44 protein-coding genes, 1 tRNA gene, 1 other RNA gene and 1 pseudogene (2 of these 47 cut by a window edge) are annotated in these 57,671 nt (G+C 35.8%); 42 read left to right on the top strand and 5 right to left on the bottom strand.

Going from position 1 to position 57,671, the window contains the following annotated elements; translation table 11 throughout:
• The 3 genes from QA584_RS22495 to QA584_RS22485 all read left to right on the top strand — a co-directional run.
• On the top strand, window positions 1-305 hold the end of the coding sequence (locus tag QA584_RS22495) for an aspartate/glutamate racemase family protein (protein ID WP_278271345.1). It extends 364 nt beyond the left edge of the window; only the last 305 of its 669 coding nucleotides appear in the window; the start codon falls outside the window, past its left edge; the stop codon is at window positions 303-305.
• Between the two features lie 396 nt (window positions 306-701).
• A complete protein-coding gene (locus QA584_RS22490) occupies window positions 702-1,505 on the top strand; it encodes a 3-keto-5-aminohexanoate cleavage protein (RefSeq protein WP_278271344.1) in 804 nt (267 codons plus the stop codon).
• 24 nt (window positions 1,506-1,529) lie between these two features.
• Window positions 1,530-3,284, top strand: a complete 1,755-nt coding sequence (locus QA584_RS22485; protein WP_278271343.1) for a hypothetical protein — start codon at window positions 1,530-1,532, stop codon at window positions 3,282-3,284.
• Between the two features lies 1 nt (window position 3,285).
• Here QA584_RS22485 and QA584_RS22480 read toward each other — a convergent pair whose 3' ends face one another.
• Window positions 3,286-3,918 carry an epoxyqueuosine reductase QueH gene (locus QA584_RS22480; RefSeq protein WP_278271342.1) on the bottom strand — a complete coding sequence of 211 codons (633 nt, stop codon included), beginning with the start codon at window positions 3,916-3,918 and terminating at the stop codon, window positions 3,286-3,288.
• 189 nt (window positions 3,919-4,107) lie between these two features.
• Between QA584_RS22480 and QA584_RS22475 the strand changes: the two genes are divergently transcribed.
• From QA584_RS22475 to QA584_RS22460, 5 genes and pseudogenes are all read left to right on the top strand, one after another.
• A tRNA-Pro gene (locus QA584_RS22475) sits at window positions 4,108-4,182 on the top strand.
• 316 nt (window positions 4,183-4,498) lie between these two features.
• Window positions 4,499-4,640, top strand: a pseudogene (locus QA584_RS28750) (YHYH domain-containing protein); the annotation flags it as partial.
• A 56-nt stretch (window positions 4,641-4,696) separates the two neighbouring features.
• The gene (locus tag QA584_RS28745; protein WP_334306033.1) at window positions 4,697-4,882 is read left to right on the top strand and encodes a peptidoglycan-binding domain-containing protein; all 186 of its coding nucleotides are present in this window, start codon (window positions 4,697-4,699) and stop codon (window positions 4,880-4,882) included.
• 242 nt (window positions 4,883-5,124) lie between these two features.
• Complete coding sequence (locus QA584_RS22465) at window positions 5,125-6,030, top strand: DUF6731 family protein (protein ID WP_278271341.1); 906 nt, start codon at window positions 5,125-5,127, stop codon at window positions 6,028-6,030.
• A gap of 1 nt (window position 6,031) precedes the next feature.
• Window positions 6,032-6,607, top strand: coding sequence for a hypothetical protein (locus QA584_RS22460; protein WP_278271340.1), 576 nt, complete (start codon window positions 6,032-6,034; stop codon window positions 6,605-6,607).
• A 107-nt stretch (window positions 6,608-6,714) separates the two neighbouring features.
• Here QA584_RS22460 and QA584_RS28905 read toward each other — a convergent pair whose 3' ends face one another.
• Both QA584_RS28905 and QA584_RS22455 read right to left on the bottom strand, forming a co-directional pair.
• Entirely contained in the window at window positions 6,715-7,119 is a 405-nt protein-coding gene (locus QA584_RS28905; protein WP_442870342.1) for an Ig-like domain-containing protein, read from the bottom strand.
• 386 nt (window positions 7,120-7,505) lie between these two features.
• Window positions 7,506-7,820 carry a hypothetical protein gene (locus QA584_RS22455; protein ID WP_278271339.1) on the bottom strand — a complete coding sequence of 105 codons (315 nt, stop codon included), beginning with the start codon at window positions 7,818-7,820 and terminating at the stop codon, window positions 7,506-7,508.
• Between the two features lie 480 nt (window positions 7,821-8,300).
• Between QA584_RS22455 and QA584_RS22450 the strand changes: the two genes are divergently transcribed.
• The 17 genes from QA584_RS22450 (at window position 8,301) to QA584_RS22370 (ending at window position 28,293) form a co-directional block, all read left to right on the top strand.
• Window positions 8,301-9,149, top strand: a complete 849-nt coding sequence (locus QA584_RS22450) for an MBL fold metallo-hydrolase (RefSeq protein ID WP_278271338.1) — start codon at window positions 8,301-8,303, stop codon at window positions 9,147-9,149.
• Between the two features lie 431 nt (window positions 9,150-9,580).
• A complete protein-coding gene (locus tag QA584_RS22445; protein WP_278271337.1) occupies window positions 9,581-9,808 on the top strand; it encodes a FeoA family protein in 228 nt (75 codons plus the stop codon).
• Entirely contained in the window at window positions 9,805-11,871 is a 2,067-nt protein-coding gene (gene feoB / locus QA584_RS22440; RefSeq protein ID WP_278271336.1) for a ferrous iron transport protein B, read from the top strand. The genes QA584_RS22445 and feoB overlap by 4 nt, the downstream gene beginning before the upstream one ends.
• 13 nt (window positions 11,872-11,884) lie before the next feature.
• Window positions 11,885-12,028: a FeoB-associated Cys-rich membrane protein gene (locus QA584_RS22435; RefSeq protein WP_278271335.1), complete on the top strand. Its 144-nt coding sequence runs from the start codon at window positions 11,885-11,887 to the stop codon at window positions 12,026-12,028.
• Window positions 12,029-12,073: 45 nt separating this feature from the next.
• The gene (locus QA584_RS22430; RefSeq protein WP_278271334.1) at window positions 12,074-12,805 is read left to right on the top strand and encodes an SDR family oxidoreductase; all 732 of its coding nucleotides are present in this window, start codon (window positions 12,074-12,076) and stop codon (window positions 12,803-12,805) included.
• Window positions 12,806-13,156: 351 nt separating this feature from the next.
• Window positions 13,157-14,167 carry a deoxyguanosinetriphosphate triphosphohydrolase gene (locus QA584_RS22425; protein ID WP_278275224.1) on the top strand — a complete coding sequence of 337 codons (1,011 nt, stop codon included), beginning with the start codon at window positions 13,157-13,159 and terminating at the stop codon, window positions 14,165-14,167.
• A 159-nt stretch (window positions 14,168-14,326) separates the two neighbouring features.
• Entirely contained in the window at window positions 14,327-16,114 is a 1,788-nt protein-coding gene (gene dnaG, locus QA584_RS22420) for a DNA primase (protein WP_278271333.1), read from the top strand.
• 97 nt (window positions 16,115-16,211) lie between these two features.
• The gene (gene rpoD / locus QA584_RS22415) at window positions 16,212-17,303 is read left to right on the top strand and encodes an RNA polymerase sigma factor RpoD (RefSeq protein WP_278271332.1); all 1,092 of its coding nucleotides are present in this window, start codon (window positions 16,212-16,214) and stop codon (window positions 17,301-17,303) included.
• Between the two features lie 240 nt (window positions 17,304-17,543).
• Window positions 17,544-18,242, top strand: a complete 699-nt coding sequence (locus QA584_RS22410) for a tRNA (adenine(22)-N(1))-methyltransferase (protein WP_278271331.1) — start codon at window positions 17,544-17,546, stop codon at window positions 18,240-18,242.
• A 291-nt stretch (window positions 18,243-18,533) separates the two neighbouring features.
• Complete coding sequence (locus QA584_RS22405; protein WP_278271330.1) at window positions 18,534-20,195, top strand: nucleoside kinase; 1,662 nt, start codon at window positions 18,534-18,536, stop codon at window positions 20,193-20,195.
• Between the two features lie 436 nt (window positions 20,196-20,631).
• Window positions 20,632-21,034: RNase P RNA component class A (gene rnpB, locus QA584_RS22400), an RNA gene on the top strand.
• 555 nt (window positions 21,035-21,589) lie between these two features.
• Complete coding sequence (locus QA584_RS22395; RefSeq protein ID WP_278271329.1) at window positions 21,590-22,291, top strand: response regulator transcription factor; 702 nt, start codon at window positions 21,590-21,592, stop codon at window positions 22,289-22,291.
• On the top strand, window positions 22,281-23,501 hold the full coding sequence (locus QA584_RS22390) for a sensor histidine kinase (RefSeq protein WP_278271328.1): 1,221 nt from the start codon (window positions 22,281-22,283) through the stop codon (window positions 23,499-23,501). Before QA584_RS22395 ends, QA584_RS22390 begins: the two co-directional genes overlap by 11 nt.
• Complete coding sequence (locus tag QA584_RS22385) at window positions 23,498-26,203, top strand: hypothetical protein (RefSeq protein WP_278271327.1); 2,706 nt, start codon at window positions 23,498-23,500, stop codon at window positions 26,201-26,203. The genes QA584_RS22390 and QA584_RS22385 overlap by 4 nt, the downstream gene beginning before the upstream one ends.
• Window positions 26,190-27,113: an ABC transporter ATP-binding protein gene (locus QA584_RS22380; protein ID WP_278271326.1), complete on the top strand. Its 924-nt coding sequence runs from the start codon at window positions 26,190-26,192 to the stop codon at window positions 27,111-27,113. Before QA584_RS22385 ends, QA584_RS22380 begins: the two co-directional genes overlap by 14 nt.
• Before the next feature lie 11 nt (window positions 27,114-27,124).
• A complete protein-coding gene (locus QA584_RS22375; RefSeq protein WP_278271325.1) occupies window positions 27,125-28,039 on the top strand; it encodes an ABC transporter permease in 915 nt (304 codons plus the stop codon).
• The gene (locus tag QA584_RS22370; protein WP_278271324.1) at window positions 28,015-28,293 is read left to right on the top strand and encodes a hypothetical protein; all 279 of its coding nucleotides are present in this window, start codon (window positions 28,015-28,017) and stop codon (window positions 28,291-28,293) included. The genes QA584_RS22375 and QA584_RS22370 overlap by 25 nt, the downstream gene beginning before the upstream one ends.
• Window positions 28,294-28,854: 561 nt before the next feature.
• On the opposite strand, the gene QA584_RS22365 is transcribed toward QA584_RS22370, so the two are convergent.
• A complete protein-coding gene (locus QA584_RS22365; RefSeq protein ID WP_278271323.1) occupies window positions 28,855-29,646 on the bottom strand; it encodes a hypothetical protein in 792 nt (263 codons plus the stop codon).
• A gap of 618 nt (window positions 29,647-30,264) precedes the next feature.
• Between QA584_RS22365 and QA584_RS22360 the strand changes: the two genes are divergently transcribed.
• The 7 genes from QA584_RS22360 to QA584_RS22330 all read left to right on the top strand — a co-directional run bounded on the left by QA584_RS22360 (window position 30,265) and on the right by QA584_RS22330 (window position 44,602).
• Window positions 30,265-31,326: a cell wall hydrolase gene (locus QA584_RS22360; RefSeq protein ID WP_278271322.1), complete on the top strand. Its 1,062-nt coding sequence runs from the start codon at window positions 30,265-30,267 to the stop codon at window positions 31,324-31,326.
• 876 nt (window positions 31,327-32,202) lie between these two features.
• Window positions 32,203-33,687, top strand: coding sequence for a threonine synthase (thrC, locus tag QA584_RS22355; protein ID WP_278271321.1), 1,485 nt, complete (start codon window positions 32,203-32,205; stop codon window positions 33,685-33,687).
• A gap of 843 nt (window positions 33,688-34,530) precedes the next feature.
• Complete coding sequence (locus QA584_RS22350; RefSeq protein ID WP_278271320.1) at window positions 34,531-37,041, top strand: Ig-like domain-containing protein; 2,511 nt, start codon at window positions 34,531-34,533, stop codon at window positions 37,039-37,041.
• 354 nt (window positions 37,042-37,395) lie between these two features.
• Entirely contained in the window at window positions 37,396-40,338 is a 2,943-nt protein-coding gene (locus tag QA584_RS22345) for a bifunctional glycosyltransferase/CDP-glycerol:glycerophosphate glycerophosphotransferase (RefSeq protein ID WP_278271319.1), read from the top strand.
• Window position 40,339: 1 nt separating this feature from the next.
• Window positions 40,340-42,565 (top strand): polysaccharide pyruvyl transferase family protein, encoded by a 2,226-nt coding sequence (locus QA584_RS22340; RefSeq protein ID WP_278271318.1) that lies wholly within the window; start codon window positions 40,340-40,342, stop codon window positions 42,563-42,565.
• A gap of 494 nt (window positions 42,566-43,059) precedes the next feature.
• Window positions 43,060-43,836, top strand: a complete 777-nt coding sequence (locus QA584_RS22335) for an ABC transporter permease (protein WP_278271317.1) — start codon at window positions 43,060-43,062, stop codon at window positions 43,834-43,836.
• Between the two features lie 28 nt (window positions 43,837-43,864).
• Window positions 43,865-44,602: an ABC transporter ATP-binding protein gene (locus tag QA584_RS22330; protein ID WP_278271316.1), complete on the top strand. Its 738-nt coding sequence runs from the start codon at window positions 43,865-43,867 to the stop codon at window positions 44,600-44,602.
• A gap of 177 nt (window positions 44,603-44,779) precedes the next feature.
• Here the strand turns inward: QA584_RS22330 and QA584_RS22325 are convergent, their stop codons facing one another.
• On the bottom strand, window positions 44,780-46,447 hold the full coding sequence (locus tag QA584_RS22325; protein WP_278271315.1) for an O-antigen ligase family protein: 1,668 nt from the start codon (window positions 46,445-46,447) through the stop codon (window positions 44,780-44,782).
• A gap of 401 nt (window positions 46,448-46,848) precedes the next feature.
• Between QA584_RS22325 and QA584_RS22320 the strand changes: the two genes are divergently transcribed.
• The 10 genes from QA584_RS22320 to QA584_RS22275 all read left to right on the top strand — a co-directional run.
• The gene (locus tag QA584_RS22320; RefSeq protein ID WP_278271314.1) at window positions 46,849-47,454 is read left to right on the top strand and encodes a sugar transferase; all 606 of its coding nucleotides are present in this window, start codon (window positions 46,849-46,851) and stop codon (window positions 47,452-47,454) included.
• On the top strand, window positions 47,451-48,245 hold the full coding sequence (locus QA584_RS22315; protein WP_278271313.1) for an NAD-dependent epimerase/dehydratase family protein: 795 nt from the start codon (window positions 47,451-47,453) through the stop codon (window positions 48,243-48,245). Before QA584_RS22320 ends, QA584_RS22315 begins: the two co-directional genes overlap by 4 nt.
• 51 nt (window positions 48,246-48,296) lie before the next feature.
• A complete protein-coding gene (locus tag QA584_RS22310; RefSeq protein WP_278271312.1) occupies window positions 48,297-49,409 on the top strand; it encodes a glycosyltransferase in 1,113 nt (370 codons plus the stop codon).
• Between the two features lie 118 nt (window positions 49,410-49,527).
• Window positions 49,528-50,679 carry a glycosyltransferase family 4 protein gene (locus tag QA584_RS22305; RefSeq protein ID WP_278271311.1) on the top strand — a complete coding sequence of 384 codons (1,152 nt, stop codon included), beginning with the start codon at window positions 49,528-49,530 and terminating at the stop codon, window positions 50,677-50,679.
• 16 nt (window positions 50,680-50,695) lie between these two features.
• Complete coding sequence (locus QA584_RS22300; RefSeq protein WP_278271310.1) at window positions 50,696-51,844, top strand: glycosyltransferase family 4 protein; 1,149 nt, start codon at window positions 50,696-50,698, stop codon at window positions 51,842-51,844.
• A 15-nt stretch (window positions 51,845-51,859) separates the two neighbouring features.
• The gene (locus QA584_RS22295) at window positions 51,860-52,636 is read left to right on the top strand and encodes an ABC transporter permease (protein ID WP_278271309.1); all 777 of its coding nucleotides are present in this window, start codon (window positions 51,860-51,862) and stop codon (window positions 52,634-52,636) included.
• A 1-nt stretch (window position 52,637) separates the two neighbouring features.
• Window positions 52,638-53,942, top strand: a complete 1,305-nt coding sequence (locus tag QA584_RS22290) for an ABC transporter ATP-binding protein (protein ID WP_278271308.1) — start codon at window positions 52,638-52,640, stop codon at window positions 53,940-53,942.
• Between the two features lie 13 nt (window positions 53,943-53,955).
• Window positions 53,956-56,523 (top strand): glycosyltransferase, encoded by a 2,568-nt coding sequence (locus tag QA584_RS22285; protein WP_278271307.1) that lies wholly within the window; start codon window positions 53,956-53,958, stop codon window positions 56,521-56,523.
• Window positions 56,524-56,571: 48 nt separating this feature from the next.
• Window positions 56,572-57,624, top strand: coding sequence for a glycosyltransferase family 4 protein (locus QA584_RS22280; RefSeq protein ID WP_278271306.1), 1,053 nt, complete (start codon window positions 56,572-56,574; stop codon window positions 57,622-57,624).
• Between the two features lie 14 nt (window positions 57,625-57,638).
• Window positions 57,639-57,671: the 5' end (the start) of a glycosyltransferase gene (locus tag QA584_RS22275; RefSeq protein ID WP_278271305.1), read on the top strand. Its footprint extends 1,293 nt past the window's final position; the window shows 33 of its 1,326 coding nt (coding positions 1-33); its start codon is at window positions 57,639-57,641; the stop codon falls past the right edge of the window.

Raw genomic sequence — 57,671 nt, 5'->3', positions numbered from 1 at the left:
CCAGTGCTCAGCCGGTGAAGCAGACAATTATGGAGGAAGCCTTAAAAGCAGGTGTGGAGGTAGAAGCAAAAATCCAGGTAGCAGACGGAGCCTTTGAAGCACTAATGGAGGGAAACCGGCCACTGCATGATGATAAGGTGAGGGAAGCTTTAGAAGAACTAGTAAAGGAAGTGGATGTAGTGGTATTTGCCCAGATGTCCATGGCTTTGGTAAATCATCCGGAATATAGTATTCCTGTACTTAAATTTGGTCAGTTAAGCTATGAAGCAGCCAGGGAGGCTATGTTAGCAGCAAAGAAGAAATAGTGTGATAAAGAGTGGTATACATGATGAAAGAACGCAATCATGATGAAAAAACGCAATCATGATGAAAAAACGCAATCATGATGGAAGAGTGCAATCAAGATGAAAGAGCGTAATCAAGATGAAAGAGCGTAATCAAGATGAAAGAGCGTAATCAAGATGAAAGAGCGTAATCAAGATGAAAGAGCGTAATCAAGATGAAAGAGTGCAATCAAGATGAAAGAGCGTAATCAAGATGAAAAAGCGCGATCAAGATGAAAGAGCTTAATGACGAAAGAGTTTAATCATGACGGAAAGGCTGGAAGAAAATATAAAGAAAGGATGCTATACCAAGTATCGTTCAGTCCATATTTTAAGGAAGAATCGCTAACTGGTTTGCGGTATACAAAGGGTGAAACAATGAGAAAGGTAATAATATCGTTAGCTCCAATAAAAGGACCGGCAGCGCCCATACAGATTGAAGCTGTTGCAGAGGATATAGCAAAAAGCATCGATGCAGGGGCGGCTATGTGCCATCTTCACTGCAAAGATAAGGAGGGGCGGCTGACACCGGACATCACCTTTTTTACTGAGTTACTTGCTGCGGTAAAAGCGAAAAGGGATGTGGTGGTACAGGCTTCTACCGGAGGAATCTCATCTATGAACATACAGGAAAGATGCAATCCGCTTAAAGTTAGTAAAGTTGAGAGTGCCTCTTTAAATGGCGGAACCACTAACCTGGGGGAAGCTGTATATATCAATTCGTTTGAAGATATTCGTTATTGTGCAAAAACCTGTTATGAGAAAGAGATACTTCCGGAAATCGAAGTATTTGATATTGGGATGATTCATACTATTAATCTGGTAAGAAAGGAACAGCCTTTTCAAGACCCGGTGCTATTTAACCTGGTATTTGGTCATAAAGGCGGTATGCAGCCAACGCTAGAAGCGCTGACTGCCTTTCGTTCTTTCGTACCCGCGGATTGTCTTTGGGGAGTTACCCATTTTGGAAGAGACAACTGGACCTTCTTAGCGGCGGCTGTTGCCATGGGAGCTACAGTGGTGCGTATCGGCTTTGAAGACAGTATGTATTTAGAAGAAGGCATGGAGGCCCGTTATAATTATCAGGTTGTTGAAAAACTGGTATCTCTTATCATAGCCATGGGACTACAACCTGCCACACCGGAAGAAGCCAGAATGATTTTAAATATTTCACCGAAATAAACATAGAAGTAAAGGAGAGCACTTATGCCGAAAAACATAAAAAAATCAGTACCAGATACCTTGAATTTAGCTGACCGGGCAGGAATTGCCCTGAATGCCATGATTGGAGTTGCGGATGAAGATAAGGGGTATATACCTTTTTTTAGTGGATTTTTTGCGTCTGATCCAGCTTGGATGAGCCATGGAAACTGGGATTACGGCTCCAGTCACGGACGGCTTGTAGATTCCATGACATTAGTCAGAGCAATGACAGGAACCGAGGAAGGAAGAGATATTGAAAAACACTATAAAGAAAACCTTCTGTCTTTCTTTAAAAAGGATGGATTAAGTTACAGACGCAATAATTTTACAGAAGAGTTCGTTAAATCCTGTGATGCCAGATTTGAAGACAGTGCCTCTATGATTGATCAGAGGGCAGTTTTATTAGGACTTACCTCCTGGTTTATCGATACCGAAGAAGAAGCAGTAAAAAGCCGTGCAGACCAGCATGTTGCCGCTTTAAAGCGTATAGCCAGAAAAGAGCGGACCTCCTGGTATTATCCGGCTTCTGAATATACGGAACACGGCTGGCCCTCCTTTGATGCCGTAGTTACAAGACTTTGTCCGGACCCTTGTGCCATGTGGGGGAGGCAGGTCAATCCTTTGATACGCTACCACCAGGTAACTGGTAATCAGCATGCGCTGGAATTAAGTGAGAACTTTGTATCCAATATTGTATACCGAAGCGGAGCTTTTTCGGCAGACGGAAGCTGGAACGCGGGTCTTGGATATAGAAATGGTCATTTCCACACCAGAATGGGTACCATTGCCTCTTTGGCCAGATTTGCTGAATTTACCCATGATGCATATCTAATGAACTGGGTGAAAAAATGCTATGACTGGGGTCTTTCTAAATGTACGACCTTCGGCTGGACACCAGGTGACTTAGAAGATCAGGGATACGAACATGAAACCTGCACCTTGGTTGATGCCATAGGGACAGCGATTACACTGGCTAAAAACGGATACACAGAATACTGGGGGATAGCAGAGCGGTTCCTGCGTAACCAGCTTACCGAGGCTCAGCTTCTGGATACCAGTTGGATTAAACAGTCGGATACCAAGGACAAGGATATTTATCAGGAAAAGACGTATTATAAGGTGGCAGACCGCTTAAGAGGCGCATTTGCAGGATACTCAGCTCCAAATGACTTTGTATACAGCGGAATGAAAGGCAGGGGGCATATTATGGATGTACAGGTCTGCTGTGTAGCTTCCGGTGCAAGAGGACTTTATAATGGATGGAACAACATCGTTACGGAAGAAAGAGGACGGGTAAGCGTCAATATGCTTCTTAATAGAGCCTCCAAGTGGGTAGAGATATACAGCCACCTCCCTCACGCTGGCAAATTAGAAGTCACAGCAAAAACTGATATAAAAGAACTCTGCATAAGAATACCGGAATACGTCCCTTACGGAGCCGTAACAATTAAAAGAACCTTTAACGGTGAAGAAAAAACCATAAGCGCCAGAGAATTGCCCTGGATAAAGAATTACTTTGTAAAACTGGCTGATGTAAAAGACAAAGAAGAAATCGAAGTAACCTTCCCGGTTATAATGAGAAAAACAATAGAAACCGCTGTAGATGATGTATTTGAAACCAACTGGGCGGGGGATAATGTAATCAGCATATCCCCAAGTGGAGAATATTATCCCCTATACAAGAATATACAGCTTCTGGATACAATCCCCACAAGGAAAACTCCATTGTATCTGGGAAGTACGAAAGACTTTGACTAAATCAATCTTTCCCAGCCGTCTCATTGACCTTAGAATAGATACAACCACAGTAATCCTGCCTGTAGAGCTGATATTCTTTGGAAAGTTCGATAGAACGTTTGTAACCGTTCTTCTTCTTAAAATCAGCTCCCAGGTAAGGGGTATCATATTTCTTAGATAGCCGTTCCCCGATTTCATTTAACTTTCCGGCGTTTTTATGTGGGCTGATGGATAACGTAGTGGTAAAATAATCAAACCCTTCCTCCTTAGCCAGTTTGGCAGTTTCTTCAAGGCGGAGTTCATAGCACTTAAAGCAACGCTCACCGCCCTCCGGACAGGATTCAAGTCCTTTTGCTAATTCATAAAAACGGTCTGGATCATAGATTCCCTGGCGAAACTGAATGGGATTCTTAACCGTCAGGCTGCTGATTAGACGTTTCTGTTCCTGGACACGTCTGTGATATTCCTCTTCAAAGGATATATTGGGATTATAATAATATATGGTTATATGAAAGAATTGGGTTAAGTACTCAAGCACATAACTGCTGCAGGGAGCGCAGCAGCTATGTAACAGCAGACTGGGCGTGATATGATCTGCTTCTAAACCTGCCAGCAGCTTATCCATTTCTTTTTGGTAATTTCTTTGTATATCCATAAAGACCCTCCATAATAACTGAAAAACGGGATATATTTACATATAAAGGTGATTTAAAACAATTTTTCGTTCCCATTTCATAAGTTTTTGAAATTTTTTAAAAAATTTATAAATTTTGCTTGATTTTCTTCTCGAAATATTATAATATATATCTGCTGTGAAAACAACAAAATATTTCACAAAGCAAATCGAGGCGTGGCTCAGCTTGGCTAGAGCGCTGTGTTAGGGACGCAGAGGTCGCAAGTTCAAATCTTGTCGCCTCGATTATATAACCTCCGAATTTTCGGGGGTTTTTTTATTTTGTATTGCATAGCCTCTTCAAAGGATATATTAGTTATTTTATCGTTTTTCTTTCGTGGCTATTTGCGACAATTATTTATACTTCCCCTCATTTAGAAAGGCATCTTACAAAGGCGTAAGGTGTCTTTTTACGTTATTGCAAATAATGTAAAATAGTGGTAGTATTTGTATAGGGAAGGAGGTATATAATTTGAAGAATAGAATTAATAAGTTTTTGATAATCTTATTAATAATGACAGTTGCGTTTGCTCCAATTTATGACTACCACATAAATATGATAACAGCAGAAGCGCATTCAGGTAGAACAGATTCGAGCGGGGGACATAAGGACAATAAAAATAAAAGTGGATTAGGCAGTTATCACTATCATTGTGGAGGAAATCCAGCTCATTTACATGATAATGGGGTATGTCCATATTCAACAGACTCAAGTAAAAATTCGACTTCATCAAGTTCGAAAAAAGAAAAAAAATCCACGATATCTACTGAAGTTGTCCAAAAGGTACAAGAAGCTTTAAACGCACTGGGATATGATTGTGGTACACCTGATGGTGTATTTGGTAAAAAAACTAAGGCAGCGTTAAAAGAATTCCAAGAGGACAATGGTTTAAAGAAAGATGGAATAATAGGTCCTAAGGTAAAAAAGGCACTCAATATTAATTAGCTAAGGCGATATTATATATTGTGTAACATTAATTTAAAATATAATATATACTACAAGCATCCTTCTGGGTGCTTTTTTTAACTAATAAATTTCATCATAAAGTTATTGACAATAAGAACAAATGTTCGTATAATGTATTTATTAACAAATCCTCTCACTATTTGTCATATTTTACCCTTTTTTATTGAATCATACATTATATAGTTGTATAATGTTGGTAAAATAATTAATAGGAGGGTATTATGGTAATTAAACGGAGCACAATAAAATATCAATATTATGAAATATGTTGTATGGATAATGATGAGCATACAGATATTAATTATGATTTTAGAACTTGGATTGCTAAGCTTGCAGCTATCACTGATTTATCAAATCGCATCAAGGATATAAATGGTATAAAAGGAAGAGTAGAAAACATAGACTTAGTACATAATGAAGAATATTATGCAGTTAATTTTATGAGAATGGATGAACTAAGTAACACGTATCTCGTTCGCGAAGACGAAGAGGCAGAACACATAGATTTAGAAGATGGCGAATATATCGGTAAGAATACAGTAATATTATATGATCCTAGGCTTTATATAGTTATGGTTCAGTGTAATAGAGGAGGATATGGCGTTACAGCTATAGAGAGTTATATTAATTCCTTCAATTCTGAAAGTGATTTATGTTATCTTAGACCTATTTTAAGTGAGTTAGATGTGCAAAAATGTCTTGAAGGAGCTACAACAAAGATAGATGTTAGGTTTTCTGATATTAGGGAATTTCGACCTGACCAGTCAGAAGAATTTGAAGAAATTGTTGACTCATTTAAAAAGATGGAATGTATAACAGCTCATATTGAAATAGGAATGGGGCAGGGACGTAATAAAGAAAATAAATTAGATCCAGAGACTGTATATAATGCTGTAACCGATATTATAAAAAATAAGCGTTGCATATCATCTGCCAAAATTATGCTTACAGATGATCAGAAGTCTGCTGTTTTTGATTTGTTTAACAATATAGAAAGTGATAAAATAACATTCCCTATCCAAGCACGCGGAGAATTAGGATATGGATTTATGGCCGATACAATGGCAGAAAAATATGATGAAAGAGCAAGGGCAAGAATATTAAATATCTTAAGAAGAGGTGAATAGAATGAAAAAAATAGCTAGAAATGGTTTAAAGAAATGCTTAAAAAAATATTATTATAGTATTCCGTCCATTTCTAGTATTATTTTCTTGAGCTATTCAGGATTAAATTATTTATTGAAACTTGGACTTTATGAGGTCTATGATAGTAAAAATTTCAATGAAGTATTTAAATCTACTATAACATTTATATCGATTATAATAAGTTTTTTAGGTGTATTATTAACCATCTTAATTTCAAATAAAGGTAAATCTAATTTAATCCAGTATTTTTTTGATAATGCTGATAAAAAGAAATTTGCAAGTTCTTTGAAACTGACGATTATATCTGGATTGGCTGCAGATGTGCTTTCATGCTTATTACTATTAAATGATATCTATTTGCGCTGGGGATTAATAATTCTAACAGCTATTTGGATTTGGGTGTTGTTATATTATCTTTCGAATGCTTATAGGTTTATTAGTTTGCTATTAAGATTATTTTTAGACGATGATACGCCAAATAAAAAAGTAAAAAATGAAATTACAAACGAAGATGAAACAAACTTAAAAAATTTAATTAAAAAGACAAATGAAAAATAAAACAATTAATTAGGAACTGTTTTAATAGCAGTTCCTTTTTTCGTATTTATCATAATTATCTAGTTGTTTCATGGAATCAGTGAGATTTTTAAGAGTCTTTTCAATATCTAATTTCCCCCTACAGAGTCAGTGCCAGATGAAATGTACCAGTCAATATTGCAAAAAGCATTATTCCATATAGTACCAATTATGAAATTATCAATTTCAGACAATCGATCAGTAAACTTATTTGACCGTACTTCTATTTTGCAAGAATAATTCTTACTTCCAACCTTCCCTATGATAATTGTTTTGCCTATATCGTTTGCTGTTATTTTACCCTTACTTGTTACAGAAGCCACAGAGCTATTATTACTAACCCATTTTACTGTCTTTGTAGTACCGGTGACTTTTATACTGTATGTATCACCAACATATAAAATTAAATTATTTTTACTTATTTTGTAGACGCAGCACTCGCTGATTGTACTGGTATTACAATAATTGCGATAAGTACCAAGATAATTTGTCAATAGAAAACCCAATGTAATCTGGGAAGAGCATGGGGTTGCTTTTGGGTGCTATACGGAGAGTACAGCAAGTATATTTGTATAGAAAAATTGTGTTGCATTTCATGTCGCATAGGTCAGAAAATATGCAACATAACGGGAAAAGTCATGTACTTTTAAGAAAAATAAAAACATGTGGATATCTTAATATCTAAGGTTTCATTTTGAACTCCTAGTTTTTTTAGGAAGTCTTCTGCTTCATCCCGGTAATTATTTAGATTCAAGATAAATCCTCCATTTCATTATAGTAAAACAAAACAATGTCACAGATAATTTAGTGTAAAAGGACTACCCCTTTGAAAACTTAGTACTTGCAGGCACAGCTTTTTATTAAGAGCGGAATAATGACATTAATATAGAATCTCCCAGTAGTGCTCAGATATATGGTACCGGAGTTTACATTGTAGTGTTCGGCTTTGAACATTTGCCTGACAGGAATAAGTGATTACAGGAAGAGTATCAATCGTCTCTTCTTTCGAAGAGAGGACACGTTCAATCTTAATATTAGTGTTATCACCATAGAAATCCTTATACTGAAAATATAATGGTTTAATTTTACCGGCAGGATTAAAAGAAGCAATAACAGAGGTCTCTAATTTGGAATAAAGAATACCGTTTTGCTTATTACCAGATGAAAAACCATATGAATATGAATTATCAAACATAGGGTGACCACCTCCACTAACAGGGAACATTTGTTCGAGTATCTAAAACTATTATACAAAACAAACAAAATGAAGTCAAGGGTAAATAAACAAAAAAATATTCCAACACAATCCTTTTTCAATAATTAACCTTTGAGAAACAGTTAAGTGTTTTTGATTGCCATCTATCTTATGGTACAGATGATTAACCTCACTTTTTGCACAGACAGGCAAATCTGTATTTTAATTATATAGCTTAATCAAGTAGTATGCTAAATACTAAATATGTTCATAATCAGGTACGGTTGTATTATTACCAACTAGAAATATGTGGTAATTTATATTTTTTAGTAGTATCATATTTATAAAGTTAATTCACTATAATAAATGAATTAATGTCTAAAAAATTGAATGCTGAGGAGTATTTAGCTTACCTTAAGAAAAGATGGAATACATCCACTTAAATAGAGAAAAATAAGGTTTAGGCTGATTGTAAACGATATGGAACTTAACTATTTCTTTTCATGGGAACTGATAGAAGCTGGTATTATTAGAATAACTGGAGCCGGAAATGAATTAATGTATTTGATTGTAGGAAGCAAAATGGCAGCTTTGATCGATACAGGATCAGGTGTAGGCAATATAAAGGAATATGTGGAGGAGTTGACGAAACTTCCTATTATTGTTATATTGACCCATGCCCATATTGACCATTCGGCTGGAGCTTTTTATTTTAATGAGGTTTATTTAAATGAACAGGATGCTAAATTGTTAAATTTGGAGTTTAGCGAAGAAGAATGTAGACTAATGTATCAGGGGATTAAAGACTTTGTAGCCGGAACAAACAAAGAACTTGCAATTCATTTGCAAGAGAAGGATATGGTCAAACCTTTTCATAAGAATTTTCTGCCTCTCTCAGACGGAGATAAGTTTGAGCTTGGAGGGCTGACACTCGAGATAATAGAATGCCCTGGGCATACGAAAGGGAGTGTAGTAGTTTTAATTAAGGAACAAAGAGCCATCATCTTTGGTGATTCCTGCAATCCATTCGTATGGCTATTTTTACCTGAATCTACAGGTGTCGCTGAATACAAAAATTCATTATTAAGGGTCAAGACAAGAGAAGAAGAATATGACAAGGTATATCTCTCTCATGCACCGAAGGATTCTGCCAAGGAGATATTAGATGAAGTTATACATATTTGTGACCTGATATTAGATGGTAAATCAGATGACATCCCATATTCAGTACCTGGTATGAAGGATGGGTATATTGCAAAAAAAGTAAAGTCTGAGAATAATAATTTAAGGGAAGATGGTAAAATAGGAAATATCGTTTATAAAAAGTAATTATGTATACTTACATTTTTAGAATTAAGCTTATTAAGCAGATATATTAGATTTAATATCTTTTTCATTATTGAATTAAATAAATAAGTTATTAGCAGAGGCATTTAGTGTTGATATATTAAATGCTTTTTTATCGTTTAGAAAGTTCGTCCTATTCTATAAAAACCCTCCGGGGGAGGCACATGACGCGCTTAAGGAAGATGTCACTTTCGTGACAGCGCGTCAGCCTAGAGCCATGTAAAAGTAACTTCCGCATCCTGGAATTTAGTCTTATAAACTGGAATTTAATCTTTCGCTTAAACTAAAAAAAATAGATTAAAAAAACCAGAAAACATTATTCCTCAAGAGTTGACATTAAGGGGTAGCGGGGGTATAATAAGGTGAATTAAATGATAATAATTCTCAATATTAATGCTGAAAGGTGAACATTTATGACTCTTAAGGATGGGCAGATTGGACATAGCTATATTGTAAAAGAACTAAAACTGGATCCCCAGGTTGGGCGCAGACTGGAAGCTTTGGGTTTGATTGGCGGAACCAGAATACAGATGATGAACCAGAATGCAGATGGAGCCGTCGTATTTAAAGTAAGAGGAACCAGGCTTGCTATTGGGAATAAAATTGCAGAAGCCATCTATATTGAGGAGGTGGCAAAATGAAAGAAGAATTGCAGGTAGGTTTTGTAGGTAATCCCAATTGCGGTAAAACTACACTATTTAATGCCTATACAGGTGCCAAGCTTAAAGTAGCCAATTGGCCTGGTGTTACTGTCGAGAAAAAAGAAGGAGCCTTTAAGTACCATAACCATATCTTTAAATTGGTGGACTTACCCGGTACATATAGTCTGACTTCGTATACCATGGAGGAAAAGCTGACCAGGGAATATATTTTAAATGATGACGTGGATGTTATCATTGACGTAGCAGATGCCTCCAGTCTTGAAAGAAACTTATACTTAACCCTCCAATTGATTGAACTTGGAAAACCTGTAGTATTAGCCCTTAATATGATGGATATCGTTGAAGAACGCGGAATGGAAATCGATCTCCACCGTCTGCCGGAGATGCTTGGAATACCGGTTATTCCTGTTTCGGCAAGAAAGAAAACCGGTCTGGATATCCTAATGCATGCGGTAGCTCATCATAAATTCAAAGAAAAAGATAATAATCTGGAACACCATCATGGAAAGCGAATTTCGGAGCACAGCACCAATACCAGCAAGCAGCATGATGAACTTACTATTGTTTATACCGATGACCTCGAATACAAAATTAGAAAAATATCCGATATACTAAAGGATAAATACCCGGATATCAAAAATCTCAGATGGCATGCAATTAAGCTGTTAGAACAGGATCCAGAGATTATGAAACAATATCCGGTAACTATAAGCAGATATGTAGACCGCAGTTATGAAACAGATATTATTAACCAGAAGTATGATTTTATTGAAGAAATTATAGAAGAAGTATTGGTCAATAAGAATTCAAAGGAAGAAGCCACGGATAAAGTAGACCGGATTTTAACGAACCGGTATCTGGGTATGCCGATCTTTCTTCTGATTATGGCCATGGTATTCTTTTTAACCTTTACCATAGGTGATGCCTTAAAGGGAGTATTTGAATTTGCCTTTAACGTGATATCGGAGGCAACCCTTCACTTTTTGACCGTTACCGGAACAGGAGAGATTTTGACTTCCCTGGTGGTTGACGGAATTATAGCAGGGGTAGGCGGAATTTTAACCTTTTTACCAAATATTTTTATACTATTTCTGGCTCTGGCATTTTTGGAGGACAGCGGTTATATGTCCAGGGTGGCATATGTTATGAATAGTCTGATGGGTAAAATTGGATTATCCGGCAGAGCCTTTATCCCTATGTTGTTAGGATTTGGCTGTACGGTACCGGCTGTCATGGCTTCCCGTACGCTAGAGAATGTGAAGGACAGGCGAAGGACCATAATGATAACTCCGTTTATGTCCTGCAGCGCCAAAATTCCGATTTATGTACTGATTTCCGGCATGTTCTTTGGCAAATATGCAACGATAGCAGCCTTTTCCTTATATGTAGTAGGTTTGGTAATTGGTATTCTAACTGCCTATATTATGAATAAAATAGATACCAGGAAGGATAAAAATAAGGTTACCAACACCTTATTGATTGAATTGCCGGAATATAAAACACCGAATACAAGAACAATATTTATTTATGTATGGGATAAAGTAAAGGATTACCTAAGTAAAGCTGGTACGACCATATTTTTAGCCTCCATATTTATCTGGTTTATCTTAAACTTTGGATTTGACGGAAAAGTTGAGGATATGTCTAAGAGTTTCGGCGCAATCTTAGGACACTATCTGGTACCTGTACTAAAGCCTGCAGGACTGGGATTATGGCAGATAGGAGTGGCGCTGATATCAGGACTCGCAGCCAAAGAGGTGGTGGTATCCAGTTTCAGTGTACTATTTGGAATTGCCAATATTAATTCTGCCGAAGGGATGAGCAGTCTGGTACAGATTTTAAGACCGGAAGGCTTTGGGGCTTTAAACGCATATGCATTAATGGTATTTTGTTTATTATATACCCCCTGTGCTGCGGCAATGGGAGTGATTGCAAGAGAACTAAAATCAGTTAAGTGGACGGTATTCACGATATTTTTCCAGCTGATTATAGCGTGGCTGGCAGCAGTTTTAGTCTTCCAGATCGGAAGCCTGATTCTGTAGAAAGGAGCAGAGTATGCCATATATTATAGGAGCATTAGTAGTACTATATGCTGCGTATGTGATTTATAAGAAAGTAAAAGCTGCAAAAGCAGGGAAGTTTTGTACCTGTGGCTGTGGTGACTGCCCAACTAAAATAAAATGTATGGATGAAAAATAAAGGAATGGTTATATTGTATATGCCATACCCATAGATGGAGAGCGGATGGATTTTAAGGACAAAGTTGTTGTAATAACCGGTGGTGCTGGCGGAATCGGTAAGACTATGACGGAAGAATTTATGGCCGCAGGAGCGAAAGCTGCGGTAATTGATCTGGATAACCAAAGTGTACCCTGTGATTTTTATTTTCAGGGGGATATTGCAAAAGAAGAAACCCTTACTGAGTTTGCAGCCTGTGTAATCAAAAAATTCGGGAAAATAGATTATTTGATTCATAATGCATGTTTGAGCCGGAGAGGAATTCTTACCGACTGCAGTTATGAGGATTTTAATTATGTATTAAAGGTGGGCGTAACGGCACCATATATGCTTACAAAACTATTTTTAGAGCACTTTAACCAGAATGGCGCCGTAGTCAATATATCTTCCACCAGAGCTTTTATGTCCCAGGCAGATACCGAAAGCTATACGGCTGCCAAAGGGGGGATTACCGCTCTGACCCACGCTATGGCTGTAAGCCTTGCTGGCAGAGTAAGGGTGAACTCTATAGCTCCCGGCTGGATTGATACAACGAATGATGCCTGGAGCGCAGAGGATGAAACGCAGCATCCTGTAAAGCGGATTGGAACTACTTCCGATATTGCGAAAACAGTTATGTTTCTTTGCAGTGAAGACAGCAGCTTTATTACCGGAGAAAATATAACAGTGGACGGTGGAATGACCAAATTAATGATTTATCACAATGACAATGGCTGGAAGTATGAAGGAAATTCATGATTTAAGCGGGTTTAATAGAAATATCGCCGATTATTATGCAGGAAGCATTTTAGTCGACGGTTTTTTTATATTTTATTAATAAAATTCTTAAAAATAAAAAAGGAAATAAGCATGTTTGGTAGAATATATAATTATATAGGCTGTTAATCTATGTGTGGAGGAAGAGGTTTAATCTGTATAAAACCCGTTTAACCTGGGGGATTTTGTTAAATGAATTGCAAAACTGTTATTGCCTGACCTGATTAAGGTATATGAAAGTATACAAAAAAGGTAAGGGTTCAGACGTGGATCGTCACGCAGACAGGAGTTATCATGAAAGAACAAATGGAACATAACAATTCAGAGAAAAAGATCAATATGCGTCAGAAGCTGGAACAAAGAGAACATGAATATCTAAGCCCTTATGCGGCATTTAGTGACAGCTCCATAGGAAGGGATATTTATGAAGAACCTTGTGATATACGCACCATTTATCAAAGAGACCGGGACAGAATACTGCATTCTAAGTCTTTTCGCAGATTAAAACATAAGACCCAGGTGTTTTTAGCACCGGAAGGGGACCATTACCGGACAAGATTAACACATACCCTGGAAGTATCCCAGAATGCCAGGACCATCGCCAGAGCTTTGCGGCTGAATGAAGATTTAACGGAAGCCATTGCCTTGGGTCATGACCTTGGGCATACTCCTTTTGGTCATGCCGGGGAGCGGGCTCTGAATAATATCTGCCCGGAAGGCTTTGAACATCATATACAAAGCATACGGGTTGTGGAATTATTGGAAAAACACGGAGAAGGGTTAAATCTTACCAAAGAGGTAAGAGATGGTATCCTAAACCACCAGACGAAAGGTCATCCAAGTACCCTGGAAGGTAAAATAGTCCGCCTTTCCGATAAAATTGCATATATCAACCACGATGTGGACGATGCCATCAGAGGCCACATTATTACAGAGGAAGAGATACCTTGGGAATTTACAGACGTATTGGGACACAGTTTGAGGGAACGGCTTAATACGATTATCCATGATATTGTAAGCCACAGTGAAGATACAGGCGATATCTCCATGTCTCCCGATGTAGAACGCGCCATGTTAGAGATGAGAAAATATATGTTTCGCAGTGTTTATACCAATCCGTTAGCGAAAGGGGAAGAACAGAAAGCAGAAGCGATGCTGGCCCATCTGTTCGAATATTATACCAATAATCTGGAACTTCTGCCTGAGGAATATCTGTATATGATGGAACGCAAAGGAGAGACCGCCACCAGAGTCGTCTGCGATTATATTGCCGGGATGACAGACCGTTACGCAGTGGCGAAATTTAAGGAATTGTCCATACCAAGATCCTGGAGTATTTATTAAAAACAGCAAAGGGATAAAAAGAGTTTGGACTTATGCCGATATATTAACAGTATAACTGAATCGATTCTTAGATAAATATCAGTGAGTGAATAAATATCAGCGAAGCGATATAGAGTTTCGCATTTGACCTATAGAAAATATACGGGAAAGGAGAGTTCCATGTTTTATCCTGAAGAATTAGTGGAAGAAGTCAGAATGAAAAATGATATAGTGGACGTAGTGGGTTCCTATGTCAAGCTTCAGAAAAAAGGCGGCAGCCATATGGGGCTCTGCCCCTTCCATAATGAAAAATCACCATCCTTTAGTGTAAGCAGTTCCAAGCAGATGTATCATTGTTTTGGCTGCGGTGTGGGCGGCAATGTATTTACCTTTATTATGGAATATGAAAATTATACCTTTGTGGAAGCGTTAAAGTATTTAGCCGGACGGGTGGGGGTTAACCTGCCGGAAGCGGAATACAGTGAGGAAGCAAAAAAGCAGGCTGGTTTAAAAGCCAGACTCCTTGAAATAAATAAAGAAGCTGCCAAGTATTTTTATTATCAGTTAAAGTCCGAACGCGGACAAGCAGCCTATGAGTATTTAAGTAAAAGGGAAATCTCCGAGGATACCATAAAACAGTTTGGGCTTGGATACTCCAATAAAACTGGAGATGATTTATACCAGTATTTAAAACATTTGGGTTATGAGGACAGTATCTTAAGAGATTCCGGTCTGATTAGTTTTGATGAGACCAAAAAAGTCTATGATAAGTTCTGGAACCGGGTCATGTATCCCATTATGGATGTGAATAACCGTGTAATCGGTTTTGGCGGGCGTGTTATGGGGGAAGGAATGCCAAAATACTTAAATTCCCCGGAAACAAAATTGTTTGATAAAAGCCGGAACCTGTACGGGCTTAATTTTGCAAGAATATCAAGAAAGCCCAACATGATAATCTGTGAGGGATATATGGATGTGATAGCCCTGCACCAAGCGGGCTTTACCAATGCCGTAGCTTCGCTGGGTACGGCCTTTACCGGGCTTCAGGCCAATTTGCTAAAGCGTTATACCAATGAGGTATTGCTTACGTATGACAGCGATGAAGCAGGTACGAAAGCTGCCCTTCGGGCTATTCCTATACTAAAAGAAGCCGGTCTAAGTGCTAAAGTAGTTAATATGAAGCCTTATAAAGATCCGGATGAATTTATAAAAGCCCTAGGGGCGGAGGAATTCAAAAAGAGGATGGAAACTGCCGGGAATTCCTTTTTGTTTGAAGTGGAGGTTTTAGAAAAGGATTTCGAGCTAAATGATCCTGAACAAAAAACCAGGTTTTTTAATGAAATCGCCAAGAAAATGCTGGTATTTACGGAGGAAATTGAAAGAAACATCTATATTGAAGCGGTTGCCTCCAAATACATGATTGGTTTTGATAATTTAAAAAAGTTAGTTAACCGGTATGGGGCTCAGATTGTAGTGGGAGCCAATGACTTGCCAAGGGAGAGGAGTACGGAAGGAGGAAGACAGAAGAATGTACCTGAGGACGGCATGAAGCAGTCCCAGAAAATACTTCTTACCTGGTTGATTGAAGATACCAGAATATTTGATAAGATAAAGGGTATCATTGGTCCCGCAGATTTTACGGAGAATTTATACCAACAGGTAGCAGAGGTGCTTTTTCATCAGTTCGAGACAGAAAACAGGGTGACGCCTGCTAAGATTATCAATCATTTTGAGAGTAAGGAAGAACAAAGTGAAGCAGCTTCTCTATTTAATATGGCTATGCGGGGAGAAATGAGTGATTCAGAGCGAAAAAAAGCCCTGGAAGAAACAGTGAAGCGTATTAAGAAGAACAGTTTGGATTTACAAAGTAAGAAAGCGATTGAAAGCAATGATATTCAAGCGCTTCAGATTATTATCCGGGAACAGGCAGACTTACAGAAATTGCATATTTCTTTTAATGATGGTTAAAATACTAAAAGATTGTAAGTAATTATGAGAATAAGCCTTTTTTATATAGATGAGTAACTGCGAATATGGAAGCAAATCTAAAGGAGGATGGTAAATAATGGATGAGAGCATGGTTAAATTCTCGGAAAAGCTAAAAGAATTATTAGTCTTTGCCAAGAAAAAGAAAAACGTACTTGAATTTCAGGAAATAAATGATTTCTTTGTCGATTTTGATATGGATCCGGTTATGGTTGAGAGAATCTATGAATTCCTTGAAGCCAACAACGTGGATGTACTTCGGATAACCGATGAGGAAGATGATATCATACTGGATGAGGAAGAGGATTTAGAAGAAATTGATTTTTCCATACCGGAAGGAATCAGTATCGATGACCCGGTCAGAATGTATTTAAAAGAAATCGGTAAAGTTCCTTTATTAAGTGCAGATGACGAAATCGAGCTGGCCAGAAGGATGAAAGTCGGAGATGCAGAGGCCAAGAAAAGGCTGGCAGAAGCCAATCTGCGTCTGGTGGTCAGTATCGCAAAACGTTATGTAGGCAGAGGTATGATGTTTTTAGACTTGATACAAGAAGGCAATTTAGGTTTAATCAAAGCAGTTGAAAAGTTTGATTATACCAAAGGCTTTAAGTTCAGTACCTATGCTACCTGGTGGATTAGACAAGCTATCACCAGAGCCATTGCCGATCAGGCTAGAACCATCCGTATACCGGTCCATATGGTGGAAACCATTAATAAGCTGATTCGGGTACAACGACAACTCCTTCAGGAATTAGGCAGAGAACCTTCGCCTGAGGAAGTAGCAGCAGAGATGAACATCCCGGTTGAGCGGGTAAGGGAAATCCAGAAGATATCCCAGGAACCGGTGTCCTTAGAGACCCCCATCGGCGAAGAAGAAGACAGCCATTTAGGAGACTTTATTCAGGATGATAATGTGCCGGTACCTGCCGATGCAGCAGCATTTACTTTACTAAAGGAACAATTAATCGATGTACTGGGAACCTTGACCGACAGAGAACAGAAGGTACTCAGGCTTCGGTTCGGACTGGATGACGGACGAGCCCGTACGTTAGAGGAAGTTGGCAAGGAATTTAATGTTACCAGGGAGAGAATCCGCCAGATTGAGGCGAAAGCTCTGCGTAAATTAAGGCATCCCAGCCGAAGCCGTAAGTTAAAGGACTATTTGGAATAAAAACAAGTAAGTATATATATTTATAATTAAAAATCAAGGATAAATACTATAGTATTGTAATAGAACAGTTTCATAATTAAGGATTTATTTAGTAAACGTGTCTGAAAGGCAGGTCTTTTCTAAATAATGTGTCCAGGTTATGGTACATTATAATGCTTTGGATTAACTGGAGTTTAAGAGTTGCAGTTAGTCTAAAGGGATAGTAATACAGCATAAAATGAACAGAAGAAAGAGGATGACATGCAATTATCAAGGCGTTTACAGGCAGTTGCAGATACTGTTACGAAAGGAAACAGGGTTGCCGATGTAGGATGCGACCATGCCTACATATCAATATATCTCATTCGGAATGACATAGCACCAAAGGTAATTGCAATGGATGTGAATAAAGGTCCCCTAAAGCGTGCCGCAGAGAATATTAAAACCTATGGTTATGACAGGGCTATTGATACCAGGCTCTCAGACGGCTTGCACAGTTTAATCCCTGGTGAAGCGGATACCATACTAATAGCCGGAATGGGCGGATCTCTTGCTATTAAAATATTAGAAGAGGGCTTTAAAGCAGTAGAAAAAGCAAAAGAACTAATTCTTCAGCCCCAGTCCGAAATTTATCTGGTCCGTAAATTTTTACACCAATCAAACTTTGCCATTGTGAGGGAACAAATGGTAAAAGAAGACGGTAAATATTATTTTATTATAAAAGCCCAACCGGAAGAGAGCGTAAAAGCCTATGACAGAGAGGTACACTACCAGTATGGCAAATTGCTGTTGGAACAAAAGGAACCTCTTTTGGAAGAATTTCTTAAGAGAGAGCAAAGAATCCGGAATGAGGTAATAAAAGATCTTACCGCAAATTCTACACCAAAAGCTATGATACGGATGGAAGAAGTCAACCTTGAAATGGATTATATCAAGGAAGCACTGTCTTATTTTGCCTAAAAGCAGATACACTAAGTAATAGATACGCTATGCAGTCGATATGCTAAGCAATAGATACGCTAAGTAATTGATGCGTTATGTAGTTGATATGCTAAACAATAGATACGCTAAGTAATTGATGCGTTATGTAGTTGATACGCTAAGCAATAGATACGCTAAGTAGTAGATACTCTAAAGTAATAAATACTCCCAGTAACTCATATTAATAGAAACTGTCTAACGTTTATCTGGTAGTCTAGGCGGTACTAAGAGTTACCGGGGGTACTTATGATTTATAAGGAGGTTTTTTATATGGAAGAAACAATTAAAGTGGAAATTAACGGTACAACAAGAGAATATCCCCAGGGTGTCAGCTTACTGGAAATCAGCAGAGAATATCAGAAGGACTATAAAAATGATATTATTCTGGCGTTTGTAAATAACCGCTTAAGAGAGCTTCCCAAAACCGTCCAGAAGGACTGTAAGATACGTTTTGTCACTACCGCCGATGATGCCGGTCATAAAACCTATAACAGGGGTCTTACTCTTGTCATGTTAAAAGCGGTTTATAGTGTTATAGGTTCCGCGAATATCAATAAGATATCCATAGAATATTCCGTAGGAAACGGTTTGTATTGCCAGACGGATACCAAAGCCGCCATTACCGAGGAACAATGTCTTTTAATTAAAGAAAAAATGCAGGCACTCATAGAGAAGGATATCCCTATTAAGAAAAAATCCATTGGCACCGCCGATGCAATCGAGTTATTTAAACAATATGGTATGCATGATAAAGAGCGCTTATTCCGTTACCGCCGGGTATCCAAAGCCAATATATATAACCTGGAAGGCTTTGAGGACTACTATTATGGATATATGCCTCCAAGTACCGGGTATTTGAAATATTTTGATCTCTTTTTATATGATGAAGGGCTTATGCTGCTCCTGCCGGAGAAAAATAATCCAAGTGAATTGGAACCCTTTAAGCCACAGGAAAAATTATTCCATACCTTAAAGGAGGCAGCCCGCTGGTCCCACGCTATGGAGATTGATACGGTAGGGGCCCTTAATGATGCCATCGTAAATGGAAACATCAACGAATTAATCCTGACCCAGGAAGCGTTACAGGAGATGAAGATAGGTGAAATTGCAGAACAAATCAGAGTGTCCGGCAAGAAACTGGTTATGATTGCAGGACCTTCCTCCTCCGGTAAAACAACCTTTTCCCATCGTTTATCCATACAATTAAGGACTCATGGATTGAATCCCCATCCCATACCGGTAGATGATTATTTTGTAGAAAGAGAGAACACTCCCGTTGATGAGGAAGGAAAACCAAACTATGAATCCCTTTTAGCCATTGATCTGGAAACATTTAATAAGAATATGACAGATTTGTTACAGGGAAAAACCGTGGAACTTCCAAGTTTTAATTTTAAGACCGGTCACCGGGAATACAAAGGCAATTATAAGACCTTAGGTCCTAATGATATTCTGGTGATAGAGGGTATTCATGGGTTAAATGATAAACTTTCCTACAGCCTGCCTAGAGAGAAAAAGTTTAAAATATATATCAGTGCATTGACCTCCCTTAATATAGATGAACATAACCGGATTCCAACTACGGATTTAAGGCTGCTTAGAAGAATGGTACGGGATGCAAGAACCAGAGGAGCCTCCGGACAGAAAACGATTAATATGTGGCCGTCGGTAAGGCGTGGAGAGGAAGAAAATATTTTTCCTTTTCAGGAGGATGCGGATGTATTCTTTAACTCAGCCCTGATTTATGAGCTGGCTGCTTTAAAGCAATATGCAGAACCGGTTCTGTTTGGGATTGACAGGGATTCGGAGGAGTATGTGGAGGCAAAACGGCTGCTTAAATTCCTGGATTATTTCCTTGGGGTGAATAGTGAGGTGGTACCACAGAATTCAATTCTTAAGGAATTTATTGGGGGAAGCTGTTTTAAAGTCTGAATTTATCTATTTGGGCTGAAGAATCGCTTTGCCAAGCCAACCTAACGCAATCCCGTGAGGCAGCAGTGTATTTACTGTTCAGAGAAAGAATACGGCGTTTCTAATGCTTTGATTATCGTTTAGGACATATAAACAGTGCTTGAACTCCTCAGGGGTAGTAACCCCTTCGTCAGACAGCAAGCACTGTTTATATTGGCACGATAATCAAAGCGTAAGAAACTCTCGTATTCTTTCTGACGAACAGTAAATACACTGCTGCCTCACGGGATTACGTTAGGTTGGCTTGGCAAAGCTGGGGTATAAAATTATATGGTTTTAAATAAGTGTAATATGGGCTTGTATTATTGGTTTTTTATCAATTGTTTGTGAAATTAATGAAACTTTCTCAAACCTTAGTATTTACTTTCACATAATTTCATGTTAAAATATCATTCTGTGAGTAGCACAGATGATCGCGCCTATTAGCTGCCGAAAGGCCTTAGGTGAGGAAAGTCCGAGCTTCATAGGGCAGAGTGCCGGATAACGTCCGGTGGAGGCGACTCTAAGGATAGTGCAACAGAAATATACCGCCTGTATGTTTTGGCATACCGGTAAGGTTGGAAGGGTGGAGTAAGAGACCACCGCCTGTGTGGTAACAGACAGGGCATATGTAAACCCCACTCGAAGCAAGACCGAATTTAAAGCGATACGGCTGCCCGTCGTGCTTTAGGGTAGGTCGCGGTTTGCAGTATAATGTCTGCTTTGGCAGTACATTATTTCACAAACGAGCCATATGGTAACATGTGGCAAAGATAGATGATCATTTAATACAGAACTCGGCTTATAGTGCTGCTCATTTAAACTGCATTTTACACTACTCTTTGAGTAGTGTTTTTTATTATACGAAAGTTCTCTGAACTATCCAGTATAATAAAAACAGGACCGGCAGGAGGAGCATGACGATTAATAAGATGAAGTTTATTCTATTGTCAGAATCCTGACATGGAATAGAAAGGTTTTGTAAGAAAAAAGTAAAGACTTTTCCAGGCAGATATGCTAGTATGAAATTACCTGAAATATACAGACTATATGGATATAATTTCATTTTTAGCACAAATTATATATGAATTGTAGCACAAATTCGATAATTTTTTTGGGAATCTGCGATTTGGAATAAGATTAAAAAATCGATTAATAGTTGTGTTTAAGAATCTGTATAAAGAAGACAATATTTATTAACCAGTATATAGAAATCAGTATTTGATAATTTATAGTAAGAAAGGTTTCGTTTACGATATTTAGATATTTATGCAAAGATACTAGGTTCAAAACTGTATTTGGGAAAGATAAGCAAGAATACGGTTGATAAATTAGATATTATAAATACACTTATATAGAAAGGATGGATTCGGTTTATGGAGCAGACCAGTATATTAGTGGTGGATGATGACAGGGAAATTGCCGAACTTGTTGAGATACATTTGGTCAGTGACGGCTATAAGGTGTTTAAGGCCTTTAGTGCCAAGGAAGGTTTTGAGATACTGGAAAAAGAAGATATTAAGCTGATAATTCTGGATATTATGATGCCGGGTATCGATGGTTTGAATATGTGTAAAACCATACGAAATACCAGCACCATTCCTATTATTATGTTAAGTGCCAAATCGGCGGATATTGACAAAATAATCGGACTTAGCACCGGGGCAGATGATTATGTAATAAAACCTTTTAATCCCCTGGAATTAACTGCCCGGGTAAAATCCCAGTTAAGAAGGTACACCAAGTTTAATCCGAATTCCCATGAAGACAGGACCGATAAGGAAATCGTGGTAAATCATTTGGTGATTAATAAAGAAGATCACCGTGTGATTGCCTATGAAAAAGAAGTAAAGTTAACCCCAATAGAATTTGACATCCTATACCTGCTTGCCAGTAATCCAGGCAGGGTATTTAGCACCGATGAGATATTTGAACGGGTCTGGAATGAAAAGATGTATGAAGCCAACAATACCGTTATGGTCCATATCCGGAGGCTCAGAGAGAAGATAGAGGTGGATTCCCGTAACGCACAAATCATAAAAACAGTTTGGGGAGTTGGATACAAAATTGAAAAATAGTATATTTAAAAGCTTTCGTTTTGAAATTGTATTGTATAGTCTCCTAAGCTTAGTGTATACCATACTTTCGGAGGCGGCCTTATTTTTTGGAATATTTTTGGTGTATCACATACTAAACGGCAATGAAGTCGGACTAAAAACTGAAAAGATTGGAAATAGCCTGAATAATTACATCATAGACAACGGAGCTGCCCTAAACCGCTATGAGATTAATAACGGCCGAAGCAGCATACTCGATCAAAGTACATTGCCGGGTAAAGGATTTTTATTCGTTGTGGTAAGTATTGCCCTGATTGCAGGGGTGGTGCTGTTTACGACCTATTTTTTACTGCTTACCAGAAAGTTTGGTACTTATCTTGAACGCATAGCCGGTGGAATATCAGAAATTTCCGCAGGAGACTTTACTGCCCGGATTGATATTTCTAATGACGATGAGTTCGGCTTTATTGCCTCTAAATTAAACAAGATGACAGATGACATCAGACTATTAATTGAAAATGAGCGTAAAAGCGAATCTACCAAGAATGAACTAATTACCAGTGTTGCCCATGATTTGAGGACCCCCCTTACATCTATTATCGGCTATTTGGAGCTGGTATCGGATAAGGATAAACTAACGCCGGATATTAAAGACCACTATATCGAAGTAGCCTATAGCAAATCCAAAAGACTGGAAAAACTCATAGAAGATTTATTTGCCTATACAAATCTGAACTTTGGTGAAGTAACTATAGAATGGTCAGAGATTGATATGGTAAAATTCATCAATCAGTTACTGGATGAGTTTTATCCAAGTTTTCAGGAAAACGGTCTGGAATATGAATTCCTTACGAATAATGCGACTGCCCTGGTAGCTGCCGACGGTAATCTGCTGGCAAGAGCATTTGCCAATTTAATCAGTAATGCTATTAAATATGGCAGGGACGGTAAAAGTATCATCCTGAGATTAAGAAAAGAAAATGAAAAAGTAATCGTGTCTGTAACCAATTACGGTACTTTAATACCCGAGAAAGATTTACAGCATATCTTCGAACGTTTTTACCGTGTGGAAGGTTCAAGATCCAGTGAAACCGGAGGAACCGGCTTAGGACTTGCAATTGCAAAAAGTATTATCCAGATGCATGGCGGGACCATAGAGGTCAGAAGTGATTTTGACGGAACCGTATTTGAAGTGGTCTTAGAGGAAAAGAAGGAAGGCATGGTAGGATGAGGATGGGCTTTCAACATAAGGACATCAGATTAGGACATAGACCTAACGGTAAAAAAACCCCGGCTTTAGCAACAATTTTACTCGTTGGAATCGGTATTGCTGCTTTCTTTATTTTGCAGTCGACGGTCTTAGTACGCCTGCCCTTCTGGCCGGATAGCAGCACTACCCTGACGGTTATTGCGGCGGACAAGGAAGAGACCGATGAAACAAAAGATTCTGATTTGACAGTGGTTGTGGATTACGGATATGACCAGTACGCAAAATATGGGCGGTATATGTGTGTTACGGCAGCCATTACGAACAACGGTAAGGATTTTACCGGCTGGGTCCAGGTAATAGTTCCAAAGACCAAGAATAATGTCGTATATCGGAGAAAAGTAAAAGTTGCGGCAAAAGAGACTACAAAAGTATCCCTAAGCCTGCCTGTAATGGATGATACCGGATACCTCCAATTCATATTAGCGGACAAAAACGGTACTACAATCGGAGAAAAAAAGTACAAATTAAAAATCGGAAACTATGAAAATCTTGCCTATGTGGGTGTCTTAAGTAATGCTTCAGAGGATTTGGAGTATCTTAAGGATTTTGGCACCAGAGTCTTTTATCTGAATGAAAATACCCTGTCAGATGACTATAAGGCACTTGATCTCCTGGACATAATTGTAATTAACCAGTATGATACCGGTCTATTATCCAATAATCAGATAAAAGCTTTGGAAAAGTGGGTAATGAACGGGGGTACCCTGGTAATTGGAACCGGTGAATACTCCAAAGATACCTTAGCAAAATTAGATAACATATTCTCCATAGCAGCCAAGGGCAATCCCGTCAAGGAAGAAATAACCTTTGGTCTGAACCAGGAAACTCTTCAGGACTTAAAGCAGGATATTGTGGATTATGAAGAAGAACGGAAGATTTTTTTAGAATCAATCAAAGACCGCAACGAAATGCTTAAGGCTTATGGCAATGATACAATACCAATCGATACTACTGTATTTCAAAGATGGTCGAAAGAAGAACTTGGCGGTCTGAATATAGAGAAGATCAACAAAGAAATTACTGATCTATGGATGAAAGACAGTTCCGCGGTCACAGCAGAGGGAACGAATAAACTAATGCAGGTAAGTTCCTTTGGTCATGGTAAAGTCCAGCTTTTTAGTTTCGATCTGGGACTTAATAAGGAACATAAGACCATCGGACTGGCAATCCTGAATGAGATCAGTAAAAACATGAGCAACACCAAAATCACCCAATTAGAAGAAGAGTATTACGGTTCCTATTTGAACTATGGTGTTTTCAACAGTATGTCTTATACCAATGCAAAAGAGATTCCCAAAGTTGCAAAATATATTATCATAATTGCAATTTATATCTTCACCATAGGACCGGTTACCTTTATCCTCTTAAGAAAACTTGATAGGAGAAGTCTGATCTGGGCAGTGGTTCCGGTTACGGCAATTGTATTTACCCTTATCGTCTATTTTGCAGGATCGGATACGAGAATTGACGAGCCATATGCAGGATATGTCAAGCTTCTTGATTTTCAGGATAATAATAAAGTAAAGGAAGAGTTTTACTTTGCACTGACAGCTCCCTCCAATCAAATGTATTCCGTACCGGTGGATGATCCGTATGACATCAAAGAATTACGGGGAAACGGAGATAACAGTTACTTATATGATTATAAGAAAAAGAAGGTTTATTATGATGATTATGTTACTGCGGTGAATTACGAGAATGACAAAACCACATTGGAGATTCAGAATAATCCTGCATTTTCTCCGGTTTATTACCAGTGGGAAGGCTCCTATGATATGACAGACCGGCTGACTTATAATATTCATTATATCGGTGATAAAGTTTATGGGACCGTAACCAATGGTTTTGACTTTAATATAAGCAACGCCATGTTGACCAGTGATGGGTATGTTATTAATATAGGTGAAATAAAAAAAGGAGAAACCGTATCCTTAGAAGGAAAAGATGCCATCTTCATGACTACCAGAGATGAACTCTATAATACGGATATCATTAACCGTATCGCTGGAGGAACCGGAGAGGTTAAGGACAATACGCCTCAGGTCAACCGTTTGTCTAATGTTTTATATTATCTGACGGAGAACAATCTTTTGAACAGCCGCCATACCAGCTGTATCATTGGATTTGTAGAAGGTACCCTCTCGGAACAGGATAAGAACTACAATATATTAGGTGATTTGACAAAAAATATGAAGGCTTACGGTACTACGGCGGTAAAACTGCCGGTAGAAGTTGATTATAAAAAAGGGGATAAGGAATTTGTTCCCTCCATTGATCCTTATATTATAATGTCGGAGGGAAATTATAATAAATATTATCAGTCCCGCTATTTAAACAGTGACAGCATGACAATCAAATATCATCTGCCGGAGAGCGATAAGATAGTTTCCTTTGAATATCTGTCAAACCGGAATCAGGACAGCAGTAATGATTATCTGAGTGCCTTTGACGGCTCGATCTATTTTCTGAATACCATAACCGGCAATTACGATGAAGTATTCAAAGATGGACCAGGAAGCAGTGTTACAGACATAAATAATTATCTCTCGGAACAAAATACAATAACCGTACGTTACAGTACAAAGATGTCATTAAAAGGATATCAGATGGTGCTGCCTTACATTTCCTATTGGAAGGAGGCTGGTTTCTATGCTGGAAATTAAAAACCTGATTAAAAAATATGGCAAGTTCACAGCGCTTGATAATCTGAACCTGGAAATAAACAAAGGTGAGATTTTTGGATTTGTAGGTCCAAACGGAGCAGGAAAAACCACCACCATGCGAATAATTGCGGGATTATTAAAAGCCAATTCCGGAATTGTTAACGTAGATGGTGTGGATGCAAGGACGAATCCAAAGGGGCTAAAGAATAAAATCGGATATATGCCGGATTTTTTTGGAGTCTATGATAATTTAAAAGCGTTGGAATACATGGAATTTTATGCTTCTATTTACGGAATTGTAGGGAATAAGGCAAGACAGCTTTGTCTGGAACTAATGGATTTAGTTCGGCTGTCGGATCATACAGAGAATTATGTGGATGAAATGTCCCGGGGAATGAAGCAGCGCTTATGCCTGGCAAGGAGCCTGGTTCATGATCCGGAATTGCTGATTTTAGATGAACCGGCCTCAGGTCTTGACCCGAGAGCCCGCTTTGAGATGAAGGAAATCTTAAGGGAACTTCATAATAAGGGAAAGACAATATTAATCAGCTCACATATCCTGCCGGAACTGGCCCAATTGTGCAGCAGCATCGGTGTTATTGAAAAAGGCAGAATGGTGGTGTGCGGCACGGTTGAGGAGATTTTGTCAGCCAAAGCAGCCGCAAGTCCTATCATAATGAAATTCACAGAGGGCCAGGATAAAGCAGTTGAGGTATTAAAGCAGAATAATCTGGTTCAGAACATAGTAATACGTGACAACAGTGTATCCATACTTTTTAAGGGGAGTGAGACAGAGGTCGCTGGTATCCTGGCGGCCATGATTCAAAATGGAGCGATGCTCTCTTCCTTTACCAGGGAGGAAAGCAGTCTGGAGTCCTTGTTTATGCAGATTACTACCAAGGAAGAATAGGAGGTGTCGGTATGAAAATTAATCCGGTTTATCAAAAGGAATTAAAAACAAGTGTAAGAAGTGTAAGAACAGCTGTCATTTTGCTTGGTTATAATGCAATCCTTGCTCTGTTTGGTTTGTTTGCCTTCTATGTTACCTTTGAATATGACAGCAGATATGGCGGGACGGTGGATTATTCCTCTATCCTTCAGATCTATGCCATTATTACGGCGGCGGAATTCGGTCTGGTTTTATTTACCGTACCGGCTTTAACAGCTGCCGCTATATCCGGAGAAAGAGAAAAACAGACCCTGGAGATTCTTCTGACTACAAAACTTACTCCGTTTCAGATTATTCTCGGGAAACTTGCCTCGTCTATCAGTATGATGATCCTTCTTGCAGTATCCAGCCTTCCGGTACTGGCAATTGTCTTTACCATTGGGGGGATAACACTGCGGGATTTTCTGGTATTTATGCTATTAATCGTGGTAACGGCTGTATTTGTAGGCAGCATCGGTATCTTCTTCTCTACCCTGTTTAAAAAGACCACTTCAGCAACGGTGACTACCTATGGAGTCTTATTGTTTCTGGGGATTGGCACCTTAGCCATACTTTGGGCGATCCGGCTTGTCATTGAACTAAAAATGAACGAATCCGCTGCTGGCAGCATAGTTTATCAGACTCCGGATGCCGGTAACTGGATCTTGATTTTATTAATTAACCCGGGAGTTACTTTTTTCTCCATGATTGAAGACCAGATTGGTACGGGTTCCAGGCTGACTTCATTTTTCGGGAATTTTGGTACTGTTTCCATGGGAGTTCAGAATGTTTGGTTTTATGTTAGTGTTTCCATTCAACTGGGGATCTCGGTTATTTTGCTGATTGGATCGGCTAAGTTATTGGATCCTTTGCGGGATCGGTATTGCAGGAAGAAGAGGAGACGGTAGGGTTTTTTGCTACGGACGCTTTGCTTGGTGGGGGATGGGAAATCTTTTGTTGCGGACGCTTTGTCTGGCGTGGGATGGGAAATCTTATGTTGCGGACGCTTTGCCTGGTGGGGGTTGAGAAATCCGGGAATGACAGAGGGTATTTTTACTGTTCGGTGAAAGAATGCAGTGTTTCTAATACTTTGAGAATCGTTTATAACATATCCACAGGACTAGAACTCCTCATGGGTTTTACCCATTCGTCAGACAGCTAGTCCTGCGGATATTGGCACGATTCTCAAAGTATAAGAAACTCAGGCATTCGTTCAGAGTCACAGTAAAAATACCCTCTGTCATTCCCGGATTTCTTTTTCGGTTGTGAGGCAAAGCTGATGTTATATGGAAGAGATGAGAATCTTCGTTAGAAGAAGAGCGTCTTTAAAAGAAGAGCGTCGTTAAAAGAGGAGCTTCGTTAAATGAAGAGAGTCGTTAAAGGAAAAGCTTCGTTAAAAGAAGAACTTCGTTTAAAAGAAGAGCGTCGTTAAAAGAAAAGCGTCGTTAAAAGAAGAGCTTCGTTAAATGAAGAGCGTCGTTAAAAGAAAAGCTTCGTTAAAAGAAAAATTTCGGTTAAAAGAAGTACTGATCATATGAAATCATTTAGATTTTTATAGCATAAAACTAGCCACCGGTCCTTGTTAGGGGATGATTCCGGTGGCTTCATTTTGAATATGAAAATGGAAGAAGAATAATATAGGTTTATTATAACACATTATCTAAAAAAAGGTAGCATTTTTTTAAATTATTTTGAAAAATTTCGATTGATTCATTTTATATCACTATATAGTGTAATTTCTAAGCTTTTTTGAGATTCTTATCCCATGATAGATTCTTGCGTATTCAATTTCGTCGATCTCTCCTATGTAATTTTCTGGAAAGTCTTTGTTTATTCCTTTTTCTTTTATGAGTCTGGCTGCTTTGTTATAGGCTATGGCAGCTTCAATATCTGTGGCGTATCGGCCGATTATGTAATCTCCGTTGATATGAAGTTTGGCAGTATAGACAGGGAGACCTTTGCGGATGGATTTGGTAACGCCGTGGTAGCGGTTAATGATTTCAATATTTCCGTAGCGGTAATCGGTATTGTCACCATTGGCAAAACGGTAATCCCGTCCTGGGACGGCGTAGTTTTTTATTCCATAGCGGGACAGTATTGTGACCTGCATTCCGTAATCGGATACAAACAGGTGACCGCCCCGTTTCATGATCTTATGATGGGCATAATAAAACAGATCGTCGATATCAAATTTTAGCAGTATCTTCTTATTAATATAGTATATAAAGTAACGGCTTTTTAAATAAATGGGATTTTTGAAATACATGCCGTTATCTCTTAGGTTAATAAGGATAACCCATTTATTAAAATCGAGGATATGTTCGTTGGCATAATCATCAATTTCATATCTGGAAGAGTGAAGGATTTCCCCTGCAACTATGTAAGCCTGATTTGCATCATGTTCAGAAGAATAACTGCCCAGACTGATATGCTTATTTTTATAGGTAACAGATGCCCTGTAATAGACATCGCCATTTTTTTTAACTGCTTTTAAAACACCAGGTAAAGTCGGCAAGCTTTTTATCCTCCTACTATTGTATATTTATAGTTATTCTCTTATTTTTATTACAGCATAATAATAAATTGATGTCAATAGAACCATCTATTATATTCTATCTGAATAGAAAGTAATAATATCTGGGTATTTCGTTCTATATGCCAGAAGTGCTATATAAAATAGCGGACGGGCGTGATTTTGTCTAGATGATTATGTTACATAAATATTACATAAATGTTAAATAGTGTGACATGGATTCTACAGAAAAAACTACTGTTATCAACACTTTTCGCAGGGGAAATGAAATATTTTTATAACGAATTGTATAAAATGAAAATAAGGTGTGAAAAATAGTTAATAAATAATTAATAATTCGTTAAAATATTATTGTGCAATACAGATAAATAACTGGTAAAAATATGCCACTTATTTATGCATAAAGATAATTCATGGTAAATAATGGTAAACAAATTGTGTTGTATCCTCCAAAAATGAACTGACCTTATTGACAGGTTAAAGCGAGATGATATAATGCATGATGAGCGATTAAAGAAGTTTGCCTGGATTTAATATTTTAATACGCTGATTAAACTCCCGTAGGTTGGAGGTATCATAAAAAGAAAAGAGGATGTATGCATGCTAAAAATACACTCGTTTCTTCACTGGATTAAGAAGCCAATCGGCAAGGTATTACCTGCTGGTATCGGCAAATATAAGACAAGCCTGGTGGTAATTGCTTACGCTATGGTTACCGTCTTATTCTTACTTAGTCCGGACTATATCTACGGTACAGGTTATAATGGCGTAGAATCTTACGCGAAAGCTGAGATCACGCATGATGTACCCCAAAATATAGAGGAAGGAACAGCTTATGAAGCAATAGTACGAACCAGTCAAAACATTTTAGGAGATCAATTCAAACTATTTGATCTGACGGCAAAGAACATTTTGCCTGGACAAGCTGGGCAAAATGCCCTGAATTTATTTCCAGAAGGGAAATCATATAATAATTTAATATTAAGTGCAGATAAAAACGATTCGGATAATGAGAAAACGGAGAACAACGAAGAAGCAGACTCCAAACAGGCAGGAGCAGTTGCTAAGGATAAGGTTGATAGCAGTTCAACCAAGGATAAAAAAATACAAAAAACCGTTATGGCTGTAGCCGCTACAGCAAAAAAGACCAAAACAGAAACCACTCACTCGAAAGATTCCGACAAAGATACCAAAGAGACCAAAAAGGACTCTAAGAATTCAGAATCAAAAAATACCAAAAAATCCGATACAGATAAAAAGAAAAAGAATTCAGTCAATTTATCATCGGATGAAATCGAGATACTACAGCGAATCGTAGAAGCTGAAGCTACCGGAGAAGATTTAAAAGGGAAAATGCTGGTAGCAAATGTCATCCTGAACCGAGTTAAGGATGACGATTTCCCGGATACCGTAAAAGGGGTTGTGTTCCAACGAGACGGCGGAACCTATCAATTCTCCCCGATAAAGGATAACCGTTACTGGTCGGTCAAGATTTCAAAGGATACCGTCAAAGCAGTAGACAAAGTATTGCAGGGCGAAGATGATTCCAAAGGCGCCCTATACTTCTCAGCCAGATCAAGAGCTGATAAAAGCAGCATGAGATGGTTTGACAATCACCTTGATTTTTTGTTCCGGTACGGAGGTCATGAATTCTTCAAATAATGATTTGGAGAAAAAAACTTAAAAACAGGCTTGATTTTCTCGCTTGTCCATTTTAGGGATGAGTAATGGAGAAAGTTGAGCTTGTTTTTTTGCTGTTGATTTTTCACATCATGGATGATTCCCAATGTTTGACGATTCTTGCTGGTTGGATGACCTGGTCCTATGTCAATCTTGGTGGTTGAATGATTCTTGAGAGTCGAGAATGATACTTGGTGGTAGAATGATACTTGTGAGTCGAATAATACTTGTGAGTCAAATGATACTTGTGAGTCGAATGATACTTGGTGGTCGAATGATACTTGTGGTCGAATGATTCTTACAAGTTGGATGATTTTCGTATGTTGAATGATTCTTGCGAGTTGTATGATTCTAGCAGGTTGAGGAAAAGGGCTTACAGTTCTTGGCGAAAAAGACTTTAAAATTTTATAATTTTATACTTTATCGTATTAGCGTATTGTATAAGCCGATTAAACATGTTATAATACAGAAAATTTAAACAAAATAACGATATTGATAAATTACAAGGTATGGAGTTGAGTAACAATAAATTAAATGCTGAGTTAAGTAATAAAAGCACACTTAATCTGTAAAAAAATAATCAGCAAAACCATTAAGTAATACCATAGAAAAGTATTACCGTAGAAAAGTAATACTGTAGATAATCAATACGTAAATAGGTAATATCGTAAATAAGTAATACTTTAAAAAGTATGCTATCAATAAATAGTGCGGTAAACATTAAGAAGTAAACATGAATGTTACAGTGAGTAAGGATTGATGACCAAATAAATACTCGCAGTAAGAAATTATAAAGGTAAGTAAAACCAAATAATAAGATAATAAAAATAACTAAAAATATAAAAAGGATGAATCCATATGAATCTAATGTATCAGAGTACCCGCAGCAACAGCGAACCCATAACGGCTTCCCAGGCTATCTTAAAGGGACTGGCAGATGATGGAGGTCTATATGTACCGGTATCCATACCAACACTCGAGATTCCTGTAACGCAGCTCAGTAAAATGACGTATCAGGAAACAGCATATGAAGTCATGAAATTATTTTTTACCGACTTTTCAGAAGAGGAATTAAAAACCTGCATAAATCGTGCTTATGATGACAAATTCGATACAAAGGAGATTGCCCCTCTCGTTAAGGCAGATGGAGCATTTTATCTTGAATTATTCCATGGAGCAACCATAGCCTTTAAAGATATGGCATTGTCAATACTCCCGCATTTACTTACAACTGCAGCCAGGAAAAACCAGGTGAAAGATAAAATAGTAATATTAACAGCTACCTCCGGGGATACCGGGAAAGCAGCTTTGGAGGGTTTTGCAGATGTGGAAGGAACTAAGATCATTGTGTTCTACCCAAAAGATGGTGTCAGTCCCATGCAGGAAAGGCAGATGGTAACTCAGAAAGGGGATAACACCTACGTAATCGGAATCCACGGCAACTTTGACGATGCCCAGAACGGCGTTAAGGCAATGTTTAACAACAAAGAACTTGCAGCAGATTTAAAAGAAAAAGGTTATCAATTTTCCTCTGCCAACTCAATCAACATCGGAAGATTAGTGCCCCAGATTGTATATTACGTTTATTCCTATGCCAAATTATTTGAAAATGGTGAAATAAGGGAAGGCGAGAAAATCAACGTAGTGGTACCTACTGGTAACTTTGGCAATATATTAGCGGCGTACTATGCAAAGTCCATGGGACTGCCTATTAATAAGCTGATTTGTGCCTCCAATGAAAACAAAGTACTATTTGATTTCTTCCAGACCGGCATCTACAACAGAAACCGCGAATTCATTCTGACCTCTTCGCCGTCTATGGATATTCTGATTTCAAGTAACTTAGAGAGACTCATTTATCAGATTGCAGATAAAGATGCAGATAAAACCCTTGCCATGATGAAAGCATTAGGCACCAGCGGAGAATATGGAATCACAGAAGAGATGAAAGCCCAAATGAAAGACTTTGTGGGTGGATATGCTTCTGAAAAAGAAACAGCCGAAACAATCAAGAAGTTATATGAAAAAACCGGTTATGTCATAGATACCCATACAGCTGTCGCAGCCAGTGTATATGAAAGTTATATTACAGTTGCAGACGATAAAACAAAAACAATCATTGCCTCAACCGCAAGCCCATACAAATTTACCAGAAGCGTCATGAATGCCATAGATAGTGAATGCAATCACTTAAGTGAGTTTGAATTAGTAGATGAGCTGAGCAAGAGATCCAATACAGCTGTACCGGCTGCGATAGAAGATATTCGATTTGCAGTCATATTGCATGATGCGATATGTGATAAAGATAAGATGCAGGAGACGGTGGAAGATATTTTGAAATAGAAATGATAATGGGATAATAGATTATAAAATTATGTAGATATTAAATAACGAATGCACATCAATTGTTTCTTGAACAAATGGTGTGCATTTTTTCTGTTTTAGGCAAAGGATGTAGGGGACAGTGGTTAAATCTGCTTCTGCAATTGGCATGGACTTTTGGTATTAAGGGATATTTGGTGTAAAAGGGTTAAGAAGCAAAATGGAAGAAGTAACGCAAGAAGTAAAATGCAAGAAGCACAAACAAAAAGTATAAAGCAATGAGTTAAATTCAATAGGCAAATACAATGATATAATACTTGGACAGAATTAATTTTTTGAGATTAAACAGTATAGTAATGATTGAGTTTAGTGCTGGGCTACAGAGTATCGACTTTGAATATCAAAATTTTAAGATAATAAGAATAACAAAATTATTACAAAAAAATAAACTGATTGTGACAAAACCATGACATAAAATTGACACATTCAAAGTGCATTATATAAACAGGTCAGGCGGGAACGGAACAGAAAGAAGAATCAATGTTCACCCTTTATGACTTTGGTATAATCAATTCAATACAGATATAACATACGAACAGGGTGTAATTTATCTAATGTATCTGGGAGTAAAACCCAATTTTTTGGTGCTGAAAGACATTATCAAAAATGGCTGGAATGTGTCAAAAATAAGGCAAAACTCGGGGTATACAGCCAGTAAATATGGTTATAAAAAAAGTAAAATAATAGATAAAAGGACTTGACCTTTTGTTTGATTATTGTTATAATCAACTTGTTATTGGAATGATTATATTTGACAAAATATAATACCAAACCAAACCTATATTTTAAGGAGGAAGAAAGAATATGAGGAAAAATTTCTTTAAAAAGAAATTAGCTTCCACACTTGCATTAGCAATGGTAGTAACTAGCTTAGCTGTACCTACAAGCGCATCAGCTGCTACAGCTACTAAAATTGTTAAGCAGGGCGGAGCAGCCGCACCAACCGTTCTCTATGTTGGTGAAAAAGGCACAGATTACGGTCTGAGCAAAGTTGTTAAAGGTAATAAATATACTTGGACAACAAGCAATTCTAAAATTGCTACAATTAACAAATCTGGTGTTGTTACAGCGAAAGCACCTGGAAAGGTAACTATCAAAGTTACTGCTAGAGATTCCAAAGGCAAATGGCTTAGCGCATTCACTAAGAAATTAACTATTAACCAACGTGCAACTAGCATTGATATCGGTGCAGATGACTTTAAATTAGTTATTGGTCAGGATAAAGACTTAAATGCAGTTAAAACTCCTGCTAAATCAACTGATACTGTTAAATATGTATCTGATAACACTGCAGTAGCTACTGTAAATGCTAAGTCTGGTGTTGTTAAAGCAGTTGGTGTTGGTGAAGCTACTATCACTGTACTTTCTAAAGCAACATCTGCAAGTGCAGATACAAGCAAGTACAACAAAAAAGATACTGTTAAAGTAACAGTTGCTGATGGTATCCAGTCCGTTAAGCAAACTACACCTTCTAAGATTGAAGTTACTTTTGCTACAGATCAAAGCAAGTCTTTAACAGCTGATGCTCTTACAGTAACTGATAAAGATGGCGTAAAACAAATTATCAAATCTTTAAGCTTTTCAGCAGATGGTAAAACAGCTACAGTTGAATTTTATTTAAATCTGTCAGACGCTGCAACATATAAAGTAGCTTATGGTACAACTGATAAGACATTTACAGCAAGCGTAGGCGATGTAGCTAGTATTTCTTTAACAGGAAAAACAGTTCAATATGCAAAAGCTACTACAATTGATGTTAAGCTTTTAGACAAGAACGGTGTTGATGTTACTGGCGTGAAATCAGATTATACAAGTTATATAACCTTTGATGTAGATAATTCTTTGGCTTATGTTAACTTAAACAACGACAATAAGTATCAAATCACTGTTTATGATTTCCCTAAATCAGTTAATGTAACAGCTACTTATCATACTTATAAGTATACAGATGGCGAAGAATCAACATTTAAGAGCTCAGCAGTATTTAACTCTGTTGAAGAAATCAAAGATGTAGCATCTGATATTAAATACACATTAGCTACTAGCGATGGTCCAAATTGGGATAAAGTTAATACTACTATACCTGCAACAGCAGAAAAGTATCAAGTATTTATTAAAGCTAAAGATGCTGCAACTGATAATGATATAGATCAAACTGACTTCACATTTGAATCATCTGATACATCTATATTATCAGTATCCAGCACTGGTGAAGTTTATGCTATTAAGGCAGGTACTGCTTATATCAAAGCTACCTACGGCGCTACTTCTAAAATGCTTGCTGTAACAGTAGGCTCTGAATCAAAAGTAATAAGCGTTGTTCCAGATTCTAGCGTAGTAACATTCTATTATGTTAATGCTGCAACTAATGGTGCTACTGTAGGTTTTGTTGACAGTACAAAGACTATTACATTAAAAGCTGAAGATCAATATGGCAACGAAGTGGCTGTTGGTACCGATAATGTTGATGTTGAACTTATTAGCAGCAACTTAGTATCAGGTAATACAGCAGCTGTAACTGCTAGTGGTTCAGGTAAAACAGTTACAATTACGGGAAATGTACCTGTAGATAAAAACAACGATGGCAATTATAGCTATAAATTAACTTACAAAGGTAAATCTACTGTAGTTAATATTAAAGCAGTTGAAGTATCCAATACAGTATTAAGCTATATCAATTTTGATGCTCCTACAACTACACTTGATGCAGTAATTAAAGGTTCAACCCCTAGTGTTGCAGATAAGACTTTAACTCTTTACAGATATAATAAAGATGCACAACAGATAGGTAAAGTTACAGGTGGTGTATCATATACTATTACTCGTGATGGAAATTCTGTTACTCCTGATGGTGTTACTGTAGCTACAGCAGCTGGTGCCGTAACTGTAACAGCATTAGCTCTTGACACTACTTCATCTCCTAACGTTGCTACACAAGCTGCTGCTGGTACTTATCTTATCAAAGCAGAAGAAAGTGGTACTGGTAGAAAAGCATCTGCAACTGTAGTTGTTAAGAATAGCCAGGTACTTCCTACAGTTAAATTAGATGATTCTACAATAAGCCAAACTGAAGGAGATATTTTAAAAGTTATTAAGGCTGCTTATACCGTTAGTGCAGGCACTATCGTTAATGCTGAAGTAGTTCTTAATAATGCTAAGGTAACTACTAGCTTAGGATCAACTAGTGTAAGCAAAGGTGATAGCTTATTAGTTAAATCAATCACTATTGAACATACTAACTATGCTGGAAGTGGTTATACATTACGTCAGAAAATTTCCGTTAGTGGAATTGGATCTATTACAATCGTAGAATAATTTAACAATGTTATTATAAAAAAAGGTGAGATTCTCTGAATCTCACCTTTTTTATTGATATCTACTAATTCAATTCATTTGATGTTTGCTTCATTTTCAATTAGTATTTTTTATGAATGCCAATGAGCAACTATACTTAATGTATATTAAATTATTCTTGTAGGAACTGTTTAAATTAAGGGTTTTTAAGGCAATCTTAATAATTTGGTTTATTAAGACTCAAATATGAAAGGTAATTATAGTTTTTTATATATTAATATATACTCCTTAAGAATCCTTAATAATTATTGCATAATCCCCCTATCTATGTTAAAATCCTTCTTAGTGGAAACCGAATCCAGGAGGAATTCTATAATGAATGAATATAAGGTGAGTATTATTGTTCCTGTTTATAATGTGGAAAAATATCTGACACAGTGCATGGAGAGTTTAGTGAACCAGACTTTAATGGATATTGAAATTATAGTAGTGAACGATGGTAGCCCTGATAATAGTATAAAGATATTAGAAAAATATGAAAAGAAATACCCTGATATGGTCAAAGTGTTTACGACGGAGAATCGGGGGGTTAGTCATGCCCGTAATTATGGTATAGACCGTGCCTCGGGCGAATATATTATGTTTGTCGACAGTGACGATTTTGTTGAACTTGATATGGCTGAGAAGCTGTATACCAAGGCGATAACGGATCAGAATGACCTGGTTATGTGTGCCAGGTTTAATGTTTATGAAGTGGAAGGTAAAGCAGAACTAAAGCGTAAAGTAATGAATATATTCTCCATGAATCAGAACTTTAAGATGTCTGAACGCAAGTTTGAACTGGTTCATGCCTCACCTTTTCCCTGGGACAAACTATTTAAGCGTAATTTGCTATCCGAAATCAGGTTCCCGGAGGGAATGCGTTTTGAAGATTTAGGACTTGCATTTGAAACTGCGGTTATGGCAGAAAGTATTGGTATAGTTCCGGAACCTTTGTATAATTACAGAAAAACGACGCAGGTGGGTTTTCTAAACAGCTTTTCTGAAGCTACCAAAGATATTGTGAAGGCATTTGAACTGTTGTTTCAGTACATGAAAGAACATGATCTCTTTGAGACGTTTCAAGAGGAATTGGAATATATCTGTACAAGACATTTCTTTTTCCGTTATGAGTCCTTTTATACCGATGGGAAAAAAGGTCAATTAGGACTCAAAAAAGATATAATTAATATGACTCAGGATTTCTTAGACAAAGAAATACCGGATTGGCCAGACAATCATTATCTCAAGTATACTGCCGGCCCATCGCTTAAAAAGCATTTAAAGTATTATGTGGACAGAAAAAAAACGATTCGATATATATCCTTTCGGGAACGAATACCTGGAAGGGTTTACCGGCTTGTCCTAAAATTTACTGATTTAAAGGATAAGATAGGTAATAAATGGAGAAAATTTAAAAAGACAAAAAAGAAAATGGCTGCAATAAGAAAGAAATTACGCAAGCTGCGTATCTTTAAATTATTTAATATGCCACTAGACATGAAATATACAAAATATTATGAAACCTTAGCTGTAAACGATAAGGTTATCCTGTTTGAATCCAAGCATGGTGACGATTTAGCAGGTAATATTTTTAATATGATATATGAAACTGGTAGGGATAAGTATAAAGATTTCCGTATCCTTCTTGTGCTGAGAAAAGAACTTTACGAGACTTATGGTAAGTTATTAAAAAATTATAATATCAATCATGTAACATTTATCGAATTACATTCGGATGAATATTTACGCGGGTTAGCTGCTGCCAAATACCTGGTTACTGATACCAGTCTGCCTCCTTATTATATTAAGAAACCCGAACAGGTATATCTGAATACCTGGCATGGAACACCGCTGAAAGCCATGGGCAGAATTGTACCGGACAGGGAATATGCTCTTGGTAACGTACAGAGGAACTTTAATATTGCGGATTATCTGTTATATCAGAATGAATTTTCAAAGGATATATTTTTACAAGATTATATGATAGACAAGACTTATGAAGGAAAGGTCTTATTATCCGGATATCCAAGAAATTCCTCCTTCTACCGCACAGATCGAAGGGATAAGATTAGACAGGATTTAGGTCTTGCGGACATGCAGGTAATTGTTTATATGCCTACCTGGAGAGGACTGCTTCATAAGAAGGAATCCAAAGCCCAGGTTGAAAAGATATTTGGTTATTTGGCGCATCTGGATCATAAATTAAAGAAGAACCAGGTGTTATACGTTAAGCTCCATCCTTTTGTAAAAAAGAGTATTGATTATACCCAGTTGTTACATGTAAGAGAATTCCCCGGAGATTATGAAACTTATGATTTCTTAAATGCTTCTGATATGCTTATTACGGATTATTCCAGTATTATGTTTGATTATGCAGTTTCTAAAAAGAAGATAATTCTCTTTACCTATGACAGAAAAGAATATCTAGGAGACCGTGGTATCTATATTGACCTGGATGATATGGATCTGCCTAAAGTTGATACGGTAGATGAGCTGATTGAAGAAATTAACAGGGAGGAGTTTGCATATCCTAAGTTTTATGAACAGTTCTGCAGTTTGGATTCTGCCGATACTGCGAAAAATGTATGTGATACGGTATTCCTGCAGGAAGAGAATAAAGTCAGAACGGAAGTTTATCAGAAAACAGCTACGGAGAATGTTCTGATTTTCGTAAAGTCTTTGCGTAATAATGAAGAAGATTTACGTTTTATAGATAATATGAATCACCTGAATGTAAAGATGCACAACTTTTACTTAAATTTTAAAGCGGGTGCCATGAAGAAGACTTCCAGACTCTTATCCCTTTTTGATAAAGAAATTGGGTACATTCCATTATCACCGGGTAGAAATTACAGGTTATCCGAATATTTCGCATTTACATTAACCTTCCGGTTTGGAATAGAAACTACATACACAAAGAAGAAACTTGCAAGCCTTGCAGACAGAGAGAAGAAGAAATTATATGGCATAACAAACTTTGAGTATGTTATCTATTATTCCGGAATGGATTTAATGCTGCTCCATGTGTTTGATTCCTTTGAGGGTAAGAAGATATTTAATTTCCATGATTTTGATATAAAGAAATATAACAGTTCTAAAAAATACCGCAGGAACGTACGATATGCCCTTAGAAAGCTGGAGGATTATACTCTTGTTATCATTCCGCCATCCATGGAGAACATTGCTGAAATTATAGAATTAAAGCAAAAGGTAAGTGTCGTGGTCAAGGACACATCGTCGGTAACAATTGACACAATATTAAAGGAGGCGAAATAGCGTGAAGGCTGGCGTTATTACATTTCATAGTGCCCATAATTTTGGTGCAACTCTACAGACCTGGGCGCTGCAAAGAGCCCTTAAGAATTACAAGATAGAAGCCTCAGTAATTAATTATCATCCAAGTATAATAGATGATTTATATAATCCGCTTAAAGGTAAATTTGGAATGAAGAGACGTATTGCAAAATTTAAGCTGCGTCGTAAAAATCCAAGAAGTCTGGAACGTTATGAAAATTATACAAGATTCCTTAAAAAGCATTTAAACCTGCTAGGAGATTTCTCGACTTATGAGGAATTAGAAGCAGCTGATCTTAATCTGGATGCTTATATCGTAGGCAGTGATCAGGTATGGAACAGTGAGCATATCGGTGGGTTTGATCCGGCGTATTTCCTGGATTTTGTAAAACCAGGTCCCCTTAAGATTTCCTATGCGGCAAGTATCGGAAGAGATTATTTATTACCAGTCTATCATGAACAGATTAAAAACAGCCTGAAAAGCTTTACTTCTATTTCTGTTAGAGAAAAAAGTGCAAAAAGGCCAGTGAAAGAACTGGCGAAGAAGCAAGTGGATGTGGTTTTGGATCCTACTTTATTGCTTGCCAGGGAAGAATATAATGAGATCAAAACAGTACCGAATATTAAGGGTAAATATATATTTGTTTATATGATGGAACATAATCCTGATGTTGTAGCTTTTGCTAATAAAATATCTACAGCAACGGGTCTGCCCATTGTCCAGAGAAGACCGAATAAAATATTTAAGAATGAAATTGCAACCTGTTATACCTCGGCTCCCGGGGATTTCTTGGGATTAATTGAGAATGCAGAGTATGTTATTACGAATTCGTTCCATGGAACGGTGTTTTCTATTATATATGAAACACCTTTTGTTTCTATGCTCCATTCCAATACCGGCAGCAGAACGGTGGATTTACTTAAATCCTTAAATTTGGAATCCCACTTACTTTATACTGCTTCTGATTTTGATGATTTCAATAAATTTCGGATCGAGGAACCTGAAAAGTTAAGAAAAAGAATATTAGAATTAAGACAGACCTCGCTGTTATTCTTATTAGATGCATTAAAGAATAATGACAGGCAAAAGATTGTTGCCTGTCCAACCCAGATTAAGAAACATGAATGTTACGGCTGTTACGCCTGCAAGGAAATCTGTCCTACCAATGCGATTACAATGGAAGAAGACAAAGAAGGCTTCCGATATCCTGTTGTAGACGAAGCAAAATGTATTGACTGCGGAGCTTGTAATAAAGCGTGTATCCGTAAGACAAATCATATTATTGAATATGCAGAGCAATATCCAAAAGTATACTCGGTTATGAACAAGCAGGAGGAAGTCCGTATGAAGAGCTCCTCTGGTGGTATCTTCCCGGAGCTTGCTAGATTCGTCATCGAAGAGAAAAAGGGATATGTTGTTGGTGTAAAATATGATAAAGATATGAAGGTGGTATCCTCCATCGCAGATAATATGGAGGAGGTCAAAGCGTTTTATGGCTCGAAGTATGTTAAGAGCGATTTTGACGGTATTTACCCTCAGATTAAGAAGCTTTTACAGGATAATCAGACGGTTTTATATTCTGGTCTTCCTTGTGAATGTGCTGCCTTACGCTCTTATTTAAAGAAGGAGTATGAGAACTTATATATCTGTGAGATTCTATGCCATGCTGCGCCATCACCTAAGATTTTTAATCAGTATTTGGACTATTTAAATAAAAAGTTCAATTCAAGGGTGGTTAATCTTACTTTTAGAAATAAGAATACCGGATGGCTGATTCATAAATGCAGTATGATCATTGAATTCGAAAACGGAAAGAACTTAAGCGTAAATTCCAGGAAAAATAATTATTTCCGTGCATTTTTAAATGATTACATCTCCAGACCAAGCTGCAGCTCTTGTGAATATACCTATAAAAACAGAGTCGGAGATGTTACAATTGGTGACTTCTGGGGGATTAAAGATATTGATCCTTCCATGTTTGATGATAAAGGGGTAAGCTTAATTACCATTAATGATGACAAAGGCAGCAAAATATGGGATAATGTGAAGGAAAAATTCAATTATAAGGAGAGTGATATGGCAAAGGCATTTAAAAAGAATCATAATAAACCAAGTCCTTTTAAATTAGAACGGCTTGATGTATTTGACCGTTTGGACAAGGACCCGATTGATGACTTATTATATGAATATAATGATTTAAAGAAATAATTGATTAAATAGAAGATAGGAATCTTATTTTCTTACAGGTCTATTTCTTAATATAGGCTTGTTTATGGGATTGAGTGTACTTTAATATATTTTATAACAAATAAAGGATAAATGAAGAAGACTAAAAAAGAAAGCTGTATAAATTTAAAAGATATAAAATAGTAAGATTTATAATATTTAGATCATAATATTTAAGATATAAATATAATAAGATATAAAAGGTAGTAAGATATAAAAGATAGTTAAGATATAAATAATACAATATAAGAATTCTTTATATGTAATATCCTTTATAATTGCGATTGTATAAGCCTGTATGGACATTAGTTTGAAAGATGATCCCTACAGGTACTTATGCATTATAGGAATATCCCATCTTTTACTTCATTTTGCTGTTTGATAAAGTACATTAACTTATAGGCAATAAGAGAATAAGGCAGTATTATCTAAATTTGTAATGTCTGCAGTTTTTTAGCAGGCAGATTGGAGTTAAATTGAAGAAATATATCAGTAATTTTACTAAATATCGATTTTTATTGGGTGAGCTGGTTAAGAAGGGTATCACCTTAAAATATAGAAGATCTTACCTGGGCATTCTATGGACTTTAGTAGAGCCTTTATTGACGATGATTGTATTGACAATTGTATTTGGTACCTTGTTTGGTAATGAAGACAGACAATTTCCTGTATATATCTTATCAGGTAGATTATTGTATTCTTTCTTCTCCAACAGTACGAAAGTAGCTATGAAATCCATTCGTACACACAGTGGTATGATAAAGAAGGTCTATGTTCCGAAATATATGTACCCGTTATCCAGCATACTTACGGATTACATTATATTTTTAATATCCCTGATTATTTTAGTGTTAGTAGGAATTGTTTTAAAGGTACAACCTACTTTTTACTTATTCCAGGCAGTAATACCTTTGGTTTTAATGCCCATTATGGCTTATGGAATTGGTTTAATACTGGCAACCTTATCGGTATTCTTCCGAGACTTAGAGTATATCTGGTCTGTTGCGTTAATGCTGGTTATGTATACCTCAGCCATATTCTATAAACCAGCGAGAATAATTGATGCAGGTTATGGATGGCTGTTAGAGATTAACCCGCTGTATTCCATTGTAATTAACTTTAGAAATTCTATCTTTGGAATGCCGTTGGATCAAAGAGCATTTTCCTTATCTTTGCTCTACAGTTTTGGATTCCTGGCTATTGGTACGCTTATGTTTCTTAAGAAACAGGATGAATTCATACTGCATGTATAATTAAGTTTGATGAAAAAGGAGGCATACCATGGAAAAGATTGCTGTTGAAGTGAAACAGGTAAGTATGCGGTTTAATCTGTCTTCCCAAAAGGTAGACAATCTGAAAGAGTATTTTATAAAGTTCCTTAAGAAAGAACTAAAATATAATGAATTCTGGGCATTAAAGAATGTGAGCCTGAAAGTAAATAAAGGGGATCGTTTAGGTATCCTGGGATTAAACGGTGCCGGGAAGAGTACCTTGCTGAAAATAATAGCAGGGGTATTAAAACCTACAGAAGGGTCCATTACGGTTAAAGGCAAGATTGCACCTCTATTGGAGCTTGGAGCCGGTTTTGAGCCGGAATATACCGGGGCAGAGAATATCTATCTGTATGGAGCTGTTCTTGGTTATCCAAGGGAATTTATAGCAGAGAAGTACAATGAGATTATTGAATTCTCGGAACTTGGGAAGTTCATAAATGTTCCTCTTAAAAATTATTCCTCTGGTATGAAGTCAAGGCTTGGCTTTGCTATTGCAACGGTGGTAGAGCCGGATGTGTTGATTCTGGATGAAGTACTGGCAGTTGGCGATGCTAAGTTTAAGAAAAAATGCGAAGCTAAGATCCAATCCATGTTTGATAAAGGGGTAACGGTGCTGTTTGTATCCCATTCCTTGCCTCAGGTGCAGAAGATTTGTAATAAGGCTATACTGTTAGAGCATGGGAAGATTATTGCAAATGGGGATATTGGGGAAGTTAGTGCGATTTATGAGGAGAAGACGAAGTAGGTAAAGATTATGAAGTGAGTTATAAATTTGGGTACATTATAATAAAAAAGCCATATCGATTTATCAGTATGTATTGATAAATTAATATGGCTTTTATATTGGAGATTTATAATAGTTAAAGTGGGAGCAATTGATGAACCTATGTCACTACTCCTGAAACTAACTATCAGCTATAATCTATTGCTTTTGGTTGGGCTTAAGTTTGTAATTAATGGCAAGTCCAATTCCAATTAGTGCCCAGAATAGAGGAGCCACCGTAATTGTAGAGTCATTCGTTATACCAGAGATCATATATGCCACTGTACCGATGAAGATTGAAACGCCGACCTGTGAATAAAAATTATTAAAAGTGCCATTTATATATAACTTAATACTGGAAACGAAATAAATGAAATAAAATAGTAAGAAGGCTATAAGTGAAACGACACCAGTCTGGACACCCATCTGCAGATACATATTATGAGGTCTTGTAATTAATTGTCCATCAAAACCGGCATTATACAGATTAACGTAATCTTGCTGAGGGAAAGCAAATACGAATGTATCAGCACCGGTTCCAAATATATTATCCTTTAGCAGGGGGATTGTACGTGACCATATATATCCTCTGGAGGAAGCAAACATTTCATGTCCTGTAAAAAGTGCAGATTCTGCCTTTTTGATTTTATCAAACTTACCGCTTACATTTAAATAGTAAAATGAGTTATCACCTAACTGATTTGAAAAAATCCAATCTTTATTGTCAATATTAACCTTTAAGCACAGTATCTGATTGTATAAAGTAAGTGCAGCTTTGAGGCCGCTAAAGCGTTCATCATTGATTAAAAATTCCCCTGTTCCATTATCCATGGTATACGGAATAATTTTATCCAATCCATCCTTCATTAATATGGACATACCATCATTTGCCATACTTAAGTTTATTTTTATGTCATTTCCTTTATATGTAATAACCAAGTCGTCACCAGTTTTTATATCAGTTAAAGTCGGGTTTTCTTTCGTCATATTAAATAAAGTGTTAACTGTATTGGTTATCTTTGTAAAATTTAATACGAATAAGACGAGAATAACAGTAACCACAATTCCATATATTGATATTAATATCTTAGATTTGCGGAATATATATTTACGGAATAAAATTAATATTAAAACTGCTGCAAAGAAAAGACTTATAACACTAGTCTTAGATTGTGAGCCGAGGAGACTTATTAGTAATCCAATAAGTGCGGTTATGTATAAAATAATTTTATTTCTGCTTTTTTCTGCCAGCAGCATACCCACAAGTATAGGGGCGAGTAAGGAAACATAGACACCTACATAATTGGGATTATAGAGGGTTAAATAGACACGGTGAAGCCCAAAATTAAAACTTAAATCTAATTTACCTAAAAGTTTACTTGGCAGAATAAGATTTTTAGCAAGATCGGATCCTATAAAATCATGCCCCAAAATTTGTGACAGCCCTAATAAGCTTAAAATTATAATGCTAATAAGTAAATATTTAAATATAAAACGAAGATTATCTTCTGTCTTAATAAATAAGAAAGCATAATATACTGAAATGCAATAGCCTAATATAACAAATATTGACTCAAATTGTTCATAAATTCCTGTAAACCCAAAAGGTGTATATTTTGAGAATATAGTTGATAAAAGTGCAAAAAGTCCGTATAGTAATAATGGTAACAAGGTAAATGAAAAAGTTAATTTCTTTTTGTCTTTATAAGCATTGTAGATTATAAGTAACAACATGATGGAACATACAATTATATAAAAAACTTGCTTATAAAATAAAAATACATCGGTTTTTAATCCGTCTTGAGAAAACCATTTATAACCTGCCAAACCAGTATCATATTCATGCACTCTTATTATTAAAGGAAGTATTGCAGTTATAAAGATAATTGGCAGCATGTAAAGCTTACTATTCTTGGCAGAATAATTACTTGCTTTTTGTGAATGTGAGGAACTTTTATTTTTTGATGTTGAGTTCGCTTTCATAGTTATCTCCTTATTTAATATAATACATATCATTTATATATTCTAATATGAATTTATGGTATTTACAAGTTATATAATAAAATAATGGTATGTTATATAATAAAATAATGGTATGTATACAATAGAATAGTGGTATGGTAAAATTTATTTATTATGAAATACGACAAAAAACTTGTATAAAGGGGACAGATTAACTATAATAAACTTAAAAGTGGTCCTATGTCAAAGTGAGGTGGTAGACGTATATGTATATAAAATATTATAAAAGAATAATTGATTTTGTGCTATCACTTATTGCGATTGTATTGCTTTTATGGTTATTTTTCCTTCTTATGCTATTTATTAAATTAACGTCTAAAGGACCAGTGTTTTTCCGCCAAAAGAGAATAGGGAAGAATAAAAGTGAATTCTACATACTAAAATTTAGAACAATGAGAATTGATACCCCAAGTGATATGCCCACGCATTTGCTTGAAAATCCTGAAAAATACATAACTGTCATAGGAAAAATCCTAAGAAAAACCAGCTTGGATGAACTTCCCCAATTATTTAATATAATTAAGGGAGATATGAGTATAGTCGGACCAAGACCTGCTTTATGGAATCAGTATGATTTAATAGAGGAAAGAGATAAATACGGTGCTAATGATGTAAAACCTGGTTTAACTGGCTGGGCACAGATTAATGGCAGGGATGAACTGCCAATTCCATTAAAGGCAAAGCTGGATGGAGAATACATAAAAAAGATAAGTTTTATGTTTGATATAAAATGTATTATAAAAACTGTAGGTTGTGTAATAAGGCGCGATGGACAGAAAGAAGGTACTACGGAGGTTAGTAATAATTCATGAAGAAAGTACTTGTAATCGGAGCCAATAGTTATATCGGCCGAAAGTTTAGGGAGTATGTCTTGCAGGAATGTGAGTATGAACTAACAGTTGACTTAGTAAGTGCATTCGATGGTTCATGGAGGATGGTGGATTTTACTTGCTATGATGTTATTTTGCATCTTGCAGCCATTGTACATAAAAAGGAAACAAAAGGTATGGAGGCACTTTATTATGATGTAAATCATAAACTTGCCTTAGAAGCTGCCAGGAAGGCGAAAGAAAGTCAAATAAATCAATTTATTTTCATGAGTACTGCTGCAGTGTTTGGTCCTTCCTACGAGTGCATTACAAAAGAAACTAAACCTAGACCAGTCACTTTTTACGGGAAGTCAAAATTATTAGCTGAAAGTGAAATACTAAAGCTGCAAGATGAAAAATATCGGATTGCAATTGTACGTCCTCCAATGGTTTATGGGGATGGCTGCAAAGGAAATTATGAAAAACTGGTTAAACTAGCGAGATACACTCCGGTATTTCCAGAGTATCACAATAAGCGAAGCATGTTATATATTGATAACTTATCGAAATATCTGGTAGAATTAATTAGAAATGAAAGTAACGGAATCTATCATCCTCAAGATGGTGATTATGCGGATACATGTGAGGTAATAGTCAAAATACGTAAAGAGATGGGTAAAAGGACTAAATTGACACCTTATTTTAATGCTATGATAGGTTTTTTCATTAAGAACAATATTAGTGTATTAAAAAAAATGTTCGGTGATTTATATTATGATAAATCTTTGGTGTAGAATAATAATCAATTTCTGATTATGGATTTATGCCTTTGTATGGAGCAAGTAATGGATAAATTAAAAATATTGCAGATAAATAAATTATATTACCCTGTTACTGGTGGAATTGAACGTATTGTACAACAGGTAGCAGAAGGTTTACAAGATAAGACTGACATGGAAGTGTTGGTGTGTCAGGAACGAGGTAAAACTATTGTAGAGGATATTAATGGAGTAAAGGTCACCCGTGCAGGCAGTTATGGGGTATTTTTATCTATGCCGATATCCTTTATTTTTTTAAGAAAGTTAAGAAAGATGTCTATGGATAAAGACATACTTCACTTTCATATGCCTTTCCCACTTGGTGATTTAGCTTGTATATTATCTGGGTATAAAGGCAAAGTAGTAATCTGGTGGCATAGTGATATTGTGAGACAAAAGAAACTGATGTATGTTTATCGTCCATTAATGGATAAGTTTTTAAAAAGAGCTGATGCTATTATAGTTGCTACGCAGGGACACATTGATGGTTCTGATTATCTGTCAAAGTACAAAGATAAGTGCATTATAATACCATACGGTGTTGATTTATTAATTGAAGACAGAGGAACTCAGTATTATAAAAATGCTGTTCCGACACATAAGAAACAATTAAAACTGTTATTTGTTGGGCGATTTGTCTATTATAAAGGCTGTGAAGTACTATTAAGAGCCATTAGTAAAGTAGACGGAATTGAATTGAACATGGTTGGCAGCGGTGAATTAGAGCCAAAATTAAAAGAAGATGTGATTAAACTTGGTATACAAAATAGAGTACATTTTCTTGGCAATATAGGCGATAATGAACTAAATAAAGCATTTGAAGAATGCGATGTATTCGTTTTACCATCAATACTCAAAAGCGAGGCCTTTGGATTAGTGCAAATAGAAGCAATGGCATATGGTAAGCCTGTGATTAATACGAATCTTCCAAGCGGGGTTCCTTATGTAAGTATAGATCATGTTACTGGATTAACCGTGCCGCCGAATGATGTACAAGCACTGGCGGATGCGATTCAATGGATGGCATTACATGAAGAAGAAAGAATTGAGATGGGAAGAAAAGCAAGAGAACGTATGAAAGAATGTTTTCAAATGGAGAGTATGCTAAAGAATGTTCTTAAGCTTTATCAGAATTTATAGATAAAAGTAGAGGATTATTGGAAAATATCATATTTAATATTGTATATACGATATAAGTAAGTTATAATTGTTAATTATATATTACTATATTTCGTTTAAGTGGAAATGAGGAAACTCTGTGAAAATCGCATTTGATGCTCAATTATTGATAAAAGGTGACAAAACGGGAATAGGGTGGTGCGCAGAGAATATATTAATGCGAATGCCCCAATATCTTGAAAATACATATCAACTGAATTATTTTTCTCTTGGTTATACGGTAGAGCAACTAGATAATGTACATAAATATACTACTTTTGGATATCAAATAAATGAATGCACATGGTTCCACCATACTTTATATCGAATGATGTGGAACTTCTTTTATGTGCCTTATTCTTTTTTCTTTAGAAAGCCAGCTGATGTTACCTTATTCTTTAATTATGTAATACCACCAGGAGTAAAGGGCAAAAAAATAGCCATTGTTTATGATATGGCATATAAGGCATATCCCGAAACTGTGCGAAAAAGGACGAGACGGTTATTAGAGATAGCATTAAAGAAATCATGTCGCAGGGCAGATCATATTCTTACTATATCCGAATTCAGCAAAAAAGAAATAATAAAATATCTAAATATACCTGAGGATAAAATAACGATAATGCCCTGTGGTGTTGATACAACTTTATATCATGAAAAATATACAGATGAAGATATCGATAGAGTATGTAAAAAATATAGGATACAGGGAGTGTATTTACTTTACTTAGGGACACTAGAACCCAGAAAGAATATTGTAAGACTATTAAAAGCCTATGCTCAATTAAAGCAAAAAATATCCGATACACCTAAGTTAGTATTAGCAGGGAGAAAAGGCTGGATGTATGATGAAATTTTTGAAATTGTTAATTCACTTAATTTAATGAGTGATATTATATTTACTGGATATGTGGATGCAGAAGATGCACCAATACTTATTAAAGGGGCAATGGTGTTTCTTTTCCCTTCTATATATGAAGGATTTGGTATGCCACCACTTGAAGCTATGGCTTGTGGTACTCCAGTATTGACTTCTAACACCTCATCACTTCCGGAAGTTGTTGGAGATGCGGGGGTTTTGGTGGATCCTTTTTCTGTAGATAGTATAAAGGATGGTATGGAGAAACTTATTAATAGTAAAGAGTTGAGGATGGAATTATCTAATAAAGGATTAGTAAGGTCAAAAAATTTTTCTTGGGATGTGTCTACTGAAGTTTTTCATAAGGTTATACAAAATAATTTAGGCAAATAAGAGAGGAAGATTTAAATTGAAAATTGCATTTGATGCACAGTTATTATTTGAAAAACAAAAAACAGGTATTGGTAGGACAGCCGACTATGTAATAAGAAATATAATAAAAGAATATGACAATGAATATTATTTGAATTATTTTTCAATACGGAATAGTAGTGAAAAAGAAGAGATAGTTCAAAATTATAATAAACTAGGCTATAAAGTGCATAAATGTGGATGGTTTCATAATGTAATATATCGTAAAATATGGAATAACATTTCAATTCCTTATACATTATTTTTTGGTAGAAGCTACGAAATCACACAATTTTTTAATTATGACATTCCACCCGGGGTAAGTGGCAAAGCAGTAACATTTATATACGATATGGTATATAAAGCCTTTCCAGAAACTATGAGTAAAAAGACATTGAAGATGTTGGATTATAATTTGGAAAAGACTTGTAAAAGGGCAAATCATATTATTACAATTTCACAGTTCAGTAAAAATGAAATAATTAAGTATTTACAAGTGCCGGAAAATAAAATTTCCATTATGCCATGTGGTGTCGATTTATCAATTTATCATACTAGCTATTCTGAAGAAGAAGTAGGAAAAGTTAAGGAAAAATATGCTATTCAAGGTGAGTATATATTATATCTAGGTACATTAGAACCTAGAAAAAATATCGTAAGACTTATAGAGGCTTACTTTCAATTAAAAAGAAAGGGTATTGTGTTGCCTAAATTGGTATTAGCCGGAAAAAAAGGTTGGATGTATGACACAATATTTAATACGATAGAATTATATAAATTAAATGAATATATTATTTTTACGGATTATATAGAAGATGGAGATATACCTAAGCTTTTAAATGGTGCTAGAATTTTTGTATTCCCATCTATTTATGAAGGATTTGGTCTCCCACCATTAGAGGCAATGGCTTGTGGTACCCCTGTTATAGCATCAAACACAGCATCGTTACCGGAAATAGTAGGAGATGCAGGTCTATTGGTTAATCCATATTCAATAGAAGAGTTAGCAAGTACAATAGAAAATTTATTAAACGATGAATTACTACGAAAGAATCTTATTGAAAAAGGACTACAGCGAGTAAAAAAGTTTTCATGGAACCAATCAGTAAATCGATTGATGGAGATTTATTATTCTTTACTTGAATGAAAGAAAGGTAATTTTATGAATACAATTAAAGAATTATATGGATATAGGCAAATGATATTTAGCCTTGTAAAAAGGGATTTACGAGGACGATACAAGGGGTCAGCATTGGGATTTCTATGGACTTTCATAAATCCGTTGCTACAGTTGATAGTTTATACTCTCGTATTTTCTGTAATTATAAAAACTGACATAGATAAATTTTACTTGTTTCTTTTTGTTGCTCTTGTTCCCTGGCTTTTTTTTAGTACTTGTTTGACTGGAGGAGCAAGTTGTATATGGGCTCAACAAGATATGGTAAAGAAGATATATTTTCCTCGTGAAGTATTACCACTTTCATATGTAATAAGTCAATTAATTAATATGTTACTTACATTTATAGTTATTTTTATAGTTATTATTATTTCAGGGACTGGAATTAATGTTATAGCTGTCTTATATTTGCCGATAATAATTTCAGTGGAATTTGTTCTTGCGTTAGGGACTACTATGCTTATGTCTGCATTAACAGTTTATTTCAGAGACTTGGAATACATTTTGAGTATCGTAAGCATGGCTTGGATGTATATGACACCTATAGTTTATTCGGTAGAACAAGTTCCAAAAGAAATAATGCCTTTCTATAACTTGAATCCAATGAATCCAATTATAATTGCATATCGTGATATACTGTATTATAAACATTCGCCTCAACTAGGTACTTTAGTACATGCATTTTTACTGGGTCTTTTTGTTTTGATTTTGGGATGTTTTTTGTTTTCGAAATTAAAAAGGCATTTTGCGGAGGAACTATAATATGAAAAATGAGAATGCAGTTGAAGTTAAAAATGTTAAAAAAAAGTTTAAAGTCTATTTTGATAAAGGAAGTAGCTTAAAAGAAAAAGTACTTTTTAAAAATAGAAATCGATATGAAGTTAGATGGGTGTTAAATGGTATAAGTTTTGAGGTTAAAAAGGGAGAAGCGATTGGCATAATTGGTCATAATGGTTGTGGAAAAAGTACTACTTTAAAGCTTCTTACTAGAATAATGTATCCGGATGATGGTACGATTGAAATTAAAGGCAGGGTTTCCAGCTTAATTGAATTAGGAGCAGGTTTTCATCCAGATATGAGCGGTAGGGAGAATATATACACTAATGCTTCAATATTTGGATTGACAAGAAAGGAAATTGATTCTCGTATTAATGATATAATTGAGTTTTCAGAGCTAGAAGAATTCTTAGATAACCCAGTTAGAACATACTCTTCAGGAATGTATATGCGTTTAGCTTTTTCTATTGCTATTAATGTGGACGCGGATGTCCTTCTGATTGATGAAATATTAGCAGTTGGTGATGCCAATTTTCAGGCAAAATGTTTAAACAAACTAAGGGAAATAAAAAGCAGAGGAACTACAATTGTTATAGTTTCGCATTCCATGACACAAATTGAACAAATTTGCAATCGATGTATTTGGATTAATAAAGGTGAGATATATAAAGAAGGATCCCCTAGCGACATTGTTTATCAATATCTAGATTATATGGGAGAACAAAATAAGGGATTTCAAAAAACAGTTGATTTAGAAGTTAAAAATGATGGTATTCAATCGAATAATGCAATGAATGATCAAAAAGAACAACTCATAACGAGTGTAGCAAAAAACGATGATATTGTCGATTCGATAAATAAGGATCAAATTGCTAAAATCGTACAGGTTGAATTGCTACATAAGGATGGTAAATCAGATACACGATTTAAAACTGGCGAACCAGTCACTTTAAGGATAAGCTATAAAGCAAAACCACATTATCTTGATCAACCTATCATTGGGTTAAAATTATATCGAAATGATAATATCAATAGTTTTGGAACTAATACTCAGAATGAACATGTAAAGGTTCAGTTATATGAACAAGGATTTTTTTATTGCCATTTCGAAAAATTTAATTTGATTGCGGGGGAATATATATTAGATATAGCAATACGGTCTCAAGAAATGTTCGCATATGATTATATAAGTCATGCGGCACAGTTTGTTATATATAACTCCATTTATGAGGAAGGAATTGTTCATTTAGATCATTATTGGGAGTTTAAGTCAGACGTTGATATAGAATAAATGGGAGATTATTATGGATAATTTGGAGAAAGAAATAAAAAGAAAAATAAATATCCGAAAAATGGCAATAAAAAATATGGGTCTAAATGATGATAATGACATGTACTTTCGCTCAGATAATGAAAAAAAAAGTAAAGACAGTGACAGACTTTATTATATACTTAATGAGAACATTAGAGAAGCAAATGATCATTCTTATCAAAATGCATATTGGATATTGTCGGGTAAAAAAATTACGATATTTATAAAAAAATTATTACGTAAATTAGTAAGAATCTTTTATGGGTGGTTTTTATTCCCAATGATTGATCGTCAAAGCCACTTTAACGGTAAAACGGTAAATTCACTTACAATTCTGAAGGATATTATTACTAAGCAAGAACAGACTATTAATCAATTAATTAATAAATGTGATAACTTAGAAAAAAATATGCAGATAAAACAAGATGAGAATAATCAGAATCTATTCAACAAGATAAAGTCGATAACACAAGAACTCGAGTATCAAATAGAGAATAATGATCATAAATTGCATGACGAAATTGAGGAAGTTGCATTTAAATTATTGACTCAAATAGATTACAATAAAAAATCTTTAGATTATTTTCAAAGTCAAGTATCACCAGGTTCTAGGTTTGAAGTACTTGATAAACGAAACATTATTATTGATGGAATTATTGATTTTGAATTACAGGATAGAGTGCAGCAGCTAGAAAAAGCTACCAATGAAGATGTTACTGATAAACTAAGGAATGCTACAGAATATTATATTGAAACAATGCAAAAAAAGTTAGCAAAACGTGCAATGTTAAAGAAAGATTTAATAATTATTTATTGTTTACGTTTTCGAGAAGAAAGTGGAATTGAAGCTATAAAGAATGAAGCATATGATTTGTTTCAATTATTGTCAAGAGAAAGTAAATATGATGTTAAAATTTTGTCTTTGGAACATGTTGCAGAAGAACCTAATTATTCTGATCATATTATTTATGTAGATAAGAAGAATATAAATAAATGCATGGGTGAATTAGCACCTTCGTTAATAATTTTGATTGAAAGTACACCCTATATTATTTTTAATTATGATGGTGTACTAATAAAAAATCACACGCTTATAAAATTAACTGGACAAAATCCGCTACAGGGGCTCGATGAAGGAATTATTGAAGAATTGAGGCATTGTAACGATTTTGGAGTACATCAATATCTTGTTGAATCACAAAATGCATATGACGTAATGTTTGAAAATGGTTTTAGAAATGTTATTTTATCCTATCCTGTAATTGATTCAAATAGAGTTACATATAAAGAGAGAAAAAAGATTCATCAAGGTTCATTTGTGGTAGGTTTTGCCTCATCTCCCATGGAGGAAAAGCAGTTTGATGATAGGGGAATGAATTTATTATTAGAAGTTATGAGAAAATTACCGGATGTAACCTTTAAAATTTTATGGAGAAATGAATTGCTTCAAGTTTCTGCTGCTTTTGAAGAACTCAATAATTGTGAGATTTATATAGGAAAATATAATATGGAGTTATTTTATCAAGAAATTGACTGCATTATAGTACCATATCGAACTGTTGATTATAATCATGCCTGTTCTTTATCCGGAGTAGAGGCGATGTTAAATAATATTCCAGTTGTGTGTACAAATGTTGCTGGGATTTCTGAACTTGTCAATAGGTTTGATATGGGAGTAATTTGTGAGCCAACAAGTATGAATATAGTCTCAGGGATAAATACTTTGATATCAAATTACAATAATTATATTGGGCATAATAAAGTTAAGAGGCTAAAAGAAATTTTAGATTCTAGACAAATTGTTTCAATCATTGAAAATACACTTATGGACTATTATCCTAAAAATTTTGTGACACTAGATGAATGGAACTATCATTTAGTAAAAAAGGATAAATATCTTGTTAAAGGTCATTCAGCTATTAAAGAATATTATCAAAATAAAGATGTTGCAAATAATTATAATGACGATAGATTTTTACAATATCCTACTAACTATTTTGATGCTTTTGAGCGTGCTTCTATAGGTTTATTAATTAAAGCAAAATTTCATGATAATCATTTGAAAATATTAGATATAGCTTCAGGAGATGGAAGGATAGTACAGGAAATTATAAAATATGGTGAATGTACCTCCATAGATAGCTCAATGGCAATGCTAGATATTGTAAAGGAACGTTATGGAAAAATTGGGGAACTAAAAACTGAGATATGTGATTATTTTACAGATGATATAGCGAATCAATATGATGTCATCACAACATTTCGATATATTAGACATTTTGATTATAAGCAACGTAAAATATTATATAAAAGGTTATGGAATAATCTAAATAAAAATGGTATCCTTATTTTTGATGCACCCAATATAAAATATGCTATGAAAAATAGAGAACAAGGTAATTGGGATGACTTTAATATCTATGATGTTTTCTGGACTGAAAAAAGTATAATACAAGAATTAAATGAAAATAATTTTGAAGCAATATATCTAATTCCTATTGGGGTAAAAACGATAGAAAATGATCCAGTATCCTGGACAGTTGCAGCAGTTAAGAAATAATTACAATGTAATAATTTCGATATTATATTTAATATAGGGAGATTCTATATGAAAAAAAAGAAAATTTGCGTCTTACATGCACAAGTTCCTTTTGTTCGTGGTGGTGCTGAATTGTTAGTGGAAAATTTGACCAGAGAACTTAATGAACGCAATTTTGATGCGGAACTTGTTTCGATACCATTTAAATGGTATCCCAATAATTCATTAATAGATAGTGTACTTGCTTGGAGGATGATAGACTTATCAGAAACAAATGGTAATAGAATTGATTTAGTAATTGGTACTAAATTCCCTACATATGCAGTAAACCATGAAAACAAAATATTATGGTTGGTTCATCAGTTTCGTGAAGCTTATGATTTATGTGATAATAAAGATTACGCTGGTCTAAATACAATACCAGAAGGCGCTAAAACCCGCAGCAAAATAATAGATTTAGATAATAAACTTATACCAGAATCAAAAGAAATATATTCTATATCTAAAAATGTTACTAATAGATTAAAAAAGTATAATAATATTGATTCAATTCCTTTATATCATCCACCAATGCATATGGGAAAATATAACAATGAAAGTTATGGTAATTATATATTATCAATTGGGCGTCTTGATATGAAAAAAAGGGTTGACTTGTTAATAAAATCATTAACTTATAGCGATAAATCTGTACAAGCTTATATAGCTGGTAAAGGTCCTGAATTAGATAAGTTACAAAAGCTAGCTTATGATTTACAAGTTGAAGATAGAGTTAAGTTTTTGGGTTTTGTAAACGATACTGATTTACTGAAATTGTATGCCAATGCATTCGCAGTCTACTTTGCTCCTGTTGATGAGGACTATGGATATATTACACTAGAAGCTTTATTATCTAAAAAACCTTTAATTACATGTAATGATTCCGGTGGAGTCTTAGAATTTGTGGAGGATGAGTTGAGTGCTTATATCGTTAATTCAAATGAAATAGAAATAGGTGAAAAAATTAATATTATGTATAATAATAAAAATAAATGTAAAGATATGGGGGAATATGGATATAATAATGTTAAAGACATTAGTTGGGATAATGTAATAGATAGATTAACTCAAACAATCAGATAAGGGGAGGGATAAGTATGCGTATTGCATATTGTTCACCATTTAATCCT

Origin of the sequence: Anaerocolumna sp. AGMB13025 (assembly GCF_029689925.1) — a bacterium.
GTDB lineage: Bacteria > Bacillota > Clostridia > Lachnospirales > Lachnospiraceae > Anaerocolumna.
Note: the sequence above shows the minus strand (reverse complement) of the source record. Positions and strands in the feature narration are given on the sequence as shown.

What these genes read in the sequence shown, in the direction of transcription:
- QA584_RS22410 (WP_278271331.1), top strand. Translation starts at nt 17,544, where the DNA reads ATGCAATTATCAAGGCGTTTACAGGCAGTTGCAGATACTGTTACGAAA.
- QA584_RS22460 (WP_278271340.1), top strand. Translation starts at nt 6,032, where the DNA reads ATGAAAAAAATAGCTAGAAATGGTTTAAAGAAATGCTTAAAAAAATAT.
- QA584_RS22350 (WP_278271320.1), top strand. Translation starts at nt 34,531, where the DNA reads ATGAGGAAAAATTTCTTTAAAAAGAAATTAGCTTCCACACTTGCATTA.
- QA584_RS22430 (WP_278271334.1), top strand. Translation starts at nt 12,074, where the DNA reads ATGGATTTTAAGGACAAAGTTGTTGTAATAACCGGTGGTGCTGGCGGA.
- QA584_RS22490 (WP_278271344.1), top strand. Translation starts at nt 702, where the DNA reads ATGAGAAAGGTAATAATATCGTTAGCTCCAATAAAAGGACCGGCAGCG.
- QA584_RS22330 (WP_278271316.1), top strand. Translation starts at nt 43,865, where the DNA reads ATGGAAAAGATTGCTGTTGAAGTGAAACAGGTAAGTATGCGGTTTAAT.
- QA584_RS22485 (WP_278271343.1), top strand. Translation starts at nt 1,530, where the DNA reads ATGCCGAAAAACATAAAAAAATCAGTACCAGATACCTTGAATTTAGCT.
- QA584_RS22450 (WP_278271338.1), top strand. Translation starts at nt 8,301, where the DNA reads ATGGAACTTAACTATTTCTTTTCATGGGAACTGATAGAAGCTGGTATT.
- rpoD (WP_278271332.1), top strand. Translation starts at nt 16,212, where the DNA reads ATGGATGAGAGCATGGTTAAATTCTCGGAAAAGCTAAAAGAATTATTA.
- QA584_RS22320 (WP_278271314.1), top strand. Translation starts at nt 46,849, where the DNA reads ATGTATATAAAATATTATAAAAGAATAATTGATTTTGTGCTATCACTT.
- QA584_RS22375 (WP_278271325.1), top strand. Translation starts at nt 27,125, where the DNA reads ATGAAAATTAATCCGGTTTATCAAAAGGAATTAAAAACAAGTGTAAGA.
- QA584_RS22455 (WP_278271339.1), bottom strand. Translation starts at nt 7,820, where the DNA reads ATGTTTGATAATTCATATTCATATGGTTTTTCATCTGGTAATAAGCAA.
- QA584_RS22480 (WP_278271342.1), bottom strand. Translation starts at nt 3,918, where the DNA reads ATGGATATACAAAGAAATTACCAAAAAGAAATGGATAAGCTGCTGGCA.
- QA584_RS22295 (WP_278271309.1), top strand. Translation starts at nt 51,860, where the DNA reads ATGAATACAATTAAAGAATTATATGGATATAGGCAAATGATATTTAGC.
- QA584_RS22290 (WP_278271308.1), top strand. Translation starts at nt 52,638, where the DNA reads ATGAAAAATGAGAATGCAGTTGAAGTTAAAAATGTTAAAAAAAAGTTT.
- feoB (WP_278271336.1), top strand. Translation starts at nt 9,805, where the DNA reads ATGAAAGAAGAATTGCAGGTAGGTTTTGTAGGTAATCCCAATTGCGGT.
- QA584_RS22445 (WP_278271337.1), top strand. Translation starts at nt 9,581, where the DNA reads ATGACTCTTAAGGATGGGCAGATTGGACATAGCTATATTGTAAAAGAA.
- QA584_RS22280 (WP_278271306.1), top strand. Translation starts at nt 56,572, where the DNA reads ATGAAAAAAAAGAAAATTTGCGTCTTACATGCACAAGTTCCTTTTGTT.
- QA584_RS22405 (WP_278271330.1), top strand. Translation starts at nt 18,534, where the DNA reads ATGGAAGAAACAATTAAAGTGGAAATTAACGGTACAACAAGAGAATAT.
- QA584_RS22435 (WP_278271335.1), top strand. Translation starts at nt 11,885, where the DNA reads ATGCCATATATTATAGGAGCATTAGTAGTACTATATGCTGCGTATGTG.
- QA584_RS22345 (WP_278271319.1), top strand. Translation starts at nt 37,396, where the DNA reads ATGAATGAATATAAGGTGAGTATTATTGTTCCTGTTTATAATGTGGAA.
- thrC (WP_278271321.1), top strand. Translation starts at nt 32,203, where the DNA reads ATGAATCTAATGTATCAGAGTACCCGCAGCAACAGCGAACCCATAACG.
- QA584_RS22380 (WP_278271326.1), top strand. Translation starts at nt 26,190, where the DNA reads ATGCTGGAAATTAAAAACCTGATTAAAAAATATGGCAAGTTCACAGCG.
- QA584_RS22395 (WP_278271329.1), top strand. Translation starts at nt 21,590, where the DNA reads ATGGAGCAGACCAGTATATTAGTGGTGGATGATGACAGGGAAATTGCC.
- QA584_RS22310 (WP_278271312.1), top strand. Translation starts at nt 48,297, where the DNA reads ATGGATAAATTAAAAATATTGCAGATAAATAAATTATATTACCCTGTT.
- QA584_RS22285 (WP_278271307.1), top strand. Translation starts at nt 53,956, where the DNA reads ATGGATAATTTGGAGAAAGAAATAAAAAGAAAAATAAATATCCGAAAA.
- QA584_RS22465 (WP_278271341.1), top strand. Translation starts at nt 5,125, where the DNA reads ATGGTAATTAAACGGAGCACAATAAAATATCAATATTATGAAATATGT.
- QA584_RS22360 (WP_278271322.1), top strand. Translation starts at nt 30,265, where the DNA reads ATGCTAAAAATACACTCGTTTCTTCACTGGATTAAGAAGCCAATCGGC.
- QA584_RS22315 (WP_278271313.1), top strand. Translation starts at nt 47,451, where the DNA reads ATGAAGAAAGTACTTGTAATCGGAGCCAATAGTTATATCGGCCGAAAG.
- QA584_RS22385 (WP_278271327.1), top strand. Translation starts at nt 23,498, where the DNA reads ATGAGGATGGGCTTTCAACATAAGGACATCAGATTAGGACATAGACCT.
- dnaG (WP_278271333.1), top strand. Translation starts at nt 14,327, where the DNA reads ATGTTTTATCCTGAAGAATTAGTGGAAGAAGTCAGAATGAAAAATGAT.